This is a genomic window from Eubacterium sp. BIOML-A2, from assembly GCF_009680135.1.
Classification (GTDB): domain Bacteria; phylum Bacillota; class Clostridia; order Lachnospirales; family Lachnospiraceae; genus Faecalicatena; species Faecalicatena contortus_B.
Genome location: NZ_WKZK01000041.1, coordinates 1 through 46,569 on the forward strand (window position 1 = coordinate 1; position 46,569 = coordinate 46,569).

A 46,569-nucleotide genomic window follows, 5' to 3' on the forward strand; every position below is an offset into this window, starting at 1 on the left:
AAAGCTCTCTTTTCGTAGCCTTTCACCCTTCATTATCATAGAAGAATCTTATTTACAGACTTTTCTTCACAGTCTCGATTTTTCTGGTACTCTTCCTGGTTCTCCCCCTGTGCACCCTGTTCCTGAAGGCATTTCAGGATAAGAGCGGTGCATTTGCAGGCTTGTCCCAGTTTGCAAAATATTTTCAGAGCAAATCCATGGTTTATTCCATATCACATACTTTTTTTATTGCAGCCGTATCAACACTTATATCAGTGACACTGGCATTTTTCTTCTCCTATTCCCTGTCGAGAAAAAATGTACCGTGGAAAGGCTTTTTCAGATACATCGGAATGATCCCGATCTTTGCCCCTACCATGCTTCTTGGTATCGCATTGATCTACCTGTTTGGAAATAAAGGCATCTTCACCGCACTTGGCTGGCAGGTGCCTTTATACGGCAAGGTGGGGATTATCATCGCCGAAAGCATCTACTGCTTTCCAGTGGCGACAACGATCCTGATGGTGGCATTTTCTGCTGCAGACAACCGTCTGTATGAGGCGGCGGAAACAATGGGCACTTCGGCGATCCGGAAAATGTTTACGATCACCATACCGAACGTCAAGTACGGGCTGATCAGCGCCATATTTGTAGCGTTTACATACAGTTTTACCGATTTTGGAGCCCCCTCGGTTGTGGGCGGCAACTACAACGTACTGGCCACAGACGTCTATAAACAGGTGGTCGGGCAGCAGAACTTTAACATGGGTGCGGTAGTGGGAATCATCCTGCTGTTTCCGGCCGTACTGTCCTTCGCAGTGGACCGGATTACAAATAAAAAGCAGAATGCGGCGATCAGCGCAAAATCGATACCATACCAGATTAAACCCCACAGGCCAAGCGACATGGCGGCAACGATATTCTGTCTCGTGATCACACTGGCTATGCTGTTGTTTTTCGCAGTCGCTCTGTTTGCCTCCCTGATCAAATTCTGGCCCTATAACCTGACATTTACACTTTCCAACTATGATCTGGGGCAAATCTCATCAGGCAGCGGAACCACTGCATTCAAAAATTCCATAATCATAGCGCTCATATCGGCTTTTCTGGGAACTTTCATCACATTCCTGGGAGCATACCTGATTGAGAAAAACCAGAAATTCAAGGTCAGCAGAAGAATTACTTACCTGCTCTCCATCACCCCCCTGGCGATACCGGGAACCGTAGTAGGCCTGAGTTTCATTATGTTCTTCAACGCACCAAACTTCAAGATCCCATTTGCAGACGGCTACGTATTACAAAACCCTTTCCACTTTATATACGGAACCATCTGGATCATCGTACTGGCGAACATGATACACTTCTACTCCGTACCTTTTAGCACCGCCACAACCGCTCTGAAAAGGCTTGACAAAGAATTCGAAACGGTATCCGAATCCCTCGCAGTCCCATTCTACAAGACCCTGCGCCGCGTCACCCTCCCCCTGTGCACGCCCGCAATCTGCGAAATGTGGGTATACTTTTTCGTAAATTCCCTGGTTACCGTATCCGCGGTCGTATTCCTGTTTACCCCCACCGCCCCCATAGCCTCCGTAGCCATAGTAAGCCTCGAAGGCGCCGGTCAGACCGCTCCTGCCGTAGCTATGTGCATGCTCCTCCTCTTCATAAACCTGATAGTAAGGGGCCTTTACGAAGCCAGCAGGCATAAAGGGCAAAAGGCAGGTTTATCATCCTGATGTTTCCGCAAAGCCCAGTCAGAATGTAACAGTTCAGGCAGGCCCGAACTGTTACGTCAGAATACCTGTCCCGCAGCATGTGTATCTGCAACGGGGCGGGTATTCGCGTTATTACGAAAAATATAAGAACTATTTGTAATTTTTTATCAGATCCCCGTTCTTTTATTGACAATTTTCTTATTTCAGGGTATGTTTGTCTGGAAAAACTGAATCATACTATTCATCAAATGCTCGTAAGAGGTAAAAGGGAATCAGGTGAAAAGCCTGAACGGTCCGGCCACTGTATCCAGGGAGTGAAAGCTGTAAGATGTCATTGCAGAATCTTTATTTTGTGAGAAGGCACAGCATGAGCGATAATCTGGAAGTCAGGAAACCTGTTTGACGAATAAGAGAGGAAACTTCCGGTTAAAAGCGTCCTGTCTGAATATTTAAAGTTGTTATGTACATTTTTGAAAACAACTTTATTTGTGTATACCTAATGGATACACATGTATTAGACATTTGCTAATTTCGGGCAGATGTCTTTTTTGTGATATAGGAAATTCCAGAGGAATTTCCTATATCACAAAGATGCACACGCCGCGATAAGGTATATAGCCGCAAAGCGGCATCGCGGCGGCGCGCAAAGTGGGCAAGCCCGTTCTATTCTTATGCAGTTATAAGCAAAATGGAGAAAATGAAGATGGATATCTATGAGGATAGTTTTAAACTATTATTGAAAAGAGGAGAAAAAGTATGAAATTGAGAAACAAACTGATTAGCATAATGCTGGTGCTTGCATTAGGAATGAGTATTACAGCATGTGGAAAAGATGCTTCCGATGCGGATGCAGCAGCCGCGGAAAAGGCAAAGCCGGCACAGGAAGAAGAATCTAAATCTGAGGGGGAATTTCCTTTCACATTAAAAACGCAGGATGATATTGAAGTTACATTTACACACGTGCCTGAAAGAGTAATTGCAGCAAATGCATGCACGGGTGACGAATTAATGGCAATGGGACTGGGAGACAAAATTATAGGCAGGGCATATACAAATTCTAAAATCAACCCGAAGTGGAATGATGAGTATTTGAAGATTCCGGAACTTGCAGAGTCAGCCCCCTCATTGGAGGCAATTCTGGCTGAGGAGCCGGATTTTATTTATGGGCGGTCCAGTGCATTTTCTGAAAAAAATAATACAGAACACGAGACATTAAACGGCTATGGTATCATGTCACTAGCGTCTATTGAAGGGTATACCATCGGTGCAGATGTTGATGTTGTATATGAAGATTTTTATAACCTTGGACGCATCTTTGATCTGGAAGATAAAGCAGAAGAAATCGTAGATGCAATGAAAGCTCAGATCGAGTCGGCAGAAAATGCGGTGAAGGGTCAGGAAACCGTAAAAGTATTTGTTTATGATATGGCGCAAGATGGCGGAGCATATACCTGCGGAAATAATTTTACTGCAAAACTGATTGAGCACGCAGGAGGGAAAAATATCTTTTCCGATATGGATAAGACCTGGGCAAATGTAAGCTGGGAAGAAGTAGTGGAGCGTGCCCCGGAAGTTATTGTAATAGACGATTACGGCGATACTTCCTTAGAACAGAAAATATCCGAATTAAAAGAGAATCCGGCATTGGCAGCCGTACCGGCAATTGCAAATGACAGAATTATTTCTGTAAATCTTTGCGAGGTATTCGCAAGCTCTATGACGGGGGATACAATTGAAAAATTTGCAAAGGCATTCCATCCGGACTGTTTTGAATGAAAGTGATGCACAGGTATGAAGAATATTTGTATGACTATAAAGAAACATAGCGTTTTAAGCTCGATTATTCTTTGTATACTGCTGATCATTTCTATTATTTTGGCCGTCGGAATCGGGCCGGTTACCATAGACTTTTTTTCCGTCTGGAAAATTGTACTGTATAACATATCCCAGTACATTGGCCTGGAGCATCTGATTTCTATAGAAGAAATGAAAAGCAGTACACAGAATATCGTCTGGTTTTTAAGGGTGCCCAGGGTTCTGCTGGGCGGCCTTGTAGGAGCGGGTCTAACACTTTCCGGGATCTGTATGCAGGCATTTACCAAGAATCCGCTTGCAGAACCGTATGTGCTGGGAATCTCATCCGGCGCATCTCTGGGAGCCGTACTGGCAATGCTTGCCGGGGTCTGGCTTCCATGGGGCGGGAGGTTAACTGTCTCCACAGGAGCTTTTGCCGGAGCGCTTGTATCAATGCTTTTTGTGTACACTCTGGCAAGAACAGGAAATACAGTGACTCCAATCCGTTTAATACTAGTGGGAGTCGCTGTTTCATCTTTATTCAGCGCTTTGACGAATTACATCGTATATACAGCTCCGAATGATGCGGCAGTAAGAGAGGCAACCTTCTGGATGCTGGGTGGACTGGGAAGCGCAGCATGGAGCGATATCCCTTTATTGGGGATACTCATAATCCCGGCATTTTTGTGCCTGATGTACCTGTCCAGGGCCTTAAACGCACTACTGATGGGAGAACATTCAGCCATTACACTTGGAGTAAACGTAAATATTGTGAGGCGGATTCTCATCATTGTGTCTGCCTTATTGACAGCCTCTGCAGTTGCAGTAAGCGGATGTATTGGTTTTATCGGGCTGGTAGTTCCCCATATGGTCCGCTCCATCGTAGGAGCAGATCACAAAAAACTAATCCCGCTTTCAGTTCTTACAGGCGCCCTATTCATGATCTGGGTAGATGTGGGAGCCAGAATGCTTCATCCGCCGACGGAAATCCCCATAGGAATCCTGACAGCATTTATCGGGGCGCCATTATTCCTATGGATGATAAAGGTGCGTCAATACGAATTTAAATAGGGGGATCAGTATGAAATGATAGAAATCAAAGAACTTTCTTATCAAGTCCGGGACAGACAAATACTATCCCAGATTGAGATGCACATAAAAAAGCAAGAATTTGTAGGCATAATCGGCCCGAACGGCAGCGGAAAGTCTACACTTCTAAAAAACATATACAAAGTCCTCAAACCACAGGAAGGCAGCATCTTCCTCATGGGGGAAGATCTAACAGCCATAAGCAACCGTGAAATGGCAGAAAAATTATCGGTCCTCATCCAGGAGCAGGAATCAAGCTTTGACTTTACCGTAGAAGAAGTCGTAATGATGGGCCGCCACGCCAGAAAAAAGATGCTGGAATCAGAAGACAAAACCGACAAAAAAACAGTACAAGAAATCTTAAAAAAGATCGGACTCCATTCCATAAGCAATCAGAGTTTTCTCACCCTCTCAGGAGGCGAAAAACAAAGAGTCCTGATAGCCCGCGCATTCGTCCAGGACACACCCTGCCTGATCCTGGACGAGCCCACAAACCACCTGGACATCAAATACCAGCTAGAACTAATGAATCTGGTAAAAGCCCAAAACAAAACCATAATAGCCGCAATCCACGACCTAAACATAGCCGCACTCTACTGCACCTACATATACGTCCTAAAAAACGGCCAAATAGCAGCCCAAGGCCCGCCCCAGGAAGTCCTGACAGAAAAAACAATCCACGAAGTATACGGAGTACACGCAACCCTATACACAGACCAAACCAACCAAAAACACATCCTATTCCACCCCCAGTAGATGTTAAACACCTGTCCGCCAATTCACTCCAATCCGCCACCCCCACAGCGGTTCCCCCTCCCCGGGAGTCAAGCTTTCCGCCCGGATGAGCCCAGCGAAGCGTGCGTCAGAATGTCCGGCCGGGTGCAGATAAACATGCTGTGTGAAAAATGCTCCCAGCGAGCTTAGCGGCAGTTAGGAGGAAACGGACAGAAACGTATGGCTGAAAACTGATCTCCGAATCAGTTTTCAAGAAAGCCTGAGCCGTTCAGGCATCAGCCTGGACGGTGAATGCTTTCGGTGCCATACGTTTCTGTCCGTTTCCTCCTTACTGCCGCTTAGCGCAGCGCCCGCATTTCTCACACAGCATGTTTATCTGCACCCGGCCGGACATTCTGACGCACACTTCGCGAACCACCCAGCCAAAAAACTTCCCTCCCCCCAAACCGCCCCCTTTTATTGTAACGATTTAGATGCTATAATGTTCACATCGAATAAAAAGAGAGGTGTACTATGAGTATTTATGATTTGGATGCATACGAACTGATATTAAAAGAAGACTTATCAGATTTAAAATCGAAGGGCAGCCTTTTGCGACATAAAAAGACCGGGGCGAGAGTTCTGTTAATGGAAAACGATGACGAGAACAAGGTATTTTCCATTGGATTCCGCACCCCGCCTTCCGACAGCACGGGTGTTCCGCACATCATGGAACATTCTGTACTGTGCGGTTCCAGGGACTTCCCGGTTAAGGACCCTTTCGTAGAACTGGTGAAAGGTTCCCTGAACACTTTTTTGAATGCCATGACCTATCCGGACAAGACGGTTTATCCGGTTGCGAGCTGCAATGACAAGGATTTCCAGAATCTGATGCATGTATATATGGATGCGGTATTCTATCCAAATATCTACGAGCACGAAGAAATCTTCCGCCAGGAGGGCTGGAGTTATAAACTGGACAGCCCGGATGCGGACCTGGAATACAATGGTGTTGTTTACAACGAGATGAAGGGGGCGTTTTCCTCTCCTGAGGGAGTGCTGGACCGGGTAGTCTTGAATTCCCTTTTCCCGGATACGTCCTATGCAAATGAGTCGGGCGGAGATCCGGAGTTTATCCCCGAATTGACATATGAGCAATTTCTGAATTTCCATAGAAAGTATTATCATCCTTCTAATAGCTATATCTATCTGTATGGTGATATGGATATGGAAGAGAAGCTTCAGTGGCTGGACCGGGAATACCTGAGCCGGTTCGATCAGATTTCGTTGGATTCCGAGATTAAATACCAGGAGCCTTTCGAAAAAGTGAAGGAACTTGAAATCGAGTATTCTATTTCAAGCGAGGAGGGTGAGGAGGATAATACGTATCTGTCCTACAACAAAGTCATTGGTACGAGCCTGGATGAAAAGCTGTATTTGGCATTCCAGATTCTCGACTATGCGCTGCTTTCCGCACCGGGAGCCCCGCTGAAGAAAGCGCTGGTGGATGCCGGAATTGGCAAGGATATTATGGGGTCCTATGACAATGGGATCTACCAGCCTATATTCTCGGTGATTGCAAAGAATGCCAATGTGGAGCAAAAAGAAGCGTTCCTTTCAATTATTGAAGGTACACTGAAAGACATTGTAGAGAAGGGAATCGATAAAAAGGCACTGGAAGCCGGAATCAATTACCACGAATTCCGCTTCCGCGAAGCTGATTTTGGAAACTATCCAAAGGGGCTCATGTACGGCCTTCAGATGTTTGACAGCTGGCTTTACGACGAAGAAAAACCATTCATCCATATGCAGGCAATTCCGACTTTTGACTTTTTGAAAGAGCAGATGGACACCGGGTATTTTGAGTCACTGATTCAGACCTATCTTCTGGACAATACACACGCCTCTGTCGTAGTGGTGAAGCCGGAGAAGGGCAGGACAGCGCGGCAGGACAAAGAGCTGGCTGATAAACTGCAGGCTTATAAGAGAAATTTAAGTCAGGAAGAAATTAATAAATTAGTAGAAGACACTAAATCCTTGCTCGCATACCAGGAGGAAGAATCTCCGAAAGAGGATCAGGAGAAGATACCGGTATTGAGCCCGGAGGATATTTCCAGAGAAATCGCGCCGATCTGCAATGAAGAAAAAGAGCTGGACGGCATTAAAATGATCCATCACAATGTGGAGACAAATGGCATCGGGTATATCACACTGATGTTTGATTTATCCGGCGTGCCGGAGGAAAAACTGGTATATGCCGGACTGCTGCAGGCGGTGCTCGGAATGATCGATACGAATCATTACGGTTATGGAGAATTATTTAATGAGATCAATGTCCACACCGGGGGAATCGGAACTTCCCTGGAACTGTATGCAGATGTAACGAAAGTAAAGGAAAAGGAATTCCGCGCCACTTTGGAGATGAAAGGAAAGGCCCTTTATCCGAAGATGGACATCCTGCTTGCCATGATGCGTGAGATTCTGATGGAATCCAAACTGGATGATGAAAAGCGTCTGAAAGAGATCCTGGCTATGCTGAAATCCAGGATGCAGATGAGCTTCCAGTCCTCCGGCCATACAACGTCGGCTCTGCGTGCGCTGTCCTATGACTCACCGCTTGCTAAGTTCAAGGATGATACGGAGGGCATTGGATTTTATCAGGCCGTAAAGGAAATCGAAGAAAACTTTGAAGAAAAGAAAGCAGAACTGATCTGGAACCTCAAAGCGATTGCCATGGATATCTTCCGCGCAGATAATATGATGATAAGCTATACTTCCGCAGAGGAAGGACTGGAATCTATCAAACCGGGGGTCGGAAAAATAAAATCAGGTCTTCACGAGGAACCAAAGTCTGAGGAAACACCTTGTATCATTCACTGCAAAAAGAGAAATGAAGGCTTTAAGACATCATCCAAAGTGCAGTATGTTGCAAGGGTGGGCAACTTTATTGACCACGGAGCGGATTACAACGGAGCACTCCAGATCCTGAAAGTCATTTTAAGCTATGACTACCTGTGGCAGAATGTACGCGTTAAAGGCGGGGCATACGGCTGCATGAGCAGTTTCAACCGGATTGGGGAGGGATACTTTATCTCCTACCGCGATCCGAATCTGAGGAAAACCATGGAGACTTACGAAGGGGTTGTGGATTATCTCAGAAAGTTTACTGTAGATGAAAGAGACATGAATAAGTATATCATCGGCACCATCAGCAATATTGACCGTCCGATGACTCCGGCCACAAAAGGAGACCGTTCGATGAATCTCTATATGAATCATGTGTCGGCGGACATGATCCGGAAAGAGCGCATGGAAATACTTGGGGCGCAACAGGAGGATATCCGTGCACTCGCAGGCGTTGTGGAGGCGGTACTTGCTGCAGACCAGCTGTGCGTAATCGGAAGCGAAGAAAAAATAGAAGAACAGAAAGATATGTTTGGCGAAGTAAAGACATTGTTTTAGCGTGTATTTGGCAGATCATGCCTCCGGCACAGGCCGTTTTGCGCTGCAGATTGTTACTATTCACGGCTAAGGGCTGTGTATAGTAACTGCAGATCCGCCGTGGTGCAGTTTATGCACGGGGCGGTCCGCACAGCAGCGGATGCCCGCCGGGGGCGGTGAATGCCCATGTACACTCTGACTCAGGCCAAAATGAAAGGTGAAAGAATGAAAGAAAATTATAAGTCAGGATTTGTTACTTTGATCGGACGTCCAAATGTGGGAAAGTCTACTTTAATGAACTATCTGATCGGCCAGAAGATTGCGATTACATCCAATAAACCGCAGACTACCCGAAACCGGATTCAGACGGTTCTGACGACGGAGGAAGGCCAGATTGTATTCGTAGATACTCCGGGGATCCACAAGGCCAAAAATAAGCTGGGCGAATACATGGTAAATGTTGCAGAAAGGACGCTGAACGAGGTGGATGTAGTCTTGTGGCTCGTGGAGCCGTCCACCTTTATAGGCGCCGGAGAGCAGCATATCATCGAACAACTGAAGCATGTTAAGACACCGGTTATCCTTGTGATCAATAAGACAGATATGGTAAAAAAAGAAGAAGTTCTGACTTTTATAGATGCATATAGTAAGGCGTATGATTTTGCCGCGATCGTGCCGGTGTCTGCAAGAAATGGTGATAATACAGATGAGCTGGTCAAGGTAATTATGCAGCATCTCCCTTACGGGCCGCAATTTTATGATGAAGACACGATTACGGATCAGCCCGAGCGCCAGATCGTAGCAGAACTCATCCGTGAGAAGGCCCTGCACTGCCTGCAGGAAGAAATTCCCCACGGAATCGCCGTGGCGATTGACAGTATGAAGATGGAAAAACGGGTCATGCATATCGACGCCACGATCATCTGTGAGAGAGATTCACACAAAGGAATTATCATAGGAAAGCAGGGAAGTATGCTGAAAAAAATCGGCAGCACCGCGAGGTATGAGATCGAGCGTCTGCTCGACTGCAGGGTAAATCTAAAACTCTGGGTAAAAGTGCAGAAAAACTGGCGTGACAGTGATTTTATGATGAAAAACTTTGGCTACCAGGACGAGCAAAGATAGAGCAAAGCCAGAAAAAATAAGGGTGTCAAGGCATTTTGTCCAAAATGTGCTGGTAGATTTTACGAGGTATAGTGCTGTTTGAATCGGAGAACCTAATAGTATAACCCAAGGGTATTATATAACAAGTACCCGGCAGGCGGGGCTGCGGCAAAGCCGCAGTATTATGTATACCCAAGGGCATCCCGTAACTCATGCCCTTCGGGCGGATCTGCGGCAAAGCCGCAGAATTATGTACCACATAAGAAGAGGTGATCTGATGGAAGAAGAATACTGGAATAAGTTTTTTGCAACCGGAAGTGTGAAGGATTATCTGTCCTATAAGATGCAGGAATCTGCAGACGAGAAAGGGCAGATGAAGGAAAAAAGTGTGGGAGTAAGCAATTGTGAATCAGATTGTACTGACAGGTATGGTTCTGTCTACAGCGCCAATTGGGGAATATGACAGAAGAGTAGTAATTTTAACAAAAGAACAGGGAAAGTTAGCTGCGTTTGCCAAGGGCTCAAGGCGTCCAAACAGCCCTCTGGTAGGCGCAGTTAATCCGTTTACATTTGGGGAGTTCACCATGTATGAGGGTCGCTCTTCCCATACGATACAGTCTGTCAATGTTCTGAACTATTTTGCAGAACTCCGGGAAGATATCATGGGCGCATATTACGGTTTTTATTTTCTCGAGTTTGCAAATTATTATACAAAAGAATCAAATGATGAGAGAGAAATGCTGAAACTTTTATATCAGACCATGAGAGCGCTGACCAATCCGCATATTCCCAACAGGCTCATCCGATACATATTTGAACTAAAGGCCTACTGCATCAACGGAGAGGGTCCGGAAGTTTTCCAGTGCGTGTCGTGCGGAGATAAGGAACGCCCAGCTGTATTCAGCGTCCGAAAAGGAGGCCTGGTATGCACAGAATGTGACAGAGATCTCATAGACGGCATCCATCTGGATAATTCGACATTATATAGCATGCAATATATAGAAAGCAGTAAAATAGAGAAGTTGTATACATTTAATGTGACAGATAAAGTGCTGGATCAACTGTCCCGGGTACTGGATCGATACAGGGAAGTCTACGTAGATAAACGGTTTAAGGCACTGGAGATACTTGAGACTCTCCTATAAAACGGGAGTTAGCGACGAGCTTTAGCCTCGGCGCGGATGGGGTGAGGACGCCAAGCGGACTGTAAGCGGCAAGCCCTCCGGCCTGTAGGGTCGGTTTCAAATCCTGACCGCTTAACGAAGAAGCTCTAAGAGAGCCGGAGGCACCCGGAAGGGCACAACCGGCATGCGCTGAAAAATTGATATTTTTTCAGCACAGGCCGGATTGAAAATTGATTTTGGAGAATCAATTTTCATCCCTTCCGGGTGTCTCCGGCTCTCTAAGAGCTTCTAGTCGTCCGCTATAAGGCGTTTGAAACCGACCCTACAGGCCGGAGGGCTTGCCGCTTACAGTCCGCTTGGCTGGTTCATCCGATCGGTAGGAAAGAAGTCGTTGCCAGGGTGGCGACCTAGACGGGGGAGGCGGATGGAATGGGCTATGCGTATCAGGCATCCTGCTTAAATGAATTTTAGAGCTTTTATGCATGGAATCTTTTGAACTGTTTTTGGTTAGATAGCATTAACTAATGCCGACATAACAGAACCACCAATTCTATCCCATCCGCTGCAACCGCACGGGACCCCTCCGGGGAATGAGCTTTTACCTGCCGTCTGGATGCAACAGCGAATGACGAGGTGAGTCCGGGCGCTGGCGGGGCAATGTCTGCTGGTGAAAAGTCCATAAAGCGAGCGATTAGAAGCTGTTGAAGAAAACGGAACGGGAAGGGAGGGCAGAATTTGCCTTACCAGGCAAATTCTGAAACCGCCTGCGGCGCGAATGCATCGGCATTCGGGCCAAATGCGGTGGTACCTCCCTTCCCGTTCCGTTTTCTTCTACAGCTTCTTCGCGCAGTGTCAGGACATTTCACCAGCAGACATTGCCCCGCCAGCGCCCGGACTCACCTCGTCATTCGCGTCCGCCATCCGTCAACGAGTCTAAAGCTCGTTAACTATATCCCGATTTTTGGGCAAACGGCTTGAAAATCTCCCCCATAGCCGTTATAATAGTTACCAATTGAGATGAAATAGAATGTGAGGAGCAGTATTATGGTAGAAAAAACGATGGATAAAATTGTGGCTCTTGCCAAAACAAGAGGATTTGTTTACCCGGGGTCCGAGATATACGGTGGACTTGCTAATACATGGGATTACGGAAACCTCGGTGTAGAGCTAAAGAATAACGTGAAAAGAGCCTGGTGGCAGAAGTTCATTCAGGAGTCCCCTTATAATGTGGGCGTGGACTGTGCGATTCTTATGAACCCACAGACATGGATTGCATCCGGACATCTGGGCGGATTTTCAGATCCTTTGATGGACTGCCGGGAATGCCATGAGCGTTTCAGGGCAGATAAGATTATTGAGGACTACTGTGCGGAACATGATATTGCAATCGAAGGCGCGGTTGACGCATGGTCACAGGAACAGATGTCCGCGTTTATAGAAGAGCACCAGATTCCGTGCCCTTCCTGCGGAAAGCATAATTTTACGGATATCCGTCAGTTTAACCTGATGTTTAAGACCTTCCAGGGAGTTACGGAAGATGCGAAAAACACAGTTTACCTCAGACCAGAGACTGCCCAGGGTATTTTTGTGAATTTTAAAAATGTCCAGAGAACATCCAGAAAGAAGATCCCGTTTGGTATCGGACAGATCGGAAAATCTTTCAGAAATGAGATCACACCCGGTAACTTTACCTTCCGTACAAGAGAATTCGAGCAGATGGAGCTGGAATTCTTCTGTGAGCCAGGCACCGATCTGGACTGGTTTGCATACTGGAAGCAGTTCTGCCTTGACTGGCTGAGTTCACTGGGGCTCAAAGAGGATGAGGTCAGATACCGTGATCACGACAAAGAAGAACTTTCCTTCTACAGCAAGGCAACTACAGACGTGGAATTCCTTTTCCCGTTTGGTTGGGGCGAGCTGTGGGGAATCGCGGACAGAACCGACTATGACCTGACACAGCATCAGGAAGTATCGAAGCAGGATATGTCCTATTTTGATGATGAGAAGAAAGAAAAATACATCCCGTATGTAATCGAACCGTCACTGGGAGCGGACCGTATGGTACTGGCATTCCTCTGCAGCGCATATGACGAGGAAGAGCTGGAGGGCGGAGACATGCGTACTGTTCTGCATTTTCATCCTGCGCTTGCGCCGGTGAAGATTGGTGTTCTGCCGTTGTCCAAGAAGCTGAACGAGGGTGCGGAAAAGGTATTTGCAGAATTGTCCAAACTTTATAACTGTGAATTCGACGACCGTGGAAATATTGGAAAACGTTACCGCCGTCAGGATGAGATCGGAACACCGTTCTGTGTGACCTACGACTTTGATTCAGAGGAAGACGGTGCTGTGACGGTACGAGACAGAGACACCATGGAACAGGAAAGAATCAAAATCGAAGATCTGAAAGCATACTTCGAGGAAAAGTTAAGATTTTAACAATTTTAGGGCGTACTCTTTAGAAAAAGAGCTGCGTCCTAATCTGCTATCAGCAGCATCTGGTACAAAACGTGTGGGGCATTTTCTCCAGACGGTAAATATAAAATTAAAAGAAAGGATAACGCAGGCACGCATTTTGCATACAGTGTCTGCGCCCTTCGGATACTGGAGCATCCGTAGACTGCAAGTATCTGCAGGGGGCGGTAAAGGATATGGAAAAAAATTTGTGGGAAGTTTATACAGAAGATCAGTTAAAAGAACTGGAATCGCTGACAGGTGACTACAAAAAGTTTCTGGATACAGGGAAAACAGAACGCGAGTGTGTTACAGAAGTCATCAGACAGGCTGAGGCTGCCGGTTACATAGAACTCTCCAAGGCAAATGAAGTGAAACCCGGAGATAAGGTGTATGCTGCATGGATGGGCAAATCAATTGCGCTTTTTAACATTGGAGAGGAACCGGTTGAGAATGGTATGAACATTCTCGGTGCACACATCGATTCCCCGCGCATGGATCTGAAACAGAATCCATTGTATGAGGAAAGTGGATTCGCGTATTTTGATACACATTATTATGGCGGCATTAAAAAATATCAGTGGGTGACGATTCCGCTGGCAATCCATGGAGTAGTAGTACGCAAAGACGGAACTACGGTAGAGGTTTCAATTGGAGAAAAAGACGAAGATCCGGTTTTTGTAGTAACGGATCTGCTGATACATCTTTCAGGCAAGCAGCTGGAAAAGAAAGCAAACACAGTGGTGGAGGGGGAAAACCTGGATATCCTGATTGGAAGCAGGCCGCTGGCAGGCGAGGAAAAGGACGCGGCTGCCGCACAGATTCTGAAGCTTCTGAAAGAGACTTATGATATTGAAAAAGAAGACCTGATGTCTGCCGAGCTGGAAGTTGTACCGGCAGGAAAGGCCAGGGACTGCGGACTGGACAGAAGTATGATCATGGCTTATGGTCAGGATGACCGCGTATGTGCTTATACCTCACTCGCTGCTATGCTGGATGTACAGGATGTGAAACGCACTTCCTGCTGTATCCTGGTAGATAAAGAGGAAATCGGAAGCGTCGGTGCTACCGGAATGCATTCCCGTTTCTTTGAAAATGCAGTTGCAGATCTGCTGGATAAGATGAGCGTTTTCTCTGAATTGAAGCTCCGCCATGCACTTGCGAATTCAACAATGATTTCCTCCGATGTAGGGGCCGCGTATGATCCAATGTATGCAGATGTGTATGATAAGAAATCTTCTTCTTTCTTTGGAAACGGACTTGTGATCAAGAAGCACACGGGCTCCAGGGGAAAGAGCGGTTCCAACGATGCGAATGCGGAGTATATCGCAAAGCTGCGCAGAGTATTTGATAAAAATCAGGTTGCCTTCCAGATGACAGAGATGGGCAAGATCGATGTCGGAGGAGGCGGCACTATAGCATACATACTGGCTCAGTTCGGAATGGAAGTGATAGACGGCGGAGTCGCAGTGCTCTGCATGCATGCACCATGGGAGGTGTCAAGCAAGGCGGATGTCTATGAGGCTTACAGAGCATACTGCGCATTTTTAAAAGATATGAATTAATCTGGCTGCGCAAATGGCAGTGCCAATCGTTTTTGACAAAATCAATGCCGCAATACAGGCAGTAAGACTGCCCGGCAGGTAAGTAACAGGAAGACGGGATGAAGGAACAGCCGCCGCCGCGGCAGGACTGAAATCCCGTCTTTTCCTATGCAGAAAGAATAGATTCTGGCAGAATCATCCATACTATCTTTTAGTAAAAGCAATGATGCAGAATATAAAAGTAGAAAGAGGAAGTAGTTATGGAGAGAAAAAATGCCTGGAACTATTACGGTGCGGAGGAGAGAAAACGTGTGGAGGATATCTGCCATGCATACTGTCATTTTTTGGACTGCAGTAAAACGGAACGGGAGTGTGCAGCGTCGGCGATCAAACTCGCCAGGGCCCAGGGGTACCGGGATCTGGATCAGATCCGGGAGGCAAAGGAGCCGCTGAAGCCCGGGGATAAAGTATATGCCTGCCAGATGGATAAAACCGTGGTGCTCTTTCAGATCGGCACAGAGCCTTTTGAAAAGGGTATGAACATACTGGGTGCACATATCGATTCCCCGCGGATCGACGTGAAGCAGGTTCCGCTTTATGAGGAAAAGGGGAATGTGTATCTGGACACGCATTATTACGGAGGCATCAAAAAGTATCAGTGGCTGGCGCTGCCTCTGGCACTTCATGGCGTAGTTGTCAGAAAGGACGGCACCAAAACGGAGATCAAAATCGGAGAAAAGGAGAAGGATCCGGTATTTGTCATTACAGACCTCCTGCCCCATCTTGGGAGAGAGCAGAATGAAAAGAAAGTAAAGGAACTGATTGACGCCGAAAAACTGGATCTTCTTATTGGCAATCTGCCATGTGCAAAGACGGAGCTCAAAAAGAGTAATACGAAGAAACATCTGGAATTTATAAACAGCGATGATGATAAAAAAGAAACGGAAATGGTAAAACAGACAATTTTAAAGTTGCTTCAGGAGCAGTATCAGATCAAAGAAGAAGACTTTATTTCTGCAGAACTGGAGATCGTACCTGCCGGCAGGGCCAGAGACTGCGGCCTGGACCGGAGTATGATATTGGCATATGGGCAAGATGACAGAAGCTGTGCCTTTACCTCTTTGCTTGCACTTCTGGAACTGAAGATGTCCAGGCGGACCTCGTGTTGTCTTCTGGTAGACAAAGAGGAGATCGGCAGCACAGGCGCCACAGGTATGCGCTCTCATTTTTTTGAAAATACAGTGGCAGAGATTATGGATCTGTGCGGTGACTTTTCCGAATTGAAGCTGCGCCGGGCTCTGAGCCATTCCCAGATGCTTTCCTCGGATGTCAGCGCAGCCTATGACCCTATGTTTGAAGAGTATTATGAGAAAAAGAATTCCGCATATCTCGGAAACGGCCTGGTCTTTAACAAATATTCCGGCAGCGGAGGAAAATCCGGCGGAAACGACGCAAATCCTGAATATATGGCCCAGCTGCGGCAGATTATGGACAAATATAAGGTCGTTATCCAAACGGCGGAACTGGGAGCGGTAGACAAAGGGGGAGGCGGTACCATAGCCTATCTGATGGCCGACTATGGGATGAATGTGATTGACTGCGGGATACCTGTACTGAACATGCATGCGCCCTGGGAAGTCTCCAGTAAAGCCGATATTTATGAAGCGCTGAAAGGATATCTTGCATTTTTAAAAGACGCATAATAATAGGTACAAAAAGAAATCGTTAAAACCGGGGAAACTACTGTGTACAGTGAGATTTGCCCGGTTTTAACCTGATACCAAAAAGAAAATTGTGAATAATTCCGAAGAAAAGTTGAAAAGAAATCGAAAAAAGGAATATTACACAAAAAAAACTTGCAAATCTTGTGCAAATTTACGGACAAAATGCTTGACGAGCATAACCAAAACCATTAGAATATTATATGCGACTTAGTGCAGTTTTATTTGAAAAAATTATTTAGGAGGTCATTAAAAAATGGCAAAATGGGTTTATATGTTTACGGAAGGTAATGCAACCATGAGAAACCTGCTTGGTGGTAAAGGTGCTAACCTTGCTGAGATGACAAACCTGGGTCTTCCTGTACCACAGGGATTTACAATCACGACAGAAGCTTGTACCCAGTATTATGAAGATGGCAGAAAGATCAATGACGAGATTATGGATCAGATTATGGATGCCATCACAAAGATGGAAGAAGTAACCGGAAAGAAATTTGGTGATAAAGAGAACCCGCTTCTTGTTTCCGTTCGTTCAGGAGCAAGAGCTTCTATGCCAGGTATGATGGACACTATCCTGAACCTTGGTTTAAATGAAGAAGTAGTTGACGTACTGGCTGCTAAGTCCGGCAATCCGCGCTGGGCATGGGACTGCTACAGAAGATTCATCCAGATGTACTCTGACGTAGTTATGGAAGTTGGTAAGAAATACTTTGAAGAGCTCATCGATAAGATGAAAGAAGAAAAAGGCGTAACACAGGACGTTGACCTGACGGCAGAAGATCTGAAGGTTCTGGCCGGACAGTTCAAAGATGAATATAAAGCTATGATCGGCGAAGAGTTCCCAACTGATCCGAAGGAACAGCTGATGGGCGCTATTAAAGCTGTATTCCGTTCATGGGACAACCCGAGAGCTAACGTATACCGTCGTGACAATGATATCCCGTATTCATGGGGAACCGCTGTTAACGTACAGATGATGGCATTCGGTAACATGGGCGACACATCAGGTACAGGTGTTGCATTTACACGTGATCCTGCTACAGGCGAGAAGAAGCTCATGGGAGAATTCCTGATGAACGCACAGGGCGAGGACGTTGTTGCCGGTGTTCGTACACCTCAGAAGATTTCTCAGCTGCATGAAGTTATGCCTGAAGTTTATGATCAGTTTGTAGCAATCTGTGATAAACTGGAAGACCACTACAGAGATATGCAGGACATGGAGTTCACGATCGAAGACAGAAAACTCTACATGCTGCAGACACGTAATGGTAAGAGAACAGCTCAGGCTGCTCTGCAGATTGCATGCGATTTAGTAGACGAAGGAATGATCACAGAAGAAAAAGCTGTTGTAATGATCGATCCTAGAAACTTAGATACACTGCTTCACCCACAGTTTGATGCTGCTGCGCTGAAAGCTGCCGTACCGGTTGGCAAAGCACTCGGAGCTTCACCAGGAGCTGCTTGCGGTAAAGTTGTATTTACAGCTGACGATGCAAAAGAGTGGGCTGCAAGAGGCGAAAAAGTCGTACTTGTACGTCTTGAAACTTCACCGGAAGATATCGAAGGTATGAAAGCTGCTCAGGGTATCCTGACAGTACGCGGCGGTATGACATCTCACGCTGCCGTTGTTGCACGTGGAATGGGTACATGCTGTGTATCAGGATGCGGCGACATCGTTATGGACGAAGCAAACAAGAAGTTTACACTTGGCGGAAAAGAATACCACGAAGGAGATGCAATCTCACTGGATGGTTCTACAGGTAACATCTATGACGGATTAATCCCGACTGTAGACGCTACAATCGCTGGTGAGTTCGGAAGAATCATGGGATGGGCTGACAAGTACAGAACCATGAAAGTTCGTACAAACGCAGATACACCGGAAGATGCTAAGAAAGCTCGCGAACTCGGGGCAGAAGGTATCGGACTCTGCCGTACAGAGCACATGTTCTTCGAGGGCGACAGAATCGACGCATTCCGTGAAATGATCTGCTCAGATACATTAGAAGAAAGAGAAGCAGCACTCGAAAAGATCCTTCCTGTACAGCAGGGTGACTTTGAAGGTCTGTTTGAAGCACTGGAAGGAAACCCGGTTACCATCCGTTTCTTAGACCCACCGCTTCATGAATTCGTTCCTACAGAAGAAGAGGATATCAAGAAACTTGCAGATGCTCAGGGCAAGACTGTAGAGCAGATCAAGACAATCATTGATTCCCTTCATGAATTCAACCCAATGATGGGACACCGTGGATGCCGTCTTGCAGTAACTTACCCAGAGATCGCAAAGATGCAGACAAAGGCTATCATCCGTGCAGCTATCAACGTACAGAAAGCACACGCTGACTGGAGCGTTTGCCCGGAAATCATGATTCCGCTGGTTGGAGATATCAAAGAATTTAAGTTTGTAAAGAATATCGTTGTTGAGACAGCTGATGCTGAGATCGCAGCAGCTGGAATCGAGCTTAAGTATGAAGTTGGTACTATGATCGAGATTCCAAGAGCCTGCCTGACAGCTGATGATATTGCGAAAGAAGCTGACTTCTTCTGCTTCGGAACCAATGACTTAACACAGATGACATACGGATTCTCACGTGATGATGCTGGTAAGTTCTTAGATGCTTACTATGACACCAAGATCTTCGAGAATGACCCATTTGCAAAACTTGACCAGACAGGTGTTGGTAAGTTAATGGAAATGTCACTGAAGTTAGGAAAACCGGTTAATCCAAGTCTGCACGTAGGTATCTGCGGCGAGCACGGCGGAGACCCAAGTTCAGTTGAATTCTGCAACACAATTGGTCTGGATTATGTATCCTGCTCACCATTCCGTGTTCCGATTGCAAGACTGGCTGCTGCTCAGGCTGCAATTGCTAAGAAGAATGCATAGTCAAGTTTCGTTGATAATTTAAATAGAGATTTTTATCAATTAGTCTATTCGTTGAAGAAAAATAAAAAGCCCCTATATTGACCGATTGCAGGTTAATATAGGGCTTTTTTTATTTTACCATCAACTTTATGAGCAGAATAGGTGAGTTTCATAAATTCATTTGTGGATAACTTTGCCTATGGAAATCGATCACTGTGAATTTCCAGGCGAGGGACACATTTGTTTTTGCAGCAACATGATGACACAATCTGTGCCTATTGATGCACATATTGAGTTTAAAGTGAGTGATGACCGGTTCTACGATGGTCTGGTTCTTAGAAAATAATTCATTTATTGGGACAGCTGGGATATCCTATTCCAAAATGTTATAGCTGACTTTGGAAACGTACCTTTGTTGCATACGGTATAGAGGCTTAGTGATTTGAGAAGATGACTTCTTTTTTCAGGAGTTTATAGGAAACGATGCGTTTAAGGCGGAGTTTTCAAGAAAAGTATCCAGTGAGAATTGGGGTGGAGCTTAGAAGAACACCTGATACCCTATCTTCTAAGAGGTAACGTCAGGAGGATTTTGAAGTAAACCTGTCATCATTTCGTGAGCGGATAGAGAAGTTTGGTATTGCTTTCTGTAATATAAGGTTCAATACCACAAGTTTCAAAGGGCAGGCTATTGATGTTGGTAGGGTTAATTAAGTGCTAGATCGGCTCCGTAGGGCTGCCTATCTTCTAGAACATGACATTAATATAGGGTATGAAAATAGTCTTGAAGCGGGAAAAGCGGGGCCACATGAGAAATTTGAAAGAGCTGCAGAAATCGCGTAGTTTCTGATAGAGGGCAAGGGAAATGAGGCACAGGGAGTTAAGGGGATGGAAAAGACTTTCTGAAGGATGAGTATAGAATGGAATTCCTTAAGAAGATAGTGTGGTTTCCCGCTAAAAGTCAGATAAAACGTGGTAGAAACCCGCAGGTGATTTCGGAAATGTCAACCGTATCACCTGGAAAAAAAGAAGAAGGATATTCCTGGAATATAACAGGACAGTTTAAAAAGGGTATTAGGTTAATCTGATATCTAGCGGCTGCAAATCATCTTCTTTGTGAGTTGTGGATTTGTTGGTGAGGTTATTACGTTTTTATATTTGTAGAGAGAAAATTATATAAAAGAAGCAAAAAAACAGTATAATTAATGAGGTCGCGATTTAACAATTGTCTGCGAGTAAAATGGTAATCATTAATCTTATGAAGTAAAAGTATAAGGTGCGAATGTGAAGTGAACATAAATTTCCTGGGAGATTCGCACCAATTAAAAGAGTAAGATATAGTATATAGATAAAAAAATTAGAAATTTATGCGGAATGAATTGTAATATGTACGAGAATAGTATAAAATTTTAGAAGAATAGCATAATTATTTTACATCTAAATTGTGCAATTTTGCCGTCACTCCCTGCGTGGGAGTGTGGATTGAAATTGTTCTTTTCGATGCTCAATCTATCTGCGATAAGTCACTCCCTGCGTGGGAGTGTGGATTGAAATTGTGGTCAAGATAGTATACAGATATCTTGGATCGTCACTCCCTGCGTGGGAGTGTGGATTGAAATCAACGTATCAAAATCTCCAACCGACACAAGCTGACGTCACTCCCTGCGTGGGAGTGTGGATTGAAATGTACCAGAGGGACGTGACGTAGTTCTGCCACTTAGTCACTCCCTGCGTGGGAGTGTGGATTGAAATTTATGGGAGTAGACTAGTATTTACTCCGTTTTCAGTCACTCCCTGCGTGGGAGTGTGGATTGAAATATCGTCATCTTCCTGATCAATTCGGACAAACTGGTCACTCCCTGCGTGGGAGTGTGGATTGAAATATCCTGCCCCTCCTAAATGTTAAGTTACCAAATCGTCACTCCCTGCGTGGGAGTGTGGATTGAAATCACATATACAAACTGCATTTATAAAGTCCTGTTTGGTCACTCCCTGCGTGGGAGTGTGGATTGAAATTCTTCTTGCAAAGGAAGAAAAATTTAGATCCACGGGGTCACTCCCTGCGTGGGAGTGTGGATTGAAATCGGTAATGAGTATAACCCAGGACTTTGACGGCGGGTCACTCCCTGCGTGGGAGTGTGGATTGAAATTGTAAACTATACGGAATTGAGGCTGGTTTGATGGGTCACTCCCTGCGTGGGAGTGTGGATTGAAATATTATGTAGCATTCGGAGACGTTTATTCCTGATGGTCACTCCCTGCGTGGGAGTGTGGATTGAAATTCCAAGACGGCAGTATGGAGGCAAAGAACGGATTGTCACTCCCTGCGTGGGAGTGTGGATTGAAATCTCTTCTATTACGCCGCTCTTTGTCAGTTTAGAAAGTCACTCCCTGCGTGGGAGTGTGGATTGAAATCATCATAACGGCACTGCGAAACGCCGGTTTCGACAGTCACTCCCTGCGTGGGAGTGTGGATTGAAATAGTTCTGCGATTCCAACGTCCTCAGCCGAACTGGCGTCACTCCCTGCGTGGGAGTGTGGATTGAAATAATATTTCCAAGATTGATATTGGCAGTATTTATTTGTCACTCCCTGCGTGGGAGTGTGGATTGAAATTGCTCCGTGGCATTCGCAAGCCTGGCGCAGATACGGTCACTCCCTGCGTGGGAGTGTGGATTGAAATTCCGCATAGTTATCAGTCATTGATAAAAATAATTTGTCACTCCCTGCGTGGGAGTGTGGATTGAAATAATCCTCGGCTGCCGGATCGCTGGCGGCACCACATCAGGTCACTCCCTGCGTGGGAGTGTGGATTGAAATATCAACCAGGCTGTCAATTAACAGACACGCCTCAGTCACTCCCTGCGTGGGAGTGTGGATTGAAATTCCCGTACCTTATAACACCACATCTATGCTAAGCCGTCACTCCCTGCGTGGGAGTGTGGATTGAAATCCAGGTGGCTGATGCGATATCTGACGCTATAAGCGTCACTCCCTGCGTGGGAGTGTGGATTGAAATACCGGACCATATATGAAAGACAAAGGGAAGGGCGTCACTCCCTGCGTGGGAGTGTGGATTGAAATAGGTACGAAAACGGAGAAATCGAGAAGGTTCCTGCGTCACTCCCTGCGTGGGAGTGTGGATTGAAATTCCCGACATCACAATAAAATGCGTCAAATTGTTTGTCACTCCCTGCGTGGGAGTGTGGATTGAAATTTGCAGGGCAGTACGATACGGAAATTTGAATGTTAGTCACTCCCTGCGTGGGAGTGTGGATTGAAATTGCGCAGGCATTATGGAAAGAGCTGCAGAATTGGTCACTCCCTGCGTGGGAGTGTGGATTGAAATCGCCTTTAAAGTACTTATTTTGGCATCCGAAGCTTGTCACTCCCTGCGTGGGAGTGTGGATTGAAATATCGATGAAAATAGTGTACGTCCCATCCTCGTTTGTCACTCCCTGCGTGGGAGTGTGGATTGAAATCGTTCCTGGAATTTGCTTTTTTAAAAAGATCAACGTCACTCCCTGCGTGGGAGTGTGGATTGAAATATAGCCGGATTTGCGGGATTAGATGCTGAAACAGTCACTCCCTGCGTGGGAGTGTGGATTGAAATAGTACATCGGTGGAATATTAAATCCGGGGCAGTACGTCACTCCCTGCGTGGGAGTGTGGATTGAAATCCCATATTTCTCAGCAGGGAAGATATATGCTCGGTCACTCCCTGCGTGGGAGTGTGGATTGAAATCTCCGGCGGGAAGATTGCAGATAGGACAATTAAGTCACTCCCTGCGTGGGAGTGTGGATTGAAATATCGGTTCTGATTGATACTATTTGATACTATTAGTCACTCCCTGCGTGGGAGTGTGGATTGAAATTGAATAATCTCTTGACAACTGGTTTATCACATCGTCACTCCCTGCGTGGGAGTGTGGATTGAAATCGGAAAATTACGATAATCTATATAACTGCGATTACATTGTCACTCCCTGCGTGGGAGTGTGGATTGAAATCGCATCTTGAATTTTTGCCATCTGCTGACGTATAGCGTCACTCCCTGCGTGGGAGTGTGGATTGAAATACGTGAAACATTAAAAAGGGGCGGATCTAAATCCGTCACTCCCTGCGTGGGAGTGTGGATTGAAATATAAAGTCGGGATGTTATGATTACCCTGCCAATTCGTCACTCCCTGCGTGGGAGTGTGGATTGAAATCCATATAAATTGTTTAGATACAATTTTGCTAACTGTCACTCCCTGCGTGGGAGTGTGGATTGAAATATCAACTACACTCCAACTCTCTATATTCATACTTCGTCACTCCCTGCGTGGGAGTGTGGATTGAAATCATTCTATGAATTATCAGAAATATTATCCGACAACGTCACTCCCTGCGTGGGAGTGTGGATTGAAATCGTGAATCCAAGCCAATGCCAAAGAAATCCATCGTCACTCCCTGCGTGGGAGTGTGGATTGAAATTTTGCGGATATCCGGGACGGAACCGTAGAAATAAGTCACTCCCTGCGTGGGAGTGTGGATTGAAATGTCCACAAAGAAAACACTGTATTCTGCACCAAGAGTCACTCCCTGCGTGGGAGTGTGGATTGAAATCTCAGATCTCCCATCAAAGCATCGAGGCTTTTTGTGTCACTCCCTGCGTGGGAGTGTGGATTGAAATTCATAGAGCTGCAGGCTGATTTTGCGGTAAATGGTCACTCCCTGCGTGGGAGTGTGGATTGAAATATCTCCTTTACTGCATTATACTCCATATGTCGCGTCACTCCCTGCGTGGGAGTGTGGATTGAAATAAGTTGCTTATCTGTGTACGTTCTTACAGATACACCGTCACTCCCTGCGTGGGAGTGTGGATTGAAATTCATTGCAATAATATCCAAACCAATAACCAGCGTCCTGTCACTCCCTGCGTGGGAGTGTGGATTGAAATTCATTGCAGTAATATCCAAACCAATAACCAGCGTCGTCACTCCCTGCGTGGGAGTGTGGATTGAAATCGCTTTGGAGTACTTGCGGAAGATTTTGTGCAATGTCACTCCCTGCGTGGGAGTGTGGATTGAAATCGCCTTTAAAGTACTTATTTTGGCATCCGAAGCTGTCACTCCCTGCGTGGGAGTGTGGATTGAAATGATTCTTGAGCCAGAATATCTGCGCTGTGACATCGTCACTCCCTGCGTGGGAGTGTGGATTGAAATAATTGAGTATTTAATGACGGGTAATGAACCTGTGTCACTCCCTGCGTGGGAGTGTGGATTGAAATCGTCTACATATGATTTTGTTACACCACCAGTCCCAGTCACTCCCTGCGTGGGAGTGTGGATTGAAATTGCGGAAACTTTTGCCGCCTGTGCGGAAACCTTGGTCACTCCCTGCGTGGGAGTGTGGATTGAAATAAATGTTCCGGAGGTATTCAGCTCAAGTTCCAGCTGTCACTCCCTGCGTGGGAGTGTGGATTGAAATCCATGTTCAGCAGCATCGGCAGCATGACAGCCAGGTCACTCCCTGCGTGGGAGTGTGGATTGAAATATAGTTTCCATCCCCCTTGAAATCTTTTTATTTTAGTCACTCCCTGCGTGGGAGTGTGGATTGAAATACCTGTGGCGCCAGAGATCGCTTTAACCTGGCTCAGTCACTCCCTGCGTGGGAGTGTGGATTGAAATAACCCACATCAATTTCTTACGTTTCTTTTTAGGTGTCACTCCCTGCGTGGGAGTGTGGATTGAAATAACTTTATCTGCGGCGGGAGTCCGTGCCAGGATTTCGTCACTCCCTGTGTGGGAGTGTGGATTGAAATGCGCTTACAAAACCATAACCAGCTATCCTTAAGTAAGCGTCAAATATATGGTGTATTTCTTTTCCACTAAAAATTAGTGCTAGAGCTTTTAGACTTTTTGAAGTCTATTCTTAAAAATCTAAAATACGGAAGTCTGATATGGAAGAACGTAAGCGATTGTGTCAATATGCATGTCCTTGCCAGTGCGGGAAGAATGGAAGATTGTGTCGTTAAAGAGATGATGGATTTGTTATTGTAAAAATTTATGTGTTGTAATTGACTTTGTAGTATGAAATGGATATAATATGATTAGAATATTACTACCATTACAAAATCAAGGAGGTGCCGTTATGAATATCCGTCCATCTGCAGCAATACGTCAGAATTACAATGAGATTGCGGAGATGTGTAGAAAAACCGCAGAACCGGTTTTCCTTACTAAAAATGGCGAGGGTGATTTGGTTGTTATGGATATTGAAACCTATAATAGACGGGAAAAAATGCTGAAGCTTCGTGAGGAATTGCTTGCCGTCGAGGAGGACAGGATGCATGGTAGCAAAGGATACTCTGTCAGTGAAGTTACTACGATGATGCGTAGTGCAGTCAAGGAGGCATCAGGTCGTGGAACAGCAGAATAAATACCGTGTCATTATATCGGAAAGGGCAGCGCAGATGCTTATTTCTCATGCTGCATTTTTGACACAGGTTAGCCCTGAAGCGGCAGAACGGTTGACAGTTGAATTTGAAAAGACCGCAAATTCGTTGGAGATGATGCCGCAGAGATGTCCGTGGCTTACAGGTGAATATATTCCCAGAAATGCTTACCGTTTTATTCTGTTTGAAAAACGCTATGTGATAATCTTTCAGATAGTGGATGATATAGTCTATGCCGATTATGTGGTAGATTGCAGACAGGATTACAGTTGGCTTATCAGATAAGAATGGAATAAACAGAACAGGATATTGTCACTCTATGGCAGGTGACGTTTTTTCGTCAAACAGAAGTTCCCTATATTGACTGATTACAGCTTGATATAGGGACCTTTTTAAATTTTCATATGGTTTATGAATTAAAAGGTTGTTTTGATGAATAAAAACAGATGGACAGAGCTGTGTGCAAATTATAGGTATTTATAGGTGTATTTTTCGGCGTAACGGCTACGGGGCTGAAGGCTCTGTCATAAAGTTTGTTTATATTTTTCGGCTCCATCAACATTATCTTATTTTGTCAAGGCACTGAGGTTTACCTACTTGGGATGTGAGTAAATGGTAAAATTATTATACGAATTATAAAGTGCGAATGCTAAGTGGACATGAATCTACTGGGAGATTCGCACCAAATAAAAGTATAAATTGTAATATAAAATACAAAAAAATGGGGATTTGTGCGAAAAGAATTGTAATATTTAAGAGAATGGTATAAAATTTTAGGGGAAAAGCATAATTCTCTTATGCATAAATTGTGTGATTTTGCTGTCACTCCCTGCGTGGGAGTGTGGATTGAAATCAATATAATCCCTCTGGGTTATAGATTTCTGTCGTCACTCCCTGCGTGGGAGTGTGGATTGAAATAGGATATTCAAGGAACGGAAAATCAGCAGGATAAGTCACTCCCTGCGTGGGAGTGTGGATTGAAATAGCAGTACATGGGGCAGGATAAAGGACGCTGCTTCGTCACTCCCTGCGTGGGAGTGTGGATTGAAATAAGTTTGTGTCACCGAATAACCCGGGGGTGCCAGGTCACTCCCTGCGTGGGAGTGTGGATTGAAATTCTTTTACAAAAACAACCGGTGTCCCGTATCTCGTCACTCCCTGCGTGGGAGTGTGGATTGAAATGTTTTGAAGTTTTTATTCAGGATGCGGAAGACGAGTCACTCCCTGCGTGGGAGTGTGGATTGAAATCTTTTATTTTCTGAGCTATAATAAAATAGCATCGTCACTCCCTGCGTGGGAGTGTGGATTGAAATTGTTCCAGTCATGAGCATGACGCAAGATTTTGAGTCACTCCCTGCGTGGGAGTGTGGATTGAAATTGTCCATACTTCTACGTTTGTGATCGTTTTCTTTGTCACTCCCTGCGTGGGAGTGTGGATTGAAATATTATGTAGCATTCCGTAACATTAACGCCAGTCGAGTCACTCCCTGCGTGGGAGTGTGGATTGAAATACGTGAAACATTAAAAAGGACGGATAGAAATCCGGTCACTCCCTGCGTGGGAGTGTGGATTGAAATAGAAGGATAAAAACCGCTTAGGCGGTAGAACGGAGTCACTCCCTGCGTGGGAGTGTGGATTGAAATCGGTGTTATTTATGTGTAGGCATAAGAGCCAGAAAGTCACTCCCTGCGTGGGAGTGTGGATTGAAATCTTTGATGCCAATAGCTAAGCCTTGCCCAAAAAAGTCACTCCCTGCGTGGGAGTGTGGATTGAAATCAGTTGGTGCATTTGTCGCAGATGTACCCGCTTGGTCACTCCCTGCGTGGGAGTGTGGATTGAAATAACTCTAAATCAATTATATATCAGTCATTAATTGGTCACTCCCTGCGTAGGAGTGTGGATTGAAATTGACCTTTATACTGCAAAGCACAATACTGGACCACGCCACTCCCTGCTCAGCAATAAGGTACAAGATGCCGATATGAAGGCACAAGTTGAGCCATGATAAGAAAAGGAGATCTTCTTTACAGTACTAGCTTTGGATTTATTATGTTCACTATGTTAGAAAAAAGGAGGAACTCAATGAGATATTTAGCGCATATTGCAGAAGATTCAGGAGAACAAACGTTAAAGGAGCACTTGACAAATGTAGCCGATTTATCAGCAGAATTTGCAAAGGCCTTTGGCTGCTATGATTGGGGCTATTGTTGTGGCATGCTGCATGATATTGGAAAATATTCCAAGGAATTTCAGCAACGTTTGGCAGGAAGCGATATACGTGTTGACCATTCTACCGCTGGGGCAAAATTATGCTATGAAATAGGCGGCATGTATGGCTTTCTTAGTTACTGTATAGCGGGGCATCATGCAGGCTTGCCAGATACGGGAGAGGACTCGAATACAAGTACGGCGTCTACCTTAAAGGGAAGGCTGAAGAAAAACGTGAAAGACTATCAGGCATATAAAAAAGAAATTAGTGTTCCACCTTTGTCAAATCCTCCGTTTAATCCAAATGGCGCCCCAAATATAGATTTTACGCTAAGTACTTTTATCAGAATGCTCTATTCTTGTCTGGTGGATGCTGATTTTTTAGATACTGAAAATTTTATGAAACTAGGGGAAACAGCCAGAGATTCAGGTGATTCCGTTGAAATATTGCTTGGCAGACTAAAAAAACATATTTTAGGCTGGCTGGCTAATACGGATATTGATACGGTAAACGGCAGAAGGACGGAAATACTTAAAAACTGTCTGGATATGGGAAATTCAGACAGAGGACTTTTTAGCCTTACAGTACCAACTGGAGGCGGAAAAACAGTGGCCTCACTGGCCTTTGCCCTCCAACATGCCGTTAAGAATAATATGGAACGAATTATTTATGTGATTCCTTATACAAGCATTATTGAACAGAATGCCAAAGTTTTCAGTGAGATTCTGGGCAAGAATAATGTCCTGGAAAATCATTGCAATGTAGATTATGAAAGTGATGAAGAATTAAAGCCAATGCAATTGGCAGCAGAAAACTGGGATAAGCCGGTGATTGTTACGACAAATGTCCAGTTTTTTGAGTCGCTATTTGCAAATAAATCATCTAAATGCAGGAAGCTCCATAATATTGCGAACAGTGTGATTATTTTTGATGAGGCGCAGATGCTGCCAAATGATTATTTAAAACCATGTATAGCCATGATGGAAGAACTTTTAAAACGTTATCGGTCAAGCATTGTTCTGTGTACAGCAACACAGCCGGCATTATCACAATTTTTTCAGGAAGATATAACACCAAAAGAATTGTGTCCCAGATGCAAGGAACAGTTCCAGTTTTTTAAACGTGTATCCTTTCAAAATTTGGAAACGATATCGGAGGACGATTTAGTTGCCAGACTGGAAACAGAAAGCCAGGCACTATGTATAGTGAATACGAAAAAGAGGGCACAAATCATCTATAAAAGACTGGGAAAAGAAGGAGTATATCATCTCTCCACGTGCATGTACCCCTGCCACAGAAAACGCGTGTTGGCTGAGATCAGGAAGCGCTTGCAGGATGGAGAAAGATGTATCGTGATATCAACCAGCCTTGTAGAAGCCGGAGTGGATTTAGATTTTCAATCAGTTTACAGACAGTTAGCCGGAGTGGATTCCATCATTCAGGCAGCGGGAAGATGCAATAGAGAGGGGAAAAGAGGCGTCGGGGAGAGCAAGACTTATATATTCCAATTTGTTGAAAAAGAATATGTTCCGGGACAGAAACAACAGATTGCGGTTACGAAAGATTTACTGGAGGATGAAGTTGACATATCTTCGTTGGACTCCGTGTCTAAATATTTTAGAATGCTGTATCATTTCCGGGGAGAAAGTCTGGACAAAAAAGATATTTTAGGAGAATTTAGAAAAGGAAGATTCCCCTTCGCTAAAGTAAGCCGAGAGTTTAAAATCATAGAAGAGAATACAAAGACTATTTTTATAAACAGAGAACAAGCGGCGGATGAGATACTGACAAGATTAAAATATGAAGGTTTTACAAAAAGACTAATGAGACAGGCAGGGCAGTTTTGCATCAATGTATATGACAACGAATTTCAGAAACTCTTTGCAGCGGGCATGCTTCAGGAAATTACGGAAGACATGAAAGAAGATTTTTTCTTGCTGCGTACGGAAGAGCAGTATACAGAAGAAATGGGGCTGGTTTTGGATGTTGAGTTTGGAAGGGCAGTCATGTTATAAAAAGTAAGGGGTACTATTAGGATGTTATTATCGCTTGCGGAAACGGAGAGTCTCACAGTTATGAGATTGTAGAAGGCCCTATGGCTGATGATTCAATATTTAACTATGTTCAGAACTTTATGGATGGGAAGAGATCAAGGGCAGCATTTTGGGAACTTGTAAAGTTTAATCATCCAACTCATCAAATTAGTTTCCATACTATTTCTGCTCTTGATACTCTAGACTTTATTGGAAGCGAGGTAGTGTATGGGAACAAAAAATAATAATAAACTATTCTTTACATGCAGCTTAATTGAATATATTGGAAGAGGGATGAAAAGGACAAGAAAAGAAATTACAGATGAGCTTGGGAAAGAGGCTATTGAAAGAATTTACGAGTACGCAGATGTTTTTCATTGTGAACCAATAGAAACGGTAGCAGTTGAGTTTATAGAAGAATATGGAATAACGCAAGGTGATTTTGATAATGAAAAGGAGTGCAGATATAGAGTTCCTGATTATTGGATCATGGGGGAGGTGTATGAACGTCTGATAGAAGATTCGTATTCAAATGAAGCGATAACAGATTGGATTTGGGAGGTTTATCATTCCTGGATTGATGATCATCTGTCAGATTATAATACGGATTTCTATTATCAGCCAAGGGATTATATAGCTGCATGCTATCGTTCGGGTGAAATTTTATCTTGAAAGCAGATAAGACTCCCACCGCTGTAAGCGGCAGGTAAGTAATAAGTTCGTTCTGGCGGGAGTCTAATCTCCTTTCAAGGTAAAGCCGCCGGTGGATGGCAGAGGCATGTAGAGGTATTATGTCATGCGGAGCATGCGCGTGCCTCGCCGCAAGGACGCCAAGGCGTACTTGAAAAAATACGGGAAGGAGGAAGAAGTATGGGGATAGGCGTGAAAGTAAGGGTCTGGGGGGAGTATGCACTCTTCGGCAGACCTGAGATGAAAGTGGAAAGATGCTCCTACGATGTCATGACGCCTTCAGCAGCCAGAGGGATTTTGGAGGCTGTATACTGGCATCCCGGCATGCGCTGGGTGATTGACCGGATCTATGTGGTAAACCCCATACAGTTTACCAGCATACGCAGGAATGAGGTGAAAAGCAAAATATCCGCCAGCAATGCACTGGCGGCATATAATGGCGGGAAAAAACCGCTTTTTATCAGCACCAAGGAAGACATTGTACAAAGGGCATCTCTGCTTTTGTGCGATGTGGAATATGTGATCGAAGCGCATTTCGATATGACGGAAAAAGCCAATGCAACTGATAATCCTGGGAAGTTTAAAGACATTATCATGAGGCGGCTTAGAAGGGGGGAGTGTTTTCACAACCCCTATTTTGGATGCAGAGAATTTCCGGCTAATTTCAAGCTCTGTGAGGAAGAAGAAATATCAACGGCTTATGAGGATGTGGAAGAGCAAGATTTAGGGTTTATGCTGTATGATATGGAATATTTAGCCGATGGGGAGATCAGACCCATGTTTTTCCGGGCTGTTATGAAAAAAGGTGTATTAGATTTAAGGGACTGTGAGGTGATCCGATGATTTTACAGGCTTTGGTGAAGCATTATGAGACGCTTGCGGATGCAGATAAAGTTACAAGGCAGGGCTGGTGCCATGCGAAAGTGTCATTTGGAATTAACCTCTCAAAAGACGGAGATATAAAAGGGATTATATCACTAAAACGTGAAGCGGAGCGAGGAAAGAAAACAGTGTGGCTTCCTTCTTTAATTATAGTTCCGGAGATGGTTGCAAGGTCATCAGGAGTGTCTGCCAATTTTTTGTGCGACAATTCTAAATATCTGCTGGGTATTGATGCGGAGGGGACAAATCAAAGGGTATTGGACTGTTTTCAGGCGGCAAAGGAAAAACACCTGTCATTATTAGCCAATGTCCACAGTGAAATGGCGGAAGCGGTCAAAAAGTATTTCGAAAAATGGGAACCTGAACATGCGGCTGACAATCCAAAACTGCTGGAAGACTGGGATGAAATAACGGAAGGCGGTAACTTAATATTCTGTATGGGCTTAGACTATGCGCAAGACGACAGTGAAATAAAGAGCGCATGGGAGCAGGTGTTGGCAGCAGGCTCAGAACAGGTTACAGGGACATGCCTGGTAACAGGTGAGAAAGCGGAAATTACGAGAATACATAACACAATTAAAGGCGTGCCAGGAGCGCAGTCCAGCGGGGCGGCGCTGGTATCTTTTAATGCTCCGGCATTTGAATCATATGGGAAGGAGCAGAGTTACAACGCCCCGGTTGGTAAATATGCTGCATTTGCATATACAACAGCATTGAATTATCTGCTGGCCCAGAGGAATTACACCTTTCAGTTTGGCGACACGATGGTTGTATTTTGGGCAGAAGATGGGAATGAAGTTTATCAGGATATATTTTCCTGGTCAGTGGATCCGAAACTGGATAATCAGGAGACGGTACGCGGGGTATTTGATGCATTAAAAAAACAGGAAGCAATAGATATTGACGGAATTCAGATAAATACGGAGCAGGAATTCTATATTTTAGGCTTAGCTCCCAATGCTGCCCGGCTGGCTGTCCGGTTTTTCTATCAGAACTCTTTTGGGAATATTTTAAATAATATTTCCAGGCATTATGAAAGAATGAAAATTGTAAAGCCTTCCTGGGAGGAACGTGAATACTTGGGAATAGGCCAGATGCTCCAGGAGACGGTGAATCAAAAATCAAAAGAGAAGAAACCTGTACCGAATATGGCGGCGATGGTATTGCAGGCTGTCTTATCCGGCGGCAGATACCCGGCCAATCTATACAGTAATACCATGATCCGAATCCGGGCAGAACAGGGAAAGATAACATGGGGAAGGGCAGGGATTATAAAGGCTTATTTAATAAGGAATTGTACATGGGGTAAAGGAGATGATTTTATGGGATTAAATGAAGAATGTAATGATGCGGCATATGTATTGGGACGAATTTTTTCTGTGTTGGAAGCGGTTCAGGAAGAAGCGAACCCGGGAATAAATGCAACCATTCGGGACAGATACTTCAATGCGGCATGTACTACACCGGAATCTATTTTTCCTATCCTGATTAAATTAAAGAATAGTCATATCAAAAAAATAGATAGAACAAAAGAAGCTGCAAAAGTGTACTATGAAAAACTTCTTACGAATCTTATGGGAAAGCTGGACCAGTATCCAAAGCGTCTGACATTGGAAGAGCAGGGAAGATTTATGTTAGGTTACTATCATCAGGTACAGAAAAGGTATGAGAAAAAGGAGGATAAGTAAATGAGCGAAGTGATAAAAAACAGGTATGAGTTCGTCGTATTATTTGATGTAGAAAATGGTAACCCGAACGGAGATCCGGATGCAGGTAATATGCCGAGAATCGACCCGGAGAGCGGATATGGTATAGTTACAGATGTATGTCTGAAAAGAAAAATCAGGAATTATGTAGAGACTGTAAAAGAGGATGCGGAAGGCTACAGGATATATATCAAAGAAGATGTTCCATTAAACAGGAGCGATAACAAGGCTTATATACATCTGGGCGTGAATGATAAAACAATAAAAGAACTGAAAAGGAAAGATCCTGATGCAGATGTGAAAATCAGGGATTTTATGTGTGAGAAGTTTTATGACATCAGAACTTTTGGAGCTGTGATGACTACCTTTGTGAAAGCGGCACTGAACTGTGGTCAAGTCAGAGGCCCGGTACAGCTTGGTTTTGCAAGAAGTATTGACCCTATTATCAGTCAGGAAGTAACAATTACCAGAGTTGCTATTACAACGGAAAAAGATGCTGAAAATAAGAGCACAGAAATGGGAAGAAAAAATATTGTTCCATATGCACTGTATCGTGTGGAGGGGTATATTTCTGCCAACCTGGCCAGAAAGGTAACTGGATTTTCCGAGGAAGATCTTGAACTTTTGTGGGAGGCAGTCATTAATATGTTTGAGCATGACCGCTCTGCCGCCAGAGGGAAGATGGCAGTCCGGGAACTGATTGTATTTAAGCACAGCAAAGAATTGGGCGACTGCCCGGCTTACAAATTATTTGATGCAGTGGAAGTGAAGAGAAAGGCGGATGTACAGTATCCTAGAAAGTATCAGGATTATACAGTAGAGATACATGAGGACATGATACCGGATTCTATTGAGGTGAAATGGAAGATATAATGGAATATTCAGAAGATGATTATTTGATGATATCGGGAATACAGCATTTTAAATATTGCCGTCGGCAGTGGGCTTTGATTCATATTGAACATCAATGGGATGAAAATGTTCATACGGTGGTAGGTGAATTAATGCACAAAAAAGTCCATGCCCCATATTTAACGGAGAAAAGGAAAGATGTATTGATCACGAGGGCGCTTCCAGTGTCTTCCAGGATCATGGGAGTCAGCGGAGAGTGTGATGTGGTAGAGTTCCAAAAAAGTGAAGATGGAATCAAATTGCACGGACATCGCGGACTTTATAAAGTCTATCCGATTGAATATAAAAAAGGAAAACCGAAAGTAACCGGGGAAGATCGGCTTCAACTTACTGCACAGGCGCTTTGTCTGGAAGAAATGTTTTCCATCCCTGTCCCCGAGGGAGCAATATTCTACGGTGAGACGAGAAGACGGGAAATCATTCAAATAACCGAGGAGCTTCGAAAAGAAGTGAAGGATATGTTTCTAGAGATGCACCAATACTACAACAGACAATACACCCCAAAAGTGAAGTATAGCAAAGCATGTAATGCATGCTCTCTTAAAGATATCTGTCTTCCTAAATTGGGAAAGGCTGTTTCCGTGAAGGAATACATGGATCAGATGCTGAAGGAGGGGGAAGAATGAAAAAACTACTAAACACACTTTACGTTACATCTGAAAACAGCTATTTATCTTTGGATGGAGAAAATATTGTAGTGCTGGATTCAGAGAAAGAAGTTGGCAGACTTCCTCTGCATAATTTGGAAGGAATTGTTTCCTTTGGTTACCGTGGTACAAGCCCTGCTCTGATGGGAGCCTGCGCAGACCGGAATATTTCGTTATGTTACCTGACGCCGCAGGGAAAATTTCTGGCAAGAGTTTCGGGAAAAGTAAAAGGAAACGTCATCTTAAGAGAGCAGCAGTATGCAAGCAGCCAGAGCGAAGAGAAAAGTCTGGAAATCGCAAAGAATTGTATTATAGGAAAAGTACATAATGCCCGCTGGGTACTTGAGCGGGCCACAAGAGACCATAGCATGCAGATCGATGTTGAAAAGGTTAAAAGTGCGTCCGATAAATTAAGGAAATCCTTAGAACTTATTAAGTCATGCCATTCAAAAGAGCAGCTGAGAGGCTTTGAAGGAGAAGCAGCAAGCGTTTATTTCAGCGTGCTTGACGAATTGATCTTGCAGCAGAAAAAGGAGTTTACTTTTCAGGGGAGGAATAAAAGACCGCCATTGGATAATGTAAATGCATTGCTTTCTTTTGTTTATACATTACTAACGAATACAATAACCTCTGCGCTGGAAACCGTAGGATTAGATCCGTGTATCGGATATCTGCACACTGAACGTCCGGGACGGGCATCATTATCATTAGACCTTATAGAAGAACTTCGTGCTGTGTTAGCGGATCGCTTTGTACTGTCTTTGATCAATAAAAAGATTATTAGCGGAAAGAATTTTGATAAAAAAGAAAATGGCGCGGTCCTTATGGATGATGAGCTACGTAGAACTGTTTTGACGGAATGGCAGAATAAAAAGAAGGAAACTTTAACGCATCCATACTTGAAAGAAAAGGTTGAATGGGGTATGGTTCCCTATGTACAGGCGATGTTGCTTGCCAGGTACCTTAGAGGTGACTTAGACGGATATCCCGTGTTCATGTGGAAGTGAGGTGGGGCAATGCTGGTACTGATTACATATGATGTGAATACGGAAACGGCTGCCGGAAAAACCAGATTGAGAAAAGTGGCGAAACAATGTGTCAATTATGGAAGACGGGTGCAGAATTCAGTATTTGAGTGTATACTAGATCATGCACAGTGTGTCAGGCTGAAGGCAATATTATCGGAAATCATTGATGAGAACGTGGATAGTCTTAGATTTTATTATTTGGGCAATAATTATAAGACCAAGGTTGAACATTTTGGGGTCGAAAGGGGAACTTCTGCTGATCAGACGTTGATTATGTAGCATCCTATAGGCTCTCACTAAACAAGGAAGAAAGGCGTAGACTGATGGCAGAGTTTACTATGGAATTACAACTAAATAATGGGATTCATATGCCCCGCCTTGGCATGGGCGCGTGGCTTTTGGGTGAAAGTAAAAAAACGGAAACGGAAGAACTTGAGGCACTGCAGGCCGGACTGGATGCAGGCGTGCGTCTGATTGATACTGCCGAGATGTACGGGAATGGCCGCTCAGAAGGGCTCATTGGTGAAGCGATAAAAGGATACAATCGGGATCATTTATTTCTGGTATCAAAGGTCTTGCCGCAGAATGCCGGGAAACGGCATATTTTTAGAAGCGTTGAGAAGACATTAAAGAATCTGGAAACAGATTATCTGGATCTCTATCTGCTTCACTGGCGCGGGTCAATTCCTCTGGAGGAAACGGTATCCTGTATGGAACAACTGGTGAAAGAAGGGAAAATACGAAGCTGGGGCGTTTCTAATTTCGACACAGATGACATGGAGGAACTGTTCAGTATTCCGGCTGGCAGAAACTGTGTTGTGAATCAAGTTTTGTATCATCTCGGCTCCCGGGGAGTGGAATATGATTTGCTTCCATGGCTGACAAAACATAAAATCCCGTTGATGGCATACTGCCCTCTGGCACAGGCGGGAGATCTTAGAGGAGAACTGTTGTCTGATGAGAGCGTCCGCAAGGTCGCAGAAACACATGGAATTACAAAAATGCAGGTTCTGCTGGCATTTGTGCTGTATAAGAAAAATGTAATAGCGATTCCGCGCAGTGGAAAAAAGGAACATGTTCTGCAAAACTGGGATGTGCGGAGAATTGAATTGACGGAGGAAGAGTATCATATGCTGGATGACGCATTTCCGGCTCCGCAGCGTAAGACTTACCTGGATATTGTTTGAGATACAGATGTTTCTTTGTAAAAGTTTAGACAGCTCTGTGCATTTATTGCACAGACCGTAGTGAAACATGATGGTTTCAGGCATTCTGTCTCCACTTCGTTTCATGTTATCCGTGCGCTACTGGCGCACGGAACCTTTATCATAGATGAATTTCAATGAGCTAGATACGTAACAGTAATGCTTAAATTATTACCTTACGATAACGGTATAATTATATTACTGTAGGAGAGTGTAGTTCACTTAGGGGCTGCACCATGTAGCCCTTGGGGAATATAATTATCAGTAAACTGTAAAAATATAGAAAATATCAAAAGAAAATTGCTTATGGGAATGTTCTGATAGTATTTATGGTGTTTTAGGTGCGAATGTGAAGTGAACATAAATTCCCCGGGAGATTCGCACCATATAAATCTGTAAAATATTATATTGAGACGAGAAAAAAACGAGTTTGAGCTAAAACAATTGTAATTTCTAGGAAAATGCTATAGAATTTTAGGGGAAATGTATAATTTTCATGTGTAAAAATTGTGCAATTCTGCTGTCACTCCCTGCGTGGGAGTGTGGATTGAAATTCCGTCCCACTCATCCAACAGTGCTTTTACTGTAGTCACTCCCTGCGTGGGAGTGTGGATTGAAATCACCAGATGAGGATTTTAAATTAGGGTTGTCTGTGTCACTCCCTGCGTGGGAGTGTGGATTGAAATCGATTGTTTGTTGTGGCGCTATGTTTTGGTATATGTCACTCCCTGCGTGGGAGTGTGGATTGAAATCCATTCATAGTTAAACAAATCGCCAGTCTGTATGCGTCACTCCCTGCGTGGGAGTGTGGATTGAAATAGTTGTAGAAAAAACCTTCAATGCTGCCAAAAACAGTCACTCCCTGCGTGGGAGTGTGGATTGAAATTGCCGTATGCTCTATGATTTTATCGCAACAGTCATGGTCACTCCCTGCGTGGGAGTGTGGATTGAAATGTTTTAATGGGTGCCGGATCCTCACTTTTCAGGGTCACTCCCTGCGTGGGAGTGTGGATTGAAATAAAACGCCTCTTAAACCAACCGGAACCATATATTGTCACTCCCTGCGTGGGAGTGTGGATTGAAATTTCGACCATATCTTCTCTTTTTTTATTTCAAGACCGTCACTCCCTGCGTGGGAGTGTGGATTGAAATCTGAACTGTATGTGCACCGTGCCAGCTCATAGTCCAGTCACTCCCTGCGTGGGAGTGTGGATTGAAATGGGTCTACTCAGCAGTGGATGGACAAGGATGGAGTCACTCCCTGCGTGGGAGTGTGGATTGAAATATTTTAATATCCATCTGCCACAGCCTCTCCTCTTCGTCACTCCCTGCGTGGGAGTGTGGATTGAAATGCAGGTTAAAACAGGAGACGGGCAGGAGGTAAATAGTCACTCCCTGCGTGGGAGTGTGGATTGAAATCTTTATCCTGATCGGATACACTGCTGTAACCACAGTCACTCCCTGCGTGGGAGTGTGGATTGAAATTTGATTAAGTATTATGGGTCGGGAGGCGGACAGGAGTCACTCCCTGCGTGGGAGTGTGGATTGAAATTTCTTTCCCCCCAAGCCTTGCAAAAGGAGATGTGCGTCACTCCCTGCGTGGGAGTGTGGATTGAAATCCTGAGCTGTGAACTTTCGGGAAATGGCATATCGTCACTCCCTGCGTGGGAGTGTGGATTGAAATCTGCCATCAGGGCCAATATGGCTGTCCTAAACTGTCACTCCCTGCGTGGGAGTGTGGATTGAAATACCGGAACCGTTGCCCTTATACTCCACCAGCACGGTCACTCCCTGCGTGGGAGTGTGGATTGAAATTGGTACAAATAGCCGTCTGCCGTGCGGCTGTCAGGTCACTCCCTGCGTGGGAGTGTGGATTGAAATTTCTGCAGCGCTTGCACAGTACACTGTTATGCACCGTCACTCCCTGCGTGGGAGTGTGGATTGAAATAATTGACATTGTTTACAAATATAGCGGACATATGTCACTCCCTGCGTGGGAGTGTGGATTGAAATCAGTTCCCTTTTCTTCTCTTCGAGCAACATTGGAGTCACTCCCTGCGTGGGAGTGTGGATTGAAATATGCTGCTTGTAATCTCTTCAAGTCGTAAAGCAACGTCACTCCCTGCGTGGGAGTGTGGATTGAAATTTACTTACAGGAATCTTGTTTGTCTGAACTCGGCGTCACTCCCTGCGTGGGAGTGTGGATTGAAATTGTGCCAATGTGCCATACAGCTTACAAACTCTCGCCGTCACTCCCTGCGTGGGAGTGTGGATTGAAATTTCCATTGTCCGCTGTTATAGAATGGCTTAGCAAAGTCACTCCCTGCGTGGGAGTGTGGATTGAAATAGTGCGTTATCCACGCGTATCCATCCGAGACCATGTCACTCCCTGCGTGGGAGTGTGGATTGAAATTCATGATATGTAAAATATATAGTCCCCATGTTTCCGTCACTCCCTGCGTGGGAGTGTGGATTGAAATACAGGTGCTGGGACTTGGCATAGGAACATCAAGTCACTCCCTGCGTGGGAGTGTGGATTGAAATCCAGTGTTTCTGTAGACATAAATATATGGGATACAGTCACTCCCTGCGTGGGAGTGTGGATTGAAATTATGCACAGCTTAAGAAGGGATCACTGGTTGGCCACGTCACTCCCTGCGTGGGAGTGTGGATTGAAATGCAAAACTGGATATCATCCACATAGTCGTAACAGGTCACTCCCTGCGTGGGAGTGTGGATTGAAATAGAAAATGGGTCTTGTAACGACCCCATTGGCGTATCGTCACTCCCTGCGTGGGAGTGTGGATTGAAATAATAATTCTGCCAATTAAGTCCGTAATACCCTGCGTCACTCCCTGCGTGGGAGTGTGGATTGAAATAAAATTAGGTGCAACAATGGATATTTCCATAAAGTCACTCCCTGCGTGGGAGTGTGGATTGAAATTTCCATGAAATCCATTGCGGGCAATGCGAAATCGTCACTCCCTGCGTGGGAGTGTGGATTGAAATGATGCAACGGATAGTACAGGTGTGATTAGAGGTACAGTCACTCCCTGCGTGGGAGTGTGGATTGAAATACCGGATAGCGCGGCAAGCCTGATCCGGAAGATGGTCACTCCCTGCGTGGGAGTGTGGATTGAAATTCCGGAATCTCATTACGGTCTATACGGTTCCGGGCGTCACTCCCTGCGTGGGAGTGTGGATTGAAATTCCGCTGATAAACAGACACTTGGTGCCCAACATAGTCACTCCCTGCGTGGGAGTGTGGATTGAAATGATATCTATTTTCAAAGAGAATGAAAACGCCAGTGTCACTCCCTGCGTGGGAGTGTGGATTGAAATTATGTTCTCTGATATTTCCGCTAATGGCTTGGTCACGTCACTCCCTGCGTGGGAGTGTGGATTGAAATATCATATACCAGAGCGTATATATCATTATGAGTTGTCACTCCCTGCGTGGGAGTGTGGATTGAAATCGCTGTATTAGACTCTATCCAGCCTTCTGCCACAGTCACTCCCTGCGTGGGAGTGTGGATTGAAATAGCAAGAAATTAATAGGAGAAACGGTGGAGAACTGTCACTCCCTGCGTGGGAGTGTGGATTGAAATTGTGCTGCTGCATTCCCGTCATAGTCGGTAGCATGTCACTCCCTGCATGGGAGCGCAGTTTGCAATAAAGACCACCACATTTATCCCTTTTTCAAATATGTCACTCCCTGTATCAGAACGTGAAACGAAATTTTCAATGTAAAGGGATCTGCATGAAACAGGACTATATAAGAAGCATTTTATTTAATTAGGGCAGTCTTAACAAAAAGAACCGTTTTTTCACTAATGTTCTAATTTAATTAGCGATATTATATATAGATCAATAGATCCTGACATAATGTGTAATAGCAGAGAAATAGACTATTGGATTGAAGATTATAGGAGTAAAGCATTTGAGTGTAATATGCTTACGTTAGAGTATCAGAGTTTTGTTTGTAAAACTATTTGAAAAATAAACAAGAATAGTATACGTAAACGTTCAATAGTGGATGCGTCCAATAAAGAAACTGCTCATAAGGATGGCTACACCCAGTTTTTTATTAAAAGCAAGTGATGCGTCAATAATTGTCAGGCATCATTATATAAATGAAAATAAATTAAGCAGGAGGGCCGTTTTGAAAGAAAGATTAAAACAAGTAATGGCAGCAGAGGCGCATGTCATACAAAAGATGGCGGAGGAGATTGATTACGATGTCTTATGCCGGATTGCAGAGATATTTTGTCATGTGAAGGAAAACAGTAAGAAAGTAATTTTAGCAGGATGCGGGACTGCAGGTATGGCCGCAAAAAGAATTTCCCATACACTCTGTGTAGTTGAAATTCCGTCTTTTTTTCTGTCACCCGCAGATTCCGTTCATGGCGGAATGGGGGCAATGCAGAAAGGTGATGTGCTGGTATTGATTAGTAAGAGCGGTAATACCAAGGAAATTTTAAACTATATCCCGGCAGCAAAGCAAAAGGGACTGACTATCATTGCTGTTACAGAAAATGCAGACTCCAAATTGGGAAAAAATGCAGATATTACATTAAAAATTGCAGTGGAAAGAGAACCAGATAAATGGGGAATTATTTCCTCCGCCAGTACACTTGCCTTTATCTCGGCATTTGATGCCATCGCCTTCTCGGTAATGGAAAAGACGGGCTATACAAAGGAGGAATTCTATCTGATTCATACAGGGGGCGGTGCGGGCGACATACTTCGCAACGAAGGGCTGCAAAGTTAATGAGGGAAAAGTGATATAGATGTGGAAAAAATGTAGAGCAGCTATATAAAACAAAGCCTGCCACAGCCATAACTGCAAATAGGGCATTTGATACGAAGTTGATCTTCGTTTTTATTGAAGTTGTAGTCCAGTATGATTGCTGTTTGTATTGCCGGTTTTATCGCCGATTTTATTAAAAAAAGAGTAGCCATTTTTTTGCATTTTTGGTATAATTATAAATTAACGGGAGAAATAGTTACAAAGGGGAGTACAACTGAATGAAAGAAAAATTAATTAAGGGGTTTCTTGCGCTTGCCGCCCTCCTTACTTTTTCTGGTATGGAATGTAAGGCGGAGATTGCAGGGGACGATGCATTTTCCAATCTTGCCTGGGAGCAGGTATTTGAGGAGAATCTGATTGGGTCTGTGGGAGTGGTCCAGTCTATTTGTGCTACGGATGATTATATCATCTGTATTGAGAACACGGGAGAGAATCAGGATCCGGATGTCGTGTCGGCTTATTATAAGAATAAAGTGGACAAGGATGGCAACCCGGTGGAACAGTATTCACTGGCAAAACGGGTAAACGACATGAACTGGGAGCATGGCAATGGAATGGCCTACAACCCGGGTAAGAATGAGATTTATGTTGCATTGTATACTAATATTGATCCCGAGAACAGGGGATGCCTTTATGTAATGGATCCGGATACACTTGGATATAAGGGCAAGATAAAGATCAGTGACAATTATAATATCCTTGGGATCGATTATAAAGAGGATACGGATCAGTATATCATCCAGACGAATGTGGATGACGGATATAGTTTTAAGATTCTGAATTCGGAGTTTCAGGTTGTGGACGAGCTGGGAAGTTTCCCGGAATCTGCTAAGGGCTATAATTTTCAGGATCTGGCCGTGTGCGGCGATTACATTTTTAATTTCCCGCTGACACTTGATTGGGGAACCGGCGATTTTCTGCACGTTTATTCCATATCAAGAAGAACGATGGTAACTGCGCCGCAGCTGGATTTTCGTTTTGATAATATTACACACGATGAACCTGAATCTTTGTGCGAGATCGAACCAGGCGTATTTCTTGCTGCGGTCAATGTTACGAACACTGCCGGTGAGAGAAAGATACGGTTTTACAAGACGGAGATGCCCTACTATTTTCAGGTTACTGTTAAGGGCGAAAACGGAACGGTCAGCGAGAGCGGTAAGGTTTTGAGAGGGGAAAGTTTCCCCGTTACCTACCAGGCAGAGGAGGGGTATGAATTATCCTCACTCCTGGTCAATGGAGTGGAAGAGGATATTGCAAAATATCAGGATGGGTATTCACTCACCGATATACGAGAAGATTGTGAGATCCAGGTCTCTTTTACAAAGATTCAGCCGGCAGCAGTGCCAAAGGAAAATTCCGGCGGTACCCACATAAGGATACCGGCACCGGCTGCAGCAGGTTCCGCGGCTGGGGCATGCATGGTTATCGGATTTGTTTTTTTTCTTTTCCATATCCGTATGGAGAGGAAGAGAAAGTTATCCTATGCCAGAGAACTGCGCAGACAGATTATATTGGATATGGCTTAATAAGTGTTTGATCATTCGTGATACACGTCTGATGGACATGGTATATACCCGTAAAACGGGCAGAACCTTCAGGAATGAGGGTTCTGCCCGTTTTGCTTTTACAGGTTAAAACAGGATTTACTGCGTCAACTGGTATACGGTAAACCATGAGTACTGGCTCATTTTTTGACCGCCGTTTCCGGCGGCCAGGTCTACACATTGGTCGTTTTAGACTTGCTCCGGCAGGTCTCAGGTAACTGATCTGACCAAGGAAGTAGTTCTTCTATAAAGCTGTATTCCGTGTCATCTTGATGGTCTTTCAAAACTGTCAGGACATGGGCCAGATAACGGAACGGATTCAAGTTATTCGCCTTTGCTGTTTCCGTTATGCTGTAGATGATCGCGCTGGACTTCGCGCCATCGATACTGTCGATCAGCTTCCACGCATGTTTATGCAGGCAGAAGCTGCGGAGCGCTCCTTCTGTTACGTTGTTGTCAAGAGGGACTTCACCATCATTCAGGAACACTTTCAAGGCCTCTTCCTGATTGATACAGTAATTGATCCCTTCCAGTGTTTTCCCTTTGGAAAGACGGCCTGAGGATTGAACTTCCTTTGTCCACGTAAAGAAAGCAGCCACCAGAGGTTTGACTGTGATCTGCCGCTGCTTCTTCCGATCATCCGGTTCCAGATCGGATAATTGATTGTCCAGATGATAAATGGTTCCAATCCGCTTTAGTGCTTCATATGCAACAGTATCTTTTGCGGTTTTTTGTGCCCCTTTCGGAAGGGCTTTTAAAGCATCCGAGAAATACCGTCTTGCATGTGTCCAGCAGCCGGCAAAAATGATATCCGGATTTTCTCGATCCAGCTTCCTGTAAGCGGAATAGCCGTCGCAGACAACCACCCCTGAGAAGCCCTTCAGAAATTCTCTTGGATGGTCTGCTTTTCGGGTGCGCTGATATTCATACAGGATGATCGGCGTGTCTGTGTAAATCTTACCGGTGCGGTAGACCCACATATAGCTCCTGCTGTTTGCGGGGCGTCCGTCTTTCGATACCATAACTGGGGTCTCGTCCGCCTGCACCACATGGAAACGATATAACTCTTTATGGAAGTAATCATAAAGGATACCCAGATACCGGTCTGCACACTGGATCATCCAGTTCGCCATCACCTGCTTGGAAATATGGATGTCATTCCGCAGGAATTCCTGGCTGATCCGATACAAAGGAAGCCCGTTTACATACTTGGCATTCATGATACTTGCTGCCAGAGAGGGGGTAAGGAGGCTGTTTCGGAGCAGATCTTTCGGACGGTCTGCCTTAACGATCGTCTGATTGTCCCTGCCGGCATAGACGGCTACATGATGTTCTTCAACTGTATACACGGCTGGCTGGACACGGACTCTTTTGTAGACTTCATCCGGAAGCTGCTTCCAGCCGTCCACCCCAAAGAGTTCCTGTAGTTTTTCGTCCGAAAGACTATGTGGGATCACTTCAACTGGAAGATCCTTTAAATCTTCCTCACGTTTCCCTTTCCTTTTTCGGCGGCTGACCTGGATCACATCCTCTTCGGCAGGCTCAACGACATAAAGAGTTTCTGTCAGGGCTTCTGCTTCGTTAAAGATGAGTTCCAGTTCTAACTGGCCTGCGATGACATCCAGCTTTTCAGAAGAACGCCCATAGCGTTTATTGTTTGCATCAGCGATCTGCTCGATCAGTCGCTCCATATTTGCGTTCAGCTGGCTCAATTGATCCTGCATGGACAGGATCACTGCCATGAGTGTTTCCCTGCTGAAGCTATTCAGTTCTTCTGGTGTATAGATCTTTGACATGTCCGGTGCTCCTTTGTTTTGCTGGAACTATTGTACCGCAAAACAAAACAAAAAGCGAACCATGCAAAAAGATCCTTCGTCATTCTCACCATAGGATAAACACTCTGAAAAGCCGAAAAAACTATTAGTTTTTTCAGTTTTTTAGGGTACTTATCCACACGGCAGCTTGCCGCTGGTAAGTACTCCATAATTGAATGAATGCAATAAGGCCCAGTTGTGGATAACTTTCACTCCCCGCAAGGCGGTGAAGGTGAAAAGATTTTTGATTTTCTCCGTTTTGCACAATGCCTTACAGGAGATCCTGGGGATGTACTTCCTGAATCGGATGTCTGGAGACAATTTCCAGCCCCTGCATCAATGCATGATATTGTTCCGGTGAGATCTCCAATGCCTCTTCTTTTGTACGGGGCCAGCTGAAACCGCCAAGCTCCAGCCTTTTGTAAAGGAGAAGAAATCCGTCACCTTCCCATACAAGCCCCTTAATACGGTCACTGCGTCTGCCGCAGAAGAGAAAAAGAATGTCCTTTACATATGGATCCAGCTGAAAGTTGAATTTAACAATGGATGCCAGCCCATCGATCCCGCGGCGTAAATCCGTGTATCCGGCAGCGATATAAATCTTTTGGAATTCGGTTGCATTATTCAGCATCCAGAATTCCTCCAATCCGTGAAAGGAGCGCGTCCGAAACGGAATTCGATATCTCCAGGACAATATCTCCTTTTCGGATTACGAGATCCGGATGGAAAACCGGAGCTGTGCTCTGAGAAGATGATGGAAGCTTGATCTCGGTAAAAGAGACTGTCCTCTGAGTTGCTGGCACCAGCTCCTGATTCGGTCTGACAGTAGCTGGCAATGATGAATTCCGGGAGTTCTCGAAAGCTTCCCTTCGCAGGATCCTCTGCCAATAGAAGAACTGCTTTTCTGAGACCCCATTAGCTCTGCACCAAGCAGCTTTAGACATCCCGCTGTCCATGCATTCATTCATGATTTTGGTCCAGTGCTCTGCACGGACCTGATGTGTGATCTTATCCATAGGAACAACTCCTTTAAAAAACTTGTAGTTTTCTGGAGTTATTATCTCATAGATAGATAAAACTAGCACGGTACTAGTGATTTACCGTATAC

The 46,569-nt window shown here is 44.7% G+C and carries 30 protein-coding genes, 3 CRISPR repeat arrays and 1 riboswitch; of the genes, 27 read left to right on the forward strand and 3 right to left on the reverse strand.

Annotation, left to right across the window (positions count from 1 at the left end; genetic code table 11):
• Positions 1–50 precede the first annotated feature (50 nt).
• The 27 genes from GKG43_RS14435 to GKG43_RS14565 all read left to right on the forward strand — a co-directional run bounded on the left by GKG43_RS14435 (position 51) and on the right by GKG43_RS14565 (position 43,629).
• Positions 51–1,715, forward strand: a complete 1,665-nt coding sequence (locus tag GKG43_RS14435) for a putative 2-aminoethylphosphonate ABC transporter permease subunit (RefSeq protein ID WP_129879255.1) — start codon at positions 51–53, stop codon at positions 1,713–1,715.
• 208 nt (positions 1,716–1,923) lie between these two features.
• Positions 1,924–2,112: riboswitch (cobalamin riboswitch) on the forward strand.
• 338 nt (positions 2,113–2,450) lie between these two features.
• Positions 2,451–3,470, forward strand: coding sequence for an ABC transporter substrate-binding protein (locus GKG43_RS14440; protein ID WP_055154381.1), 1,020 nt, complete (start codon positions 2,451–2,453; stop codon positions 3,468–3,470).
• A 15-nt stretch (positions 3,471–3,485) separates the two neighbouring features.
• Entirely contained in the window at positions 3,486–4,559 is a 1,074-nt protein-coding gene (locus tag GKG43_RS14445) for an iron ABC transporter permease (RefSeq protein ID WP_050641477.1), read from the forward strand.
• Between the two features lie 15 nt (positions 4,560–4,574).
• A complete protein-coding gene (locus GKG43_RS14450; protein ID WP_050641476.1) occupies positions 4,575–5,333 on the forward strand; it encodes an ABC transporter ATP-binding protein in 759 nt (252 codons plus the stop codon).
• Positions 5,334–5,825: 492 nt separating this feature from the next.
• A complete protein-coding gene (locus tag GKG43_RS14455) occupies positions 5,826–8,753 on the forward strand; it encodes an insulinase family protein (protein ID WP_055154382.1) in 2,928 nt (975 codons plus the stop codon).
• A gap of 204 nt (positions 8,754–8,957) precedes the next feature.
• On the forward strand, positions 8,958–9,857 hold the full coding sequence (gene era / locus GKG43_RS14460) for a GTPase Era (protein WP_055154392.1): 900 nt from the start codon (positions 8,958–8,960) through the stop codon (positions 9,855–9,857).
• 256 nt (positions 9,858–10,113) lie between these two features.
• Entirely contained in the window at positions 10,114–10,299 is a 186-nt protein-coding gene (locus tag GKG43_RS14465; protein WP_055154383.1) for a hypothetical protein, read from the forward strand.
• Positions 10,241–10,981, forward strand: a complete 741-nt coding sequence (gene recO, locus GKG43_RS14470) for a DNA repair protein RecO (RefSeq protein WP_242857625.1) — start codon at positions 10,241–10,243, stop codon at positions 10,979–10,981. The genes GKG43_RS14465 and recO overlap by 59 nt, the downstream gene beginning before the upstream one ends.
• A 1,023-nt stretch (positions 10,982–12,004) precedes the next feature.
• A complete protein-coding gene (locus tag GKG43_RS14475; protein WP_050641472.1) occupies positions 12,005–13,396 on the forward strand; it encodes a glycine--tRNA ligase in 1,392 nt (463 codons plus the stop codon).
• Between the two features lie 212 nt (positions 13,397–13,608).
• Positions 13,609–14,976 (forward strand): aminopeptidase, encoded by a 1,368-nt coding sequence (locus GKG43_RS14480; RefSeq protein WP_055154385.1) that lies wholly within the window; start codon positions 13,609–13,611, stop codon positions 14,974–14,976.
• A 239-nt stretch (positions 14,977–15,215) separates the two neighbouring features.
• Entirely contained in the window at positions 15,216–16,658 is a 1,443-nt protein-coding gene (locus GKG43_RS14485) for an aminopeptidase (protein WP_050641470.1), read from the forward strand.
• Between the two features lie 274 nt (positions 16,659–16,932).
• Complete coding sequence (ppdK, locus tag GKG43_RS14490; RefSeq protein WP_050641469.1) at positions 16,933–19,563, forward strand: pyruvate, phosphate dikinase; 2,631 nt, start codon at positions 16,933–16,935, stop codon at positions 19,561–19,563.
• A gap of 896 nt (positions 19,564–20,459) precedes the next feature.
• Positions 20,460–20,627, forward strand: a complete 168-nt coding sequence (locus GKG43_RS14495) for a hypothetical protein (RefSeq protein ID WP_154253396.1) — start codon at positions 20,460–20,462, stop codon at positions 20,625–20,627.
• A gap of 369 nt (positions 20,628–20,996) precedes the next feature.
• Positions 20,997–25,345: a CRISPR direct-repeat array (repeat unit 32 nt; unit sequence GTCACTCCCTGCGTGGGAGTGTGGATTGAAAT).
• Positions 25,346–25,674: 329 nt separating this feature from the next.
• The gene (locus tag GKG43_RS14500; protein ID WP_050641467.1) at positions 25,675–25,962 is read left to right on the forward strand and encodes a type II toxin-antitoxin system Phd/YefM family antitoxin; all 288 of its coding nucleotides are present in this window, start codon (positions 25,675–25,677) and stop codon (positions 25,960–25,962) included.
• Positions 25,946–26,263: a type II toxin-antitoxin system RelE/ParE family toxin gene (locus GKG43_RS14505; protein ID WP_050641466.1), complete on the forward strand. Its 318-nt coding sequence runs from the start codon at positions 25,946–25,948 to the stop codon at positions 26,261–26,263. Before GKG43_RS14500 ends, GKG43_RS14505 begins: the two co-directional genes overlap by 17 nt.
• 536 nt (positions 26,264–26,799) lie before the next feature.
• A CRISPR array of direct repeats spans positions 26,800–27,953; the repeat unit is 32 nt; unit sequence GTCACTCCCTGCGTGGGAGTGTGGATTGAAAT.
• 107 nt (positions 27,954–28,060) lie between these two features.
• Positions 28,061–30,202, forward strand: coding sequence for a CRISPR-associated helicase/endonuclease Cas3 (locus tag GKG43_RS14510; protein WP_055154386.1), 2,142 nt, complete (start codon positions 28,061–28,063; stop codon positions 30,200–30,202).
• A gap of 29 nt (positions 30,203–30,231) precedes the next feature.
• Complete coding sequence (locus tag GKG43_RS14515; protein WP_330377719.1) at positions 30,232–30,465, forward strand: DUF3990 domain-containing protein; 234 nt, start codon at positions 30,232–30,234, stop codon at positions 30,463–30,465.
• Positions 30,449–30,892, forward strand: coding sequence for a hypothetical protein (locus tag GKG43_RS14520; RefSeq protein WP_055154387.1), 444 nt, complete (start codon positions 30,449–30,451; stop codon positions 30,890–30,892). The genes GKG43_RS14515 and GKG43_RS14520 overlap by 17 nt, the downstream gene beginning before the upstream one ends.
• 198 nt (positions 30,893–31,090) lie before the next feature.
• Positions 31,091–31,753, forward strand: a complete 663-nt coding sequence (cas5c, locus tag GKG43_RS14525; protein WP_055154388.1) for a type I-C CRISPR-associated protein Cas5c — start codon at positions 31,091–31,093, stop codon at positions 31,751–31,753.
• Positions 31,750–33,480: a type I-C CRISPR-associated protein Cas8c/Csd1 gene (gene cas8c, locus GKG43_RS14530; RefSeq protein ID WP_055154389.1), complete on the forward strand. Its 1,731-nt coding sequence runs from the start codon at positions 31,750–31,752 to the stop codon at positions 33,478–33,480. Before cas5c ends, cas8c begins: the two co-directional genes overlap by 4 nt.
• Positions 33,481–34,371: a type I-C CRISPR-associated protein Cas7/Csd2 gene (gene cas7c, locus GKG43_RS14535; RefSeq protein ID WP_055154390.1), complete on the forward strand. Its 891-nt coding sequence runs from the start codon at positions 33,481–33,483 to the stop codon at positions 34,369–34,371.
• Positions 34,371–35,036 (forward strand): CRISPR-associated protein Cas4, encoded by a 666-nt coding sequence (gene cas4, locus GKG43_RS14540; protein WP_129879256.1) that lies wholly within the window; start codon positions 34,371–34,373, stop codon positions 35,034–35,036. Before cas7c ends, cas4 begins: the two co-directional genes overlap by 1 nt.
• Positions 35,033–36,064 (forward strand): type I-C CRISPR-associated endonuclease Cas1c, encoded by a 1,032-nt coding sequence (gene cas1c / locus GKG43_RS14545; protein ID WP_050641459.1) that lies wholly within the window; start codon positions 35,033–35,035, stop codon positions 36,062–36,064. The genes cas4 and cas1c overlap by 4 nt, the downstream gene beginning before the upstream one ends.
• A 9-nt stretch (positions 36,065–36,073) precedes the next feature.
• Entirely contained in the window at positions 36,074–36,364 is a 291-nt protein-coding gene (cas2, locus tag GKG43_RS14550) for a CRISPR-associated endonuclease Cas2 (RefSeq protein WP_050641458.1), read from the forward strand.
• Between the two features lie 59 nt (positions 36,365–36,423).
• Positions 36,424–37,272 carry an aldo/keto reductase gene (locus GKG43_RS14555; protein WP_055154393.1) on the forward strand — a complete coding sequence of 283 codons (849 nt, stop codon included), beginning with the start codon at positions 36,424–36,426 and terminating at the stop codon, positions 37,270–37,272.
• Positions 37,273–37,812: 540 nt separating this feature from the next.
• Positions 37,813–41,029: direct repeats of the CRISPR family, unit length 32 nt; unit sequence GTCACTCCCTGCGTGGGAGTGTGGATTGAAAT.
• A 423-nt stretch (positions 41,030–41,452) separates the two neighbouring features.
• The gene (locus tag GKG43_RS14560) at positions 41,453–42,061 is read left to right on the forward strand and encodes an SIS domain-containing protein (protein ID WP_055153857.1); all 609 of its coding nucleotides are present in this window, start codon (positions 41,453–41,455) and stop codon (positions 42,059–42,061) included.
• 257 nt (positions 42,062–42,318) lie between these two features.
• Positions 42,319–43,629: a hypothetical protein gene (locus GKG43_RS14565; RefSeq protein WP_055153855.1), complete on the forward strand. Its 1,311-nt coding sequence runs from the start codon at positions 42,319–42,321 to the stop codon at positions 43,627–43,629.
• A 191-nt stretch (positions 43,630–43,820) separates the two neighbouring features.
• On the opposite strand, the gene GKG43_RS14570 is transcribed toward GKG43_RS14565, so the two are convergent.
• The 3 genes from GKG43_RS14570 to GKG43_RS14580 all read right to left on the reverse strand — a co-directional run bounded on the left by GKG43_RS14570 (position 43,821) and on the right by GKG43_RS14580 (position 46,477).
• Positions 43,821–45,443 (reverse strand): IS66 family transposase, encoded by a 1,623-nt coding sequence (locus GKG43_RS14570; RefSeq protein WP_055152567.1) that lies wholly within the window; start codon positions 45,441–45,443, stop codon positions 43,821–43,823.
• 289 nt (positions 45,444–45,732) lie between these two features.
• Complete coding sequence (tnpB, locus tag GKG43_RS14575; RefSeq protein WP_055152565.1) at positions 45,733–46,092, reverse strand: IS66 family insertion sequence element accessory protein TnpB; 360 nt, start codon at positions 46,090–46,092, stop codon at positions 45,733–45,735.
• Complete coding sequence (locus GKG43_RS14580) at positions 46,082–46,477, reverse strand: hypothetical protein (protein ID WP_083487052.1); 396 nt, start codon at positions 46,475–46,477, stop codon at positions 46,082–46,084. The genes tnpB and GKG43_RS14580 overlap by 11 nt, the downstream gene beginning before the upstream one ends.
• Positions 46,478–46,569 lie beyond the last annotated feature (92 nt).

What these genes read in the sequence shown, in the direction of transcription:
- GKG43_RS14580 (WP_083487052.1), bottom strand. Translation starts at nt 46,477, where the DNA reads ATGGATAAGATCACACATCAGGTCCGTGCAGAGCACTGGACCAAAATC.
- GKG43_RS14480 (WP_055154385.1), top strand. Translation starts at nt 13,609, where the DNA reads ATGGAAAAAAATTTGTGGGAAGTTTATACAGAAGATCAGTTAAAAGAA.
- GKG43_RS14475 (WP_050641472.1), top strand. Translation starts at nt 12,005, where the DNA reads ATGGTAGAAAAAACGATGGATAAAATTGTGGCTCTTGCCAAAACAAGA.
- era (WP_055154392.1), top strand. Translation starts at nt 8,958, where the DNA reads ATGAAAGAAAATTATAAGTCAGGATTTGTTACTTTGATCGGACGTCCA.
- GKG43_RS14500 (WP_050641467.1), top strand. Translation starts at nt 25,675, where the DNA reads ATGAATATCCGTCCATCTGCAGCAATACGTCAGAATTACAATGAGATT.
- GKG43_RS14510 (WP_055154386.1), top strand. Translation starts at nt 28,061, where the DNA reads ATGAGATATTTAGCGCATATTGCAGAAGATTCAGGAGAACAAACGTTA.
- cas1c (WP_050641459.1), top strand. Translation starts at nt 35,033, where the DNA reads ATGAAAAAACTACTAAACACACTTTACGTTACATCTGAAAACAGCTAT.
- GKG43_RS14495 (WP_154253396.1), top strand. Translation starts at nt 20,460, where the DNA reads ATGGAATTCCTTAAGAAGATAGTGTGGTTTCCCGCTAAAAGTCAGATA.
- cas5c (WP_055154388.1), top strand. Translation starts at nt 31,091, where the DNA reads ATGGGGATAGGCGTGAAAGTAAGGGTCTGGGGGGAGTATGCACTCTTC.
- GKG43_RS14555 (WP_055154393.1), top strand. Translation starts at nt 36,424, where the DNA reads ATGGAATTACAACTAAATAATGGGATTCATATGCCCCGCCTTGGCATG.
- GKG43_RS14450 (WP_050641476.1), top strand. Translation starts at nt 4,575, where the DNA reads ATGATAGAAATCAAAGAACTTTCTTATCAAGTCCGGGACAGACAAATA.
- GKG43_RS14565 (WP_055153855.1), top strand. Translation starts at nt 42,319, where the DNA reads ATGAAAGAAAAATTAATTAAGGGGTTTCTTGCGCTTGCCGCCCTCCTT.
- GKG43_RS14445 (WP_050641477.1), top strand. Translation starts at nt 3,486, where the DNA reads ATGAAGAATATTTGTATGACTATAAAGAAACATAGCGTTTTAAGCTCG.
- GKG43_RS14485 (WP_050641470.1), top strand. Translation starts at nt 15,216, where the DNA reads ATGGAGAGAAAAAATGCCTGGAACTATTACGGTGCGGAGGAGAGAAAA.
- GKG43_RS14520 (WP_055154387.1), top strand. Translation starts at nt 30,449, where the DNA reads ATGGGAACAAAAAATAATAATAAACTATTCTTTACATGCAGCTTAATT.
- cas8c (WP_055154389.1), top strand. Translation starts at nt 31,750, where the DNA reads ATGATTTTACAGGCTTTGGTGAAGCATTATGAGACGCTTGCGGATGCA.
- GKG43_RS14455 (WP_055154382.1), top strand. Translation starts at nt 5,826, where the DNA reads ATGAGTATTTATGATTTGGATGCATACGAACTGATATTAAAAGAAGAC.
- cas4 (WP_129879256.1), top strand. Translation starts at nt 34,371, where the DNA reads ATGGAATATTCAGAAGATGATTATTTGATGATATCGGGAATACAGCAT.
- cas7c (WP_055154390.1), top strand. Translation starts at nt 33,481, where the DNA reads ATGAGCGAAGTGATAAAAAACAGGTATGAGTTCGTCGTATTATTTGAT.
- tnpB (WP_055152565.1), bottom strand. Translation starts at nt 46,092, where the DNA reads ATGCTGAATAATGCAACCGAATTCCAAAAGATTTATATCGCTGCCGGA.
- ppdK (WP_050641469.1), top strand. Translation starts at nt 16,933, where the DNA reads ATGGCAAAATGGGTTTATATGTTTACGGAAGGTAATGCAACCATGAGA.
- cas2 (WP_050641458.1), top strand. Translation starts at nt 36,074, where the DNA reads ATGCTGGTACTGATTACATATGATGTGAATACGGAAACGGCTGCCGGA.
- GKG43_RS14570 (WP_055152567.1), bottom strand. Translation starts at nt 45,443, where the DNA reads ATGTCAAAGATCTATACACCAGAAGAACTGAATAGCTTCAGCAGGGAA.
- GKG43_RS14440 (WP_055154381.1), top strand. Translation starts at nt 2,451, where the DNA reads ATGAAATTGAGAAACAAACTGATTAGCATAATGCTGGTGCTTGCATTA.
- GKG43_RS14465 (WP_055154383.1), top strand. Translation starts at nt 10,114, where the DNA reads ATGGAAGAAGAATACTGGAATAAGTTTTTTGCAACCGGAAGTGTGAAG.